General features: G+C 69.2%; 56 protein-coding genes and 1 pseudogene (1 of these 57 cut by a window edge). 31 read left to right on the top strand and 26 right to left on the bottom strand.

Translation table 11 applies throughout. The features are described from left to right. Both HKK74_RS34760 and HKK74_RS34755 read right to left on the bottom strand, forming a co-directional pair. Positions 1–61, bottom strand: partial view of an ABC transporter substrate-binding protein gene (locus HKK74_RS34760; RefSeq protein ID WP_187247663.1) — the beginning only. The gene continues 1,079 nt to the left of window position 1, outside the view; the window shows 61 of its 1,140 coding nt (coding positions 1–61); the start codon lies at positions 59–61; its stop codon lies off the left edge, out of view. 316 nt (positions 62–377) lie between these two features. Beyond that, positions 378–1,409, bottom strand: a complete 1,032-nt coding sequence (locus tag HKK74_RS34755; RefSeq protein WP_281398164.1) for an NAD(P)-dependent oxidoreductase — start codon at positions 1,407–1,409, stop codon at positions 378–380. Here HKK74_RS34755 and HKK74_RS34750 point away from each other — a divergent pair. Beyond that, the gene (locus HKK74_RS34750; protein ID WP_187247661.1) at positions 1,384–2,661 is read left to right on the top strand and encodes an MFS transporter; all 1,278 of its coding nucleotides are present in this window, start codon (positions 1,384–1,386) and stop codon (positions 2,659–2,661) included. The genes HKK74_RS34755 and HKK74_RS34750 overlap by 26 nt on opposite strands. Positions 2,662–2,664: 3 nt before the next feature. On the opposite strand, the gene phtC is transcribed toward HKK74_RS34750, so the two are convergent. Then, positions 2,665–3,408, bottom strand: coding sequence for a 3,4-dihydroxyphthalate decarboxylase (gene phtC, locus HKK74_RS34745; RefSeq protein WP_312882081.1), 744 nt, complete (start codon positions 3,406–3,408; stop codon positions 2,665–2,667). Between the two features lie 401 nt (positions 3,409–3,809). Between phtC and HKK74_RS34740 the strand changes: the two genes are divergently transcribed. Then, positions 3,810–4,838, top strand: a complete 1,029-nt coding sequence (locus HKK74_RS34740) for a cupin domain-containing protein (RefSeq protein WP_187247659.1) — start codon at positions 3,810–3,812, stop codon at positions 4,836–4,838. Between the two features lie 71 nt (positions 4,839–4,909). On the opposite strand, the gene HKK74_RS34735 is transcribed toward HKK74_RS34740, so the two are convergent. Beyond that, positions 4,910–5,368, bottom strand: coding sequence for an RpiB/LacA/LacB family sugar-phosphate isomerase (locus tag HKK74_RS34735; protein ID WP_187247658.1), 459 nt, complete (start codon positions 5,366–5,368; stop codon positions 4,910–4,912). Between the two features lie 64 nt (positions 5,369–5,432). After that, positions 5,433–6,380 (bottom strand): ABC transporter substrate-binding protein, encoded by a 948-nt coding sequence (locus HKK74_RS34730; protein WP_187247657.1) that lies wholly within the window; start codon positions 6,378–6,380, stop codon positions 5,433–5,435. 302 nt (positions 6,381–6,682) lie between these two features. Here HKK74_RS34730 and HKK74_RS41170 point away from each other — a divergent pair, with 302 nt between their 5' ends. Further along, positions 6,683–7,456, top strand: a complete 774-nt coding sequence (locus HKK74_RS41170; protein ID WP_187247656.1) for a FadR/GntR family transcriptional regulator — start codon at positions 6,683–6,685, stop codon at positions 7,454–7,456. A 90-nt stretch (positions 7,457–7,546) separates the two neighbouring features. Here the strand turns inward: HKK74_RS41170 and HKK74_RS34720 are convergent, their stop codons facing one another. From HKK74_RS34720 to HKK74_RS34710, 3 genes are all read right to left on the bottom strand, one after another. Next, positions 7,547–9,172, bottom strand: a complete 1,626-nt coding sequence (locus HKK74_RS34720; protein WP_187247655.1) for an ethanolamine ammonia-lyase reactivating factor EutA — start codon at positions 9,170–9,172, stop codon at positions 7,547–7,549. 49 nt (positions 9,173–9,221) lie between these two features. Beyond that, positions 9,222–10,337, bottom strand: coding sequence for a cupin domain-containing protein (locus tag HKK74_RS34715; RefSeq protein ID WP_187247654.1), 1,116 nt, complete (start codon positions 10,335–10,337; stop codon positions 9,222–9,224). A gap of 141 nt (positions 10,338–10,478) precedes the next feature. Next, complete coding sequence (locus HKK74_RS34710; protein WP_187247653.1) at positions 10,479–11,222, bottom strand: phosphoglyceromutase; 744 nt, start codon at positions 11,220–11,222, stop codon at positions 10,479–10,481. 152 nt (positions 11,223–11,374) lie between these two features. Between HKK74_RS34710 and HKK74_RS34705 the strand changes: the two genes are divergently transcribed. Then, a complete protein-coding gene (locus tag HKK74_RS34705) occupies positions 11,375–12,610 on the top strand; it encodes an RNA-guided endonuclease InsQ/TnpB family protein (protein WP_187247652.1) in 1,236 nt (411 codons plus the stop codon). Positions 12,611–12,639: 29 nt separating this feature from the next. On the opposite strand, the gene HKK74_RS34700 is transcribed toward HKK74_RS34705, so the two are convergent. From HKK74_RS34700 to HKK74_RS34655, 10 genes are all read right to left on the bottom strand, one after another. Continuing rightward, the gene (locus HKK74_RS34700; RefSeq protein WP_187247651.1) at positions 12,640–13,632 is read right to left on the bottom strand and encodes a substrate-binding domain-containing protein; all 993 of its coding nucleotides are present in this window, start codon (positions 13,630–13,632) and stop codon (positions 12,640–12,642) included. Between the two features lie 4 nt (positions 13,633–13,636). Beyond that, the gene (locus tag HKK74_RS34695) at positions 13,637–14,659 is read right to left on the bottom strand and encodes an amidohydrolase family protein (RefSeq protein WP_187247650.1); all 1,023 of its coding nucleotides are present in this window, start codon (positions 14,657–14,659) and stop codon (positions 13,637–13,639) included. A 44-nt stretch (positions 14,660–14,703) separates the two neighbouring features. Further along, positions 14,704–15,393, bottom strand: coding sequence for a 4-carboxy-4-hydroxy-2-oxoadipate aldolase/oxaloacetate decarboxylase (locus HKK74_RS34690; protein ID WP_187247649.1), 690 nt, complete (start codon positions 15,391–15,393; stop codon positions 14,704–14,706). A gap of 64 nt (positions 15,394–15,457) precedes the next feature. Further along, positions 15,458–16,576, bottom strand: coding sequence for a zinc-dependent alcohol dehydrogenase (locus HKK74_RS34685; protein ID WP_187247648.1), 1,119 nt, complete (start codon positions 16,574–16,576; stop codon positions 15,458–15,460). Between the two features lie 145 nt (positions 16,577–16,721). Then, positions 16,722–17,570 (bottom strand): alpha/beta fold hydrolase, encoded by an 849-nt coding sequence (locus HKK74_RS34680; protein ID WP_187247647.1) that lies wholly within the window; start codon positions 17,568–17,570, stop codon positions 16,722–16,724. Positions 17,571–17,658: 88 nt separating this feature from the next. Then, the gene (locus HKK74_RS34675; RefSeq protein WP_187247646.1) at positions 17,659–18,492 is read right to left on the bottom strand and encodes a 3-methyl-2-oxobutanoate hydroxymethyltransferase; all 834 of its coding nucleotides are present in this window, start codon (positions 18,490–18,492) and stop codon (positions 17,659–17,661) included. A gap of 91 nt (positions 18,493–18,583) precedes the next feature. Next, positions 18,584–19,084, bottom strand: a complete 501-nt coding sequence (locus HKK74_RS34670; RefSeq protein ID WP_222723107.1) for a hypothetical protein — start codon at positions 19,082–19,084, stop codon at positions 18,584–18,586. A gap of 16 nt (positions 19,085–19,100) precedes the next feature. Beyond that, entirely contained in the window at positions 19,101–20,333 is a 1,233-nt protein-coding gene (locus tag HKK74_RS34665) for a Rieske 2Fe-2S domain-containing protein (RefSeq protein ID WP_222723106.1), read from the bottom strand. A 194-nt stretch (positions 20,334–20,527) separates the two neighbouring features. Beyond that, positions 20,528–20,842, bottom strand: coding sequence for a 2Fe-2S iron-sulfur cluster-binding protein (locus tag HKK74_RS34660; protein WP_312882082.1), 315 nt, complete (start codon positions 20,840–20,842; stop codon positions 20,528–20,530). A gap of 233 nt (positions 20,843–21,075) precedes the next feature. After that, positions 21,076–22,359 (bottom strand): NAD(P)/FAD-dependent oxidoreductase, encoded by a 1,284-nt coding sequence (locus HKK74_RS34655; protein ID WP_187247642.1) that lies wholly within the window; start codon positions 22,357–22,359, stop codon positions 21,076–21,078. A gap of 153 nt (positions 22,360–22,512) precedes the next feature. Here HKK74_RS34655 and HKK74_RS34650 point away from each other — a divergent pair, with 153 nt between their 5' ends. The 3 genes from HKK74_RS34650 (at position 22,513) to HKK74_RS34640 (ending at position 25,332) form a co-directional block, all read left to right on the top strand. Then, the gene (locus HKK74_RS34650; RefSeq protein ID WP_187247641.1) at positions 22,513–22,791 is read left to right on the top strand and encodes a hypothetical protein; all 279 of its coding nucleotides are present in this window, start codon (positions 22,513–22,515) and stop codon (positions 22,789–22,791) included. Between the two features lie 85 nt (positions 22,792–22,876). Next, positions 22,877–23,629, top strand: a complete 753-nt coding sequence (locus HKK74_RS34645; RefSeq protein WP_187247640.1) for a FadR/GntR family transcriptional regulator — start codon at positions 22,877–22,879, stop codon at positions 23,627–23,629. 269 nt (positions 23,630–23,898) lie between these two features. Continuing rightward, the gene (locus tag HKK74_RS34640; protein WP_187247639.1) at positions 23,899–25,332 is read left to right on the top strand and encodes a sensor histidine kinase; all 1,434 of its coding nucleotides are present in this window, start codon (positions 23,899–23,901) and stop codon (positions 25,330–25,332) included. 3 nt (positions 25,333–25,335) lie between these two features. On the opposite strand, the gene HKK74_RS34635 is transcribed toward HKK74_RS34640, so the two are convergent. Next, on the bottom strand, positions 25,336–26,880 hold the full coding sequence (locus HKK74_RS34635; RefSeq protein ID WP_187247638.1) for a protein kinase domain-containing protein: 1,545 nt from the start codon (positions 26,878–26,880) through the stop codon (positions 25,336–25,338). 383 nt (positions 26,881–27,263) lie between these two features. Between HKK74_RS34635 and HKK74_RS34630 the strand changes: the two genes are divergently transcribed. The 3 genes from HKK74_RS34630 to HKK74_RS34620 all read left to right on the top strand — a co-directional run bounded on the left by HKK74_RS34630 (position 27,264) and on the right by HKK74_RS34620 (position 29,586). Continuing rightward, on the top strand, positions 27,264–27,947 hold the full coding sequence (locus HKK74_RS34630) for a Ca2+-dependent phosphoinositide-specific phospholipase C (RefSeq protein ID WP_281398166.1): 684 nt from the start codon (positions 27,264–27,266) through the stop codon (positions 27,945–27,947). A gap of 286 nt (positions 27,948–28,233) precedes the next feature. Next, the gene (locus HKK74_RS34625) at positions 28,234–28,740 is read left to right on the top strand and encodes a SigE family RNA polymerase sigma factor (RefSeq protein WP_187247637.1); all 507 of its coding nucleotides are present in this window, start codon (positions 28,234–28,236) and stop codon (positions 28,738–28,740) included. Between the two features lie 6 nt (positions 28,741–28,746). Further along, the gene (locus tag HKK74_RS34620; protein ID WP_187247636.1) at positions 28,747–29,586 is read left to right on the top strand and encodes a hypothetical protein; all 840 of its coding nucleotides are present in this window, start codon (positions 28,747–28,749) and stop codon (positions 29,584–29,586) included. 255 nt (positions 29,587–29,841) lie between these two features. Here the strand turns inward: HKK74_RS34620 and HKK74_RS42195 are convergent. Next, positions 29,842–30,063 (bottom strand): annotated as a pseudogene (locus HKK74_RS42195) (hypothetical protein); the annotation flags it as partial. Between the two features lie 10 nt (positions 30,064–30,073). Then, entirely contained in the window at positions 30,074–31,156 is a 1,083-nt protein-coding gene (locus HKK74_RS34615) for a DUF6745 domain-containing protein (protein ID WP_187247635.1), read from the bottom strand. Positions 31,157–31,364: 208 nt separating this feature from the next. Between HKK74_RS34615 and HKK74_RS34610 the strand changes: the two genes are divergently transcribed. Continuing rightward, positions 31,365–32,507 carry a DmpA family aminopeptidase gene (locus HKK74_RS34610; RefSeq protein ID WP_246492279.1) on the top strand — a complete coding sequence of 381 codons (1,143 nt, stop codon included), beginning with the start codon at positions 31,365–31,367 and terminating at the stop codon, positions 32,505–32,507. Between the two features lie 192 nt (positions 32,508–32,699). Here the strand turns inward: HKK74_RS34610 and HKK74_RS34605 are convergent, their stop codons facing one another. Then, positions 32,700–33,437 (bottom strand): hypothetical protein, encoded by a 738-nt coding sequence (locus tag HKK74_RS34605; protein WP_187247634.1) that lies wholly within the window; start codon positions 33,435–33,437, stop codon positions 32,700–32,702. Positions 33,438–33,662: 225 nt separating this feature from the next. Next, complete coding sequence (locus HKK74_RS34600) at positions 33,663–34,208, bottom strand: hypothetical protein (protein WP_187247633.1); 546 nt, start codon at positions 34,206–34,208, stop codon at positions 33,663–33,665. Positions 34,209–34,593: 385 nt separating this feature from the next. On the opposite strand from HKK74_RS34600, the gene HKK74_RS41165 reads away from it, so the two are divergent. From HKK74_RS41165 to HKK74_RS34565, 8 genes are all read left to right on the top strand, one after another. Next, the gene (locus tag HKK74_RS41165; protein ID WP_281398158.1) at positions 34,594–34,725 is read left to right on the top strand and encodes a hypothetical protein; all 132 of its coding nucleotides are present in this window, start codon (positions 34,594–34,596) and stop codon (positions 34,723–34,725) included. A 316-nt stretch (positions 34,726–35,041) separates the two neighbouring features. After that, positions 35,042–35,410 (top strand): endonuclease VII domain-containing protein, encoded by a 369-nt coding sequence (locus tag HKK74_RS39430; RefSeq protein WP_222723104.1) that lies wholly within the window; start codon positions 35,042–35,044, stop codon positions 35,408–35,410. Further along, positions 35,400–36,140: a peptidoglycan recognition protein family protein gene (locus HKK74_RS34590; RefSeq protein WP_187247631.1), complete on the top strand. Its 741-nt coding sequence runs from the start codon at positions 35,400–35,402 to the stop codon at positions 36,138–36,140. Before HKK74_RS39430 ends, HKK74_RS34590 begins: the two co-directional genes overlap by 11 nt. Positions 36,141–36,484: 344 nt before the next feature. Beyond that, positions 36,485–37,270 (top strand): hypothetical protein, encoded by a 786-nt coding sequence (locus tag HKK74_RS34585; protein WP_187247630.1) that lies wholly within the window; start codon positions 36,485–36,487, stop codon positions 37,268–37,270. A gap of 32 nt (positions 37,271–37,302) precedes the next feature. Continuing rightward, positions 37,303–38,298 (top strand): hypothetical protein, encoded by a 996-nt coding sequence (locus tag HKK74_RS34580; protein WP_187247629.1) that lies wholly within the window; start codon positions 37,303–37,305, stop codon positions 38,296–38,298. A 164-nt stretch (positions 38,299–38,462) separates the two neighbouring features. After that, positions 38,463–38,954 (top strand): hypothetical protein, encoded by a 492-nt coding sequence (locus HKK74_RS34575; protein WP_187247628.1) that lies wholly within the window; start codon positions 38,463–38,465, stop codon positions 38,952–38,954. Next, entirely contained in the window at positions 38,951–39,970 is a 1,020-nt protein-coding gene (locus HKK74_RS34570; protein ID WP_187247627.1) for a Rossmann-fold NAD(P)-binding domain-containing protein, read from the top strand. The genes HKK74_RS34575 and HKK74_RS34570 overlap by 4 nt, the downstream gene beginning before the upstream one ends. Positions 39,971–40,103: 133 nt before the next feature. After that, entirely contained in the window at positions 40,104–40,961 is an 858-nt protein-coding gene (locus HKK74_RS34565; protein ID WP_187247626.1) for an alpha/beta hydrolase, read from the top strand. A gap of 9 nt (positions 40,962–40,970) precedes the next feature. Here HKK74_RS34565 and HKK74_RS34560 read toward each other — a convergent pair whose 3' ends face one another. Next, on the bottom strand, positions 40,971–41,843 hold the full coding sequence (locus tag HKK74_RS34560) for a helix-turn-helix transcriptional regulator (RefSeq protein WP_187247625.1): 873 nt from the start codon (positions 41,841–41,843) through the stop codon (positions 40,971–40,973). Positions 41,844–41,986: 143 nt separating this feature from the next. Here HKK74_RS34560 and HKK74_RS34555 point away from each other — a divergent pair, with 143 nt between their 5' ends. Next, on the top strand, positions 41,987–43,015 hold the full coding sequence (locus HKK74_RS34555; RefSeq protein WP_187247624.1) for an aldo/keto reductase: 1,029 nt from the start codon (positions 41,987–41,989) through the stop codon (positions 43,013–43,015). A gap of 95 nt (positions 43,016–43,110) precedes the next feature. On the opposite strand, the gene HKK74_RS34550 is transcribed toward HKK74_RS34555, so the two are convergent. After that, positions 43,111–43,818 (bottom strand): alpha/beta fold hydrolase, encoded by a 708-nt coding sequence (locus HKK74_RS34550; RefSeq protein ID WP_222723103.1) that lies wholly within the window; start codon positions 43,816–43,818, stop codon positions 43,111–43,113. A 39-nt stretch (positions 43,819–43,857) separates the two neighbouring features. Continuing rightward, the gene (locus HKK74_RS34545) at positions 43,858–44,535 is read right to left on the bottom strand and encodes a GntR family transcriptional regulator (RefSeq protein ID WP_187247622.1); all 678 of its coding nucleotides are present in this window, start codon (positions 44,533–44,535) and stop codon (positions 43,858–43,860) included. Positions 44,536–44,697: 162 nt separating this feature from the next. Here HKK74_RS34545 and HKK74_RS34540 point away from each other — a divergent pair, with 162 nt between their 5' ends. The 11 genes from HKK74_RS34540 to HKK74_RS34490 all read left to right on the top strand — a co-directional run bounded on the left by HKK74_RS34540 (position 44,698) and on the right by HKK74_RS34490 (position 55,749). Further along, a complete protein-coding gene (locus tag HKK74_RS34540) occupies positions 44,698–45,498 on the top strand; it encodes an FAD binding domain-containing protein (RefSeq protein ID WP_187247621.1) in 801 nt (266 codons plus the stop codon). 30 nt (positions 45,499–45,528) lie between these two features. Further along, positions 45,529–46,074: a (2Fe-2S)-binding protein gene (locus HKK74_RS34535; protein ID WP_187247620.1), complete on the top strand. Its 546-nt coding sequence runs from the start codon at positions 45,529–45,531 to the stop codon at positions 46,072–46,074. Beyond that, positions 46,071–47,459, top strand: a complete 1,389-nt coding sequence (locus HKK74_RS41695; protein WP_187247619.1) for a xanthine dehydrogenase family protein molybdopterin-binding subunit — start codon at positions 46,071–46,073, stop codon at positions 47,457–47,459. The genes HKK74_RS34535 and HKK74_RS41695 overlap by 4 nt, the downstream gene beginning before the upstream one ends. Before the next feature lie 3 nt (positions 47,460–47,462). Beyond that, positions 47,463–48,527, top strand: a complete 1,065-nt coding sequence (locus tag HKK74_RS41690; RefSeq protein ID WP_187247618.1) for a xanthine dehydrogenase family protein molybdopterin-binding subunit — start codon at positions 47,463–47,465, stop codon at positions 48,525–48,527. Between the two features lie 2 nt (positions 48,528–48,529). After that, complete coding sequence (locus HKK74_RS34520) at positions 48,530–49,420, top strand: AAA family ATPase (RefSeq protein ID WP_187247665.1); 891 nt, start codon at positions 48,530–48,532, stop codon at positions 49,418–49,420. Further along, positions 49,413–50,609: a vWA domain-containing protein gene (locus HKK74_RS34515; RefSeq protein WP_187247617.1), complete on the top strand. Its 1,197-nt coding sequence runs from the start codon at positions 49,413–49,415 to the stop codon at positions 50,607–50,609. Before HKK74_RS34520 ends, HKK74_RS34515 begins: the two co-directional genes overlap by 8 nt. After that, positions 50,606–51,565, top strand: a complete 960-nt coding sequence (locus tag HKK74_RS34510) for an amidohydrolase family protein (protein WP_187247616.1) — start codon at positions 50,606–50,608, stop codon at positions 51,563–51,565. The genes HKK74_RS34515 and HKK74_RS34510 overlap by 4 nt, the downstream gene beginning before the upstream one ends. Before the next feature lie 40 nt (positions 51,566–51,605). After that, the gene (locus HKK74_RS34505; RefSeq protein WP_187247615.1) at positions 51,606–52,100 is read left to right on the top strand and encodes a 2Fe-2S iron-sulfur cluster-binding protein; all 495 of its coding nucleotides are present in this window, start codon (positions 51,606–51,608) and stop codon (positions 52,098–52,100) included. Continuing rightward, complete coding sequence (locus HKK74_RS34500; RefSeq protein WP_187247614.1) at positions 52,097–53,068, top strand: FAD binding domain-containing protein; 972 nt, start codon at positions 52,097–52,099, stop codon at positions 53,066–53,068. Before HKK74_RS34505 ends, HKK74_RS34500 begins: the two co-directional genes overlap by 4 nt. Further along, a complete protein-coding gene (locus HKK74_RS34495; RefSeq protein ID WP_187247613.1) occupies positions 53,065–55,083 on the top strand; it encodes a xanthine dehydrogenase family protein molybdopterin-binding subunit in 2,019 nt (672 codons plus the stop codon). Before HKK74_RS34500 ends, HKK74_RS34495 begins: the two co-directional genes overlap by 4 nt. Positions 55,084–55,254: 171 nt before the next feature. Continuing rightward, positions 55,255–55,749, top strand: coding sequence for an ester cyclase (locus tag HKK74_RS34490; protein ID WP_187247612.1), 495 nt, complete (start codon positions 55,255–55,257; stop codon positions 55,747–55,749). Positions 55,750–55,831 lie beyond the last annotated feature (82 nt).

The following is a 55,831-nucleotide window of genomic DNA, read 5'->3' as shown; positions in this document are numbered from 1 at the left end:
CCGTGAGGAGGAGGGCGGTGGCCAGGAGTGCCACCGATCCGAGAGGTGTGTGGTGTCGCATTACTACTCTCCCGCGAGTTGCCTGGGCGGGCGTTCGCCGACCCGGCGCTGGGCTGATGTAGGGGGTTCCCCGCGAGGAACCGAGCGGTCAGGTCGGGTTCGGGTTCCGGACGGGCTCGACGACCGAACCGCTGTCACCGTGCGTGTGGCCCCTGTGGACGACGGTGCGATCTCGGACGCGCTGCGGTTCTGCTTCTCGCCGGCGAGCACGCCCGGCGGGTAGTCGCGCACAATACCTCCTGTGGCTTGAATCACGTTGAGTAGATAGCAACCTGGGACTAAAGGTCTAACCTTTGGCCCAAAGTTTTACCAGACCGTTATCTCGCGGACAAGAGATGGAGCGGATCTCCGGCTAGAAGGCGGGCGACGTCCGCGACGGTGATCCCGCGCATCACGTCCCGCGCCGTCTCGGCGACCGGAATGCCGAGATCGACCCGCTCGGCCATCGCCGCCGTATTGGCCAGGTCCTTCGCATGCCAGGTGAGGCGCATCCGGTCCAGCTCGCGCAGCGTCCGCGAGTCGGTCGGGCCGTCCATCAGCGCCCGCCGCAGGACGGGCACCGACACCCCGGCCCGGCGGGCGAGCTCCAGCGCCTCGGTGATCGCGCAGATCTGCGCCCAGTGGATGAGGTTGTTCGCCGTCTTGCCGACCTGACCGGCGCCGAGCGGCCCGAGATGGTGTACCGCGCTCGTCCACGGTTCGAGCACGGGACGGATCCGCTCCAGCACCGCGGCGTCACCGCCGACGAGGAGATTGACCTCGCCCGCCTCCGCCCCGCGCACCCCGCCGGTGAGGGCGGTGTCGAGCACGTGCACGCCCGGCGGTGCCGCCGCGGCCACCCGCTCGCACGTCTCCGGGCGCACCGATGAGCAGAGCAGCACGACCGACCCCGCCCGCGCACCGCCGAGCACACCATCCGGACCGAGACACACCTCGCAGACGTCCTCGTCGGTGGGCACGAACACCGCGACCACCTCGGACCTGGCGGCCAGATCGGCGGGGTCCGACGCGTCCCGCGCGCCGTTCGCGACCGCCGCGGCGACCGCCGCCCGGTCGACGTCCAGCACCACGACGTCCACCTCGGCCGCGAGGAGGTGGCCGACCACCGGAGACCCCATCGCCCCGAGGCCGATCACTCCCACCTTTGCTCCCATGGCTTCTCCCCTTGTCGTCGCCGTCGGCCCGGCCCGCTCGCGGGCGCCGCGGCGTATGCGTGGCGGTGCCGGTCCCGCGGAGCGATGAGAACGCCGCGCGAAGCCTGACGCACTGCCCTGTAACCGTGAAAGGTAATACCATTCCCCAAAAATGAGGAGAGGGGAACTAGTGCGCCGAGCCGCGGGATCCTTCATCGTCCGCGCCCGCGCCGCCCACCGGCGTGTCTTCCGCTCCCTCGCCGTGCCCAACTACCGGCGTTTCTTCCTCGGGCACGCGGTGAGCGTCGCGGGCACCTGGATGCAGCGGGTGGCCCAGGACTGGCTGGTTCTCGACCTGTCCGACTCGGCGGTCGCGCTGGGTCTCGCGGCCTCGCTGCAGTTCCTGCCCACCCTCGTGTTCGGGCTGTGGGGCGGCGTGCTCGTCGACCGGCTCGACCGGCGCCGTACGATCATGGCGACCCAAGCGGTCAGCGCGCTACTCGCCGCGGTGCTCGCCGCGGTGGTGCTCGGCGGCGTCGTGCGGCTCTGGATGGTCTACGCGCTCGCGCTCTGCTTGGGCCTGGTCACCGTGCTCGACGTGCCCGCCCGGCACGCCTTCGTCACCGAGATGGTGGAGCCGGAGGACTACGTCAACGCCCAGGCGCTGAACTCGAGCGTGCACAACCTGGGCCGGCTCGCCGGCCCGGCGATCGCCGGGCTGCTGATCGCGGCCGTCGATGTCGGCGCGGCGTTCGCCGTCAACGCGCTGTCCTTCGCGGCGGTCCTGCTAGGGCTGGCGCGCATGGACACCGGCCAACTACGCCGGCTGCCCGCCACCCGCCGGGCGAGAGGCCAGGTGAGACAAGGCCTGCGGTACGTCTGGCGGCACCCTGAGCTGCGTGCCTGCATGTTCCTCGTTGCGGTGGTGGCCCTCCTGGGCCAGAACTTCCGGGTCGTCCTGCCGCTGCTCGCCCGGGACACGTTCGAAGGGACGGCCGAGGTCTACGGATGGCTCACCTCCGCACTGGGCGCGGGCGCGGTGCTCGGCGCCCTGGCCAGCGCCGCGCGCGAGAACGTGACCGCGTGGTCTCTGCTGACCTGGACATGGGCCTTCGCCGCCGTCAACGCGGTCGCCGCCGTGGCCCCCGGCCTCGGCATCGCGCTGGCGGTGATGGTCGGCGTCGGCGTCGCGAACATCTGCTTCAACACCCTCGCGCGCACCCTTCTGCAACTCGGTACGGACCCCGGGATGCAGGGCCGGGTCATCGCCCTGCACAGCTTCGTCTTCCTCGGCAGCACCCCGTTCGGCGGCCCGATCACCGGCTGGGTCTGCGAGCAGTGGGGACCCAGGGCCGGGCTCCTGCTCGCCGGCGTCTCCGCCGGGCTGGCCGGGATGGTGGTGCTTCCGCACCTGCGCCGGGCGCGTCCCCGCGACAGGCCGGACGGCCGGGACGGTTCGACCGCGTGACCGTCAGTCCAGGGCGAGCCCCGACAGCCGGAGCCGGGCCACATGATGCCGCCAGATGTTCAGGTCGTTGAACGACGATCCGAGGTCCGGCAGTTCCGCAACGTCCTCCGGGGTGAGGTCGGCCGCGCGGTCACCCAGCCGCGCCCGTTCCACGCTGACGCGGGCGAGCACGTCCAGGGTCAGCGCGCGCACGACGGCCTGCTCGACGGCGTGCGGGCCGGACCCGACCGTGGTGATCCCGTGTCCCCGCATGACGCACACCGTGGACGCCCCCATCGCCTCGACGAGTTCGCGGCCGAGTTCCGGCCGGCGTACGAGGACGGCCCGCGGGTACACGGGGACCCCTTCGAGGGCCATGCGGGCGGCGGGGATGTTGTACGCGCCGAACACCGGACGCAGCGGCACCTCCTCCACGCCCGCCACCAGGACCGCGGGTGGATGACAGTGCACGACGGCGTCGACCTCGGGACGGGCTCTCAACACCTCGCCGTGGATCGGCAGTTCGTTCGGGACGGCCCAGCCCTCGAGCTCCCCCCGTCCGTCGAGGTCGACCTGACGCACGTCCTCGTCGAAGGTGAACAGCAGCCCCTGCTCCTGCGGGCCCCGGCAGCGGACGAGCATCCGGTCCGCTCCGACCCGTACGCTCACGTGGCCGAGGATGTCCTCGGCCAGGCCGGCGTTCGCGAGGATGCGGCAGGCCAGCGCGATGGTCCGGCGCAGGTCGGTGAACTCGGTGGGGACGGTCACGCTGGTCTCCGTTCGGCAGGATGCTGACGTGGATGGCGCCTGGGTCGGTCCGCGCGCCGGCGACGCGCAACGCGTGGTGCGCCGCGTCGAGCGGGAACCGGTGGGTGCACAGCAGGTCGAGCGGGTAACCCCGCGAACGGATGATCTCGATCGCCGGGTCCACACTGCGATGGCGAGCCGGAAGTCTCGGAAGTGGTCGTAGCCGGTGGTGGCGATGCTCAGGTGGAGATTGCCCATGGGCGTCCTCTTTCGGGTGTCGGGGCCTGTAGGGTAAATTGGTAAGACAGTTAGGCCTATGCCTAGCGTACTGTCGATCGGGCTGTCGGGTCAGAGCGGTCATCTGTGACCGGCGGAACCATCACACCGGCTGGCGCGGCGGCGCGCCGAGAAAGCGAGTGAACATGGGCAAGAAGGGACGCGTCTTCGTTCGTGGTCTGACGTCCGAGACCTACGGCTTGAACAAGTTCCGGCACGAGCAGCTGGCTGCCCCGAGGGTGCGCGACGACTCGGTCGTCGTCGACGACGCGAAGGTCGGCCACTCGGGCGACTCGGCCCAGTCGCGTACGTGGTGGCGCGTCGGGCCGGGCGATGATCCGTTTCTGACCCAGACGCTGCAGGTGCATTTCGTGGAGTTGCCGGCACAGACTTCGAACCACGGTCACGGGCATCAGAACGAGGCCGCGTTCTACATCCTTGAGGGCGCGGGCTACGAGATCCACGACGACCAGCGTTACGACTGGAAGCAGGGCGACCTGGTTTTCGTGCACACCGACTCGGTGCACCGGCATTTCAACCCGTACGACGAAAAGGCCGTTGCATTGGTGATGAAGGCCAAATGCACGTGGATGTTCATGGGCCTGATCCAGCAGGGCCGCAGCGGTCCGATCGATCGGCCGGAGGACTTCGGCGAGCGCGAGGACTGGTCGCGGATCTGGACGCCGGGCGTGTTGGAGCGTAAGAAGGTCGTCACCCCATCGGACGGCGTGTGGGAGACGACACCGATGGGGCGCCTGCGGGTGATGAACAGCGCGGCCATGACCGAGAACCGGCAGTTCGGCGTCGACGTGTTCGAGCTGACGATTCCGGCGGCGAGCAGGTCGGGCAAGCACTGGAAGATGGCCGATGAGATCCTCTACGTGCTCGACGGCGAGGGGTACTCGCTGCACTGGGAGGTGGAGGCCGAGATCGCGGAGAAGTACTACGCCCGCATCGCCAAGGAGCCGACCCGGCACGAGATCAAGAAGGGCGACACGCTCTACGTCCCGCAGAACACGATCGCCCAGCACTTCGCCGCCGACGGCACCCCGCTGCACCTGTTGTCGGTCCAGAACCGGGTGTTCAAGCACCTCGGCTACGACGCGGTCCACTACTTCGAGGATGCCCCTGAGTACGCGTCGTCCTCGCTGACCGGAGCGACCGCGGGCCGCTGAGCCGCAGAACCGGTGGTTGCCCGGGCCTCGGCCCGGGCAACCTTGCCGGCACGGCGCGGGCAGGTTGCGGGTCAGGTCAGAGGATCGCCACGCTCCAGCGCGGCGATCTGGTCCAGTCGTTGCTGGTGGCGGCCGCCCTTGAAGGGGGTGGCGAACCACAGATCAGTGATCTCGTCGGCCAGTTCCGGGCTGAGAACCTTGGCGCCGATCACGAGCACGTTGGCGTCGTTGTGGGCACGGGAGATCTCCGTCGTGAACAGGTCGTGGCACAGCCCGGCGCGGATACCGCGGATCTTGTTGCAGGCGATCAACTCGCCCATTCCGCTGCCACCCACCATGATTGCGCGGTCGGCGTGACCGTCGACGACCCGGCCGCAGACGTCTGCGCAGAGCGGCGGATAGTCCACCGTCTCCCCGTCGGCGCCGTATGCTCCGCGGTCGTCGGCGTCGTGCCCCTGTGCGGTGAGCCGGGCGATCAGGCGCGCCTTCAACGCAAAGCCATTGTGATCCGCCGCGATGGCGATCCGCATGGCCATCATCCTCACAAACGGTTCGACTGGTGGGTTTGCGTACGTCGGGTGCCGACCGGCATGCTCAACCGGTCAGATCTCGAGTGCTCTCCGCGAACAGGGACTCCACGGCGGGCCGCCGGTCGAGGATGCCCTGGCTCGTCGCATGCTCGATGAGCTCCTCGATGACGGCGCGGTTCGGCGCTATGCCGTACGGCAGCGGGTCCGCACCGGTGATCTCCATGACGTGCCGGTAGATGAGATCCGTCGGTGTCGGCGCCTCGATCGCGTCGCGGCGCAGCCGGTCGACGTACAGGTTCTTGGCCTCGGCGAAGGCCTCGAACACGTCCGTGGCCAATTCGGGGTGCGCCGCGAGCAGGTCGTCCCGCACGACCACCAGGTGGTTGATGGGGTAGTGACCGCGTCGGCGCAGCGCCGCGAAGCCGGCCTCCGTGGCGTCGGGTATCAGCGGCACGAGGCCGGGAGGGCTGGGATCGACACCGATCGCGGCCGCCAGTTCGCCCCCGGCGACCAGATCGGCGAGGCGCCGTCCCGGTTGCATCGGCACGACGTTGGCCGGTGGGCGGTACTCGGCGACGTGCTCGTCCCCGGAGAGCACCCAGGTCACCTTGCCCAAGTCGACACCGTACTCGTCCTGCAGGACGCCGCGCGCCCACACGCCGGTCGTCACGGTGTATCCGCGGTTGACCCCGACCTCCCGGCCCTCGAGATCCTTCGGATCCCGGATGCCGGCCTCCGGGCTGCGCACGATGGCGCCGTGATGGAACCCGCGCACCAGGAAGATCGGCAGTGCCGTGAACGGCTTGCCGTTGGCCTTGGCACAGAGGTAGGTCGTGATCGCCATCTCGCAGACGTCGAATTCGAGTCCTCGAACCATCCGGCGGAAGGCATCAACGAGAACCGGGACCTCCTCGAAGGCGAAGCCGAACCGTTTGGGGGTGACCGCGCCTTCCTTGAGGGCACGGTTGTTCCCCTGGGTCCGGGTCACCGTCCGCAGCCGCATGTCCGGCATGTTCCCTCCCGTTCGCTCGTGGCCGCCGACACGGCTCGGTCAAGAAGTTCTCGGGCGGATCCTGTCCATCGACCCGCGGTCCGCACCTTTGACAGGGTAGCAAACCATCAGACCATTAGACTTATGGGCGGAACCCTGAAAACGGGCACCGGTACGGAAGTGGGCATCGCCTGGAAAGTGGGAGGAGCGTTATGGCACAGCCTGTACTGGCTCCGGTTACTGAGGGTATTGGTTAGACCATTACTGCTATGATGCAATGACGCAGGTACGGAGCACGACCGAGATCGCGGAGGGACGGCGGTATGTCATCGGGTGGGACGCCGGGCGACAGGAATACGGCGGACTTGTTCGGCCCGGTGAGCGTCGGTCGCATCTCTGATGTCATCGTGGCGCAGATGCAACTCCTGATAAGGGAGGGCAAGCTCGTCCCCGGCGACCGGCTGCCCAGCGAGCGCAGTCTGTGCGAGCGGTTCGGCGTCAGCAGGGTGACGATCCGCGAGGCTCTTCGGGTGCTGGAGGCCAGCGGACTGGTGGGGATCCGCGTCGGGGCTCGGGGAGGCGCCTTCGTCACCCAGCCGTCCAGCGAACGCGTCGGGGAGAGTCTGGCCAACCTGATGACCCTGACCCCGATGACCGCCGGCGACGTCACCGAGGCCCGCATGGTCTTCGAACTCGGCATCCTGCCGCTGGTGGTGGAGCGTGCCACCGAAGAGGACATCGCGGACCTGCGGGCCCTCGTCGAGCAGGGCGTGAGCGCGCTGGAGAGCGGCTCTTACACCATGGCGATGTCGGCGGCATTCCATGTGCGGGTTGCCTCCTCCACCCACAACCCGGCGATCGAGATGCTGGTGCACAGCTTCCACGGCCCCATGCTCATGTCGCTCCAGCAGGCCCGAGTCTCTGCGCCGTTGATGGGTCACCTGGGCGCGCAGGAACACTTCCAGCTCGTCGAGGCGATCGAGCAGCGGAACGTCGACCGGGCCCGCGCCATCATGACCCGTCACCTGCAGCGCACCGCCGCTCGCGTGGCGGAGAATCGGGATCCCAGTCTGGCGAATCTGGAGAGCGGCCACTGAGTTGCCGAGGCCGCGACAGCCACGTCGGCGTACCCCGCCAAGCCGTCGCCGACCATGGTCGTCGATGGGTGTTCTGCGCCGTGGCCGCCGTTATTCGTCGGGTAGCCGGTCGTGTCGGGGGTCCTGGTTGAAGATGAGCGACTTGATCGTGATCGGCACGGTGTTCGACGGGAAGCGTATCCGGCCGATATCGACGTAGTCGAAGTCCCGCAGGCTCAGGCCGTCGATGACCAGCAGTTCGCTGGTGACCGCGAGCTCTTCCCGGAGCAGTCTGCCGAGCGTCATGGCGACGTCCCCGTCGAGTATGACGTAGACCGGTCTGCCCTGCGCGATCCGGTCGGCGAGGCCGTCCCGGAGGCCGCACGCGAAGGGGAAGAGCCTGTCGTAGCTCGGCAGGCCATCCCATGACATGGCCAGGGCGACGTCGGCGTCGGTCTGGCCGATGTCGAGGGCGACGAGGTGGCGCCGGATCGCGGCTGCGACCGCCGCCGCGTCGACCGTCTCCCCGAGCTCGTAATTCGGCCGCACCACTTGCAGGTTGCGGCGCGGCAGCAGCGCGTCAGGGTCGGTGATACAGCCGGTGTTCCCGCTGAGCTGCACGCTGTACTCGGACGCGCCCAGCGCGGTGGCGCGGATGCACTCGCCCTCCGGCAGGAGCGGGAACGGCAGCGCGCCAGAGTCGACCCGGCGACGCAACGCCCGGCCGAGCGGCCGGCCGAGATCGCCGAACTGCCTGCTCTCCCGGTCGTATACGTACTCCGCGACCCCGCCCGAGAACATCACCCCGTCGATCGGGCCGACCTCCGCCAGCGGCTCGGTGAGGTACAGCCGCGCGACATCTTGGGGGAGCGGATCGGCGGTGAGCGCGGCGACGAGCGCGTCCGCCATCATCTCCGCCACCTTCTCGAGCTCCTCCGGGCGAGCGACGTCGCCGAGCTCCCAGGCGTACCCGGCGCGGGCGGCGTGACCACGGCCGGCCGGCTCGAGGCGGACGATACGGTCTTGATCGTCGACGACCTGGAGTCGGCCGCCAATGTGCACCGCGGCGGTCGTCATGACCTGACCGCGGTCCAGCACCGCGAGCTTCGTCGTCCCGCCCCCGATGTCGATGTTCAGGATGCGCAGCCCGGTGTCGTGCGACGCCTTCGCCGCGCCCGAGCCGTAGGAGGCGAGCATGGCCTCCATGTTGTGGCCCGCGGTCGCGTTGACCAACTCGCCCCCGCGCTCGGCCAGGACGCTCGCGATGGCCTCGGCGTTGCGGCGGCGCAGCGCCTCACCGGTGAGGATCACGACTCCGGTGTCGACGTCGGCAGGGTGGACGGCCGCCGCATGGTAGGCCCGGTCGATGATCGAGCCCAGAGCCTCAGCGTCGATGTGCTCGGCGCTCGCATACGGAGTGAGCGCGACCGGGGAACGGTACCCGGTCTGCCGGCGGACCACGATGTACCGGGTCGTCAGGTCCTCGCTGATCCGCCGCAGATGCAGACGGGAGAACACGACCTGCGTGCCGGACGACCCGATGTCCATCCCCACGCTGTGCAGCGTGACGTTGTCCTGCTGCCAGATCGGGTTGTCCTCGATCGGGCTCAGCGCCTCATCGTCGTGCACATGGTCGTGGTCCGGGACGTACGCCGAGTAGACCGTGGGCACTTCGGTGAGGTGCTCGAGGCCATGGCCGTCGCCATGGACGTGGTCGTGCGCACCGGCGTGCCTCACGGTCGTACTCCTCACGGGCGTCGGAGCCAGGCGGTGCCGGCTGTGCTGACTACGGCTTGGGCGGCAGCGTCTTCAGCTCGATCGCGTACGCGTCGTCCATCTGCGGCTCTATGTCGTGCTTGGCCAGGGCCTCGCGGAAGGTCTCGCGCACGTACGGCGACTCGTCGGCGTAATCGATCTGGTCGCCGCCGACGCGCTGGCTGATCCATGCCTTCGGCACGCCCTGCGCGTTGCGGACCGATACCACCTCGTGTTTGAAGGCGAGGTAACGGGCGGGCTCGAGGCCGGTGTTGAAGTGTTGGTGGAACCACATGTTCGGGGGGACGATCAAGGTGCCGGGGCCCCACTCGTAGCGTCGCGGCTCCTCTCCCTCAGGCCACATCAGGCTGTAGCCCGTGCCCGTCAGCATGATGACGTGGGCGCCGGGGCCGTGGCGGTGTCCCTTCTTGTACGTCGCGATCGGGAACTGCGAGATGTGGCTGTTCATCGAGCCCTTGGCCATCGCGAAGCGGATGTGCCCGCCGCCCGCGCCGCGTTCCTTCGCTTCGATCAGCGGCAGGTTGGCCGCGTCGGCGACGAAGTTCGTGTCCAGGAGCAGGCCCTTCTGCTCACCCTTGGGCGAGAAGTAGCCGGGCTCGCCGTTGAAGCGGTTCGGGAAGTCCTTGGGGGTGCTGAACACGAAGTCGACGTCGTCGTAGAGGTTGATGACCGGAGGCATATTCGTCGAGGAGACGAAACGAGCCGCCTTCTGCCCTGAGCCGTTGAAGTGCTGGTGGTGGGCGTTGAGCGGGATGGCGAACAACGAGCCGGCCTGCCACTCGAATGTGACCTCGGCGCCGGCGTCGTTCCAGACCTTCGTGGACCCCTGCCCGTCGAGGACAAGGATCATCTCCTCGAACAGCTGCCGCTGCGGCGCCAGCTTGCCGCCCGCCGGGATCTCGCAGACGTAGCAGTCGTTCGACGTGCGTGTTGCCTCGTGATTGATGAAGACGCCTCGCCCGCCGCGCCGCTCCCAGGGCTTGAGCTCGACCGTGCGCAGATCCGGCACATAGTGGGCGGCGATGATGTCCAGCCCCTCAGCGGCCACCCAACGGGTGTAGGGGGACTCCTTCTCGGTGACGAACTTCGCCGCGAGTTGGTCGTTGACGAGCGCGTCCCTGGCCATGCAGAAGCCTTCCTGATATGCCGGACGTGACTTCCTGCCCAGATCGGGCTGGCGAAGTCACGGTATTGGTATGACCATAAGGCCAAAATTGCACAGGTGTCAATATCCAGGTGTCAATGCCTGCGCGACTCCGTCGCACCGCTAACGACCCTGGTTCGCCACCGCCTGGGCGCCCTCCGCGGCGGCTTCCGGGTCGAGGTAGCGGCCACCGCGCTCGACCGGGGTCAGATTCTCGTCGAGTTCGTAGCGCAGGGGAATACCCGTAGGGATGTTCAGCGCCATGACCTCCTCACGGCTCAGGCCGTCGAGGTGCGCGACGAGCGCCCGCAGCGAGTTGCTGTGCGCCACGACCAGGACCGTCTGCCCGGCGAGCAGGTCGGGCGCGATGACGTCGTACCAGTAGGGCAGCAGGCGGGCGATGACGTCGGCGAGGGACTCGGTCCGCGGCATGAGGTCGCGGGTCAGCCCGGCGTATCGCGGGTCACTCGCAACCTGCCACTCGTCGTCGGGCCCGATCGGCGGCGGTGGTACGTCGTACGACCGGCGCCAGAGCTGGAACCGCTCCTCGCCGTACTCCTTCAAGGTCGCCTTCTTCTCCTTGCCCTGCAGCGCGCCGTAGTGCCGCTCGTTGAGCCGCCAGTGCCGGGTGGCCGGGATCCAGACCCGGTCGGCGGCCTCGAGCGCGAGGTTGCCGGTGCGCACCGCACGCGTCAGCAGGGAGGTGTGCACCACGGTCGGCAGCAGCCCGGCCTCACGCAGCAGTTGCCCGCCGCGCCGTGCCTGCTCCTCGCCGAACGGCGTGAGATCGACATCGACCCACCCGGTGAACAGGTTCTTCGAATTCCATTCGCTCTCGCCGTGGCGAAGGAGAATCAGCGTCTTCATCTGTTGCTGGCGCGGAGACCCCGGCGTTCACGCCGGGGAGGAAGCGCCTCCTCCCAGGCTGGCAGAGCGGCCGGAAGACTGTCGGTGGCCGCATGTAGCCTCACGGTCACAGAAGCGTCCGATGTGGGATGTTCTCGGGTTGGGAGGGATGGATGGCGTTGCGGAAGTCGGCGGTCAAGCAGGCCGGATGCGCCTCGGTCGTGCAGGTACGCCTGTTGCCCACACCGGCCGACGCCGAACGGCTGGCCACAGCCGTGACGATCTGCAACACCGCCGCCACCTATGCCTCCCGCATCGCTTGGGAACGGCGGGTGTTTGGGCAACTGGCGTTGCACCGGCTGATCTACCGGCACCTGCGAGACCATTTCGTCGGCCTGGGGGCCCAGGCGGCCGTACGGGCGATCGCCCGCGTGGCCGATGCCTACACCAACCGCCGCGCAACAAAGAAACGGGCGCATATCTTCCGGGCGCACGCCGCGGTGCCCTATGACGCCCGGATGATCACCTTCAACCGGGATGCCCGCATCGCCTCCCTCTGGACCCCCACCGGCCGCGTCCGTGCGGCCTACACCGGCCGGGACCAAGACCTCAAGGCCATCGCCGAGCTGCCGATCGGCGAATGCGACCTTATCGAACGCAAAGGCACCTGGCTGCTGCAGATCGCCGTCGCGCTCCCCAGACCCGAGACCGCGGATCCGTTCAATGGGTTCCTCGGGGTCGATCAGGGGACGGCGAACCTTGCCGTTACCTGTGACGGCGAAGTGCTGCCCGGCAAAGCCCTCCCCGGAACGATCGAGAACAACGGTCACATCCGCGCTCTTCGCGACCGTCGGCACCGCCAGCGTAAGCGCCTGCAAGCCAAGGGCACTTCTTCGGCGCGGCGCCGGCTGCGTGTCCTGTCGGGGCGTGAGTCGCGGATGATGGCCGATATCAACCACCAAATATCCAAGCGTGTGGTGCGTGAGGCCGAACGCACCGGCCGAGGTGTTGCTATGGAAAAACTTTCCGGCATCCTCGGGCGGGTAAGGGCTCACCGGTCCCAGCGACGCACCCTGCATGGCTGGGCGTTCGCCCAGCAGATCGCCTTCACCCGGTACAAGGCCGAACGCGTCGGCATCGCCTTCATCCTGGTTGATGCGGCCTACACCAGCCAGACCTGCCCCAACTCCGATTGCGGGCATGTGTCGAGGCGGAACCGGCACGCACGCGGCATGTTCCGCTGCCAAGCCTGCGGCCTCGCTGGGCACGCAGACCACATCGCAGCCATCAACGTCGCCTACCGCGGCGCGGATGGCTGGGGCGCTGTCAACCGTCCGCACGCTACCGGTCTCCCTTCATCCAGACGGGCTCCGGAGAGCAAGCCACGGGCTTCAGCCCGTGGTCGTTGACGACTGCGCATCCCGAGCCGGCGGCGTGGTCAAATGACCGCAGACTCCGTCGACTCGGGGGCGAACAACTCCTCGGGTGTCCACAACCGCTTGGACAGCCCCTGCTCGTGGTGGTAACGCAGGAAGGTGGCCAGTGTCTCGTGGTTGCCCTCGATCCCGTAGGACCAGTAGTCCTTGCCCAGCAGGGCTCGTGCTTCCTCGAGTTGCGGGGTCAGCCAGGGAAGCATGAACCGCAGCGCCGAGGTGTCGTAGAGGTTCGCGTACGCCGCCTCCTTGGCCGCCAGCAGGGCCTTGTAGAGCGACTGGGCGACCCAGGGATGGCGGTCGTAGACATCGCGCCGGATCACGACCACGTGCATGATCGGGAAGATGCCTGTCGCCGCGTAGTACTCCTTCTCGCTGGCGACGACATCGGTGAACACCCGTCGCACACGGGGGTCGCCGGCGACGAACGGGCTCGGGACGCGCGGAGTGCACAGGGCGTCGATCTCGCCCTCGGCCAGCATGGCGGAGAGCGTCCTGTCCTCGGGAATGCGGCTGATCCGAACCGAGTCCGGCAGGTCGACGCTCGCCTTCTCGATGCGCCCGGCCGTCTCCTGCCCGCCCGTGAGGTAGGTGACCGAGTCGAACGGGACGCCGTGCCGGTCACCGAGGATGCCGCGCATCCACACGCAGGCGGTGAGCTGGTACTCCGGTGTGCCGACCACCTTGCCCCGCAGATCCTCCGGCGACGAGATGCCCGCGTCGGCGTGGCAGTAGAGCGATCCATGCCGGAACATGCGGGAAGTGAAGACCGGCAGGGCCACGAACGGCGAGGGGTCGGTGCGCAGCGAGACGACGTAGGAGGACAGCGACATCTCCGCCACCTCGAACTCCTGGTGCCGCATCATGCGGAAGAACGTCTCCTCGACGGGCAGCCGCAGATAGGTCAGGTCGATCCCGTCGGGGCGGATCGTCTCCTCGTTCAGGGCCCGCGTCCGGTCGTAGTCGCCGCAGGCGAAGGTGAGGTGCAGCCGGGGCATGGTCTTACCTGCCTTGCGAAGTCAGTAGCGCGTGCAGACGGGGGTAGACGCGCCGGGTGTTGGCCTCGAAGACCTTGTGCCGCTGCTCGTCGGTGAGATAGGCGCGGTCGACATACTGCTTGGTGTCGTCCCAGGCGATGCCGGTCTCGGGGGCGACGCCGCGGACCGCGCCCAGCATCTCCGACGCGAACAGGATGTTGTCGGCGCCGACGACCCGGTGCAGCAGGTCGATGCCGGGTTGGTGATATACGCAGGTGTCGAAGAAGACGTTCTTCATGACGTGCTCTGACGGGTCCGGACGGCCCATCCGGACGGCAAGGCCCCGGTAGCGCCCCCAGTGGTAGGGCACCGCTCCGCCGCCGTGCGGGATGACGAACCGCAATGTGGGGAAGCGGCCGAACAGGTCTCCCTGGAGCAGCTGCATGAACACCGAGGTGTCGGCGTTGAGATAGTGCGCGCCGAGGGTGTGAAAGTTCGGGTTGCAGGACGTCGAGACGTGGATCATCGCCGGGACGTCCAACTCCACCATCGCCTCGTACAGGGGGAACCAGTACGCGTCGGTGAGCGGCGGCGAGGTCCAGTGGCCGCCGGACGGGTCGGGGTTGAGGTTGCACCCGACGAAGCCGAGGCTCTCCACACACCTGCGCAGTTCGGCTGTCGCGTCGTCGAGCGTGCCGCCGGGTGTCTGCGGCAGCTGGCACACGCCGGCGAAGTGCTGCGGGAACAGGCCGACCACCCGGTGGATAAGGTCGTTGCTCACCCTCGCCCATACGCGTGCGGTCTCCGGATCGGGCACGTGGTGCTCCATCCCGGAGGCCTTCGGCGAGAAGAGCATCAGGTCGCCGCCGCGCTCGCGCAACAGCTTCAGCTGGTTGTTCTCGACGCTCTCGCGGATCGCGTCGTCGCTGATGGCGACCGGCGCCAGCGCGGGCAGGGAGGCATCCGCAAGCCGGGCGAGCTGCGCGTCGCGGAACGCCTGATGCTGCGGCGGGGTCGTGGTGTAGTGCCCATGGCAGTCAATGATCATCGTACGTGTGGTCCTCGTTCCTGGTGGGATCGCCGCGGACCGGCTCAGTCGCCCGGCGCCCGGTCGACGTAGGTCAGACCCTTGCGCGCGAGCCGTTCACGCATGGAGTTGACGTCGAGACCGAGTTCACCGCGCGCGTAGCGCTCGCGGAGCACCGCCTCCCTCTCTTCCCGCGCTCGGGATGCCTCGAGCACCTGTGCCGCCCGGCGGCGCGGGACGACCACGACCCCGTCGTCGTCAGCGACGATCACGTCACCCGGCTCGACCCACTGGCCGGCGCAGACCAGGCCGGTATTGACGTCGCCCAGGGTCTCCTTCACCGTCCCGAACGCGCAGATGTGCCGCGCCCACACGGGGAATCCCATCCGCTCGAGTTCCGCGATGTCGCGGCAGCCGGCGTCGATGACCAACCCGCGCACGCCGCGTGCGGCGACCGAGGTGGCGAGCAGTTCGCCGAAGTAGCCGGCCTCCGAGGGAGACGTGGGCGCGACCACGAGGACGTCACCCTCCTGGCACTGCTCCACCGCGACGTGGATCATCCAGTTGTCCGCCGGCGGCACGCTCACCGTCACCGCGGTCCCCGCGATGTGCGCGCCGGAGTAGACCGGGCGCAGGGCGGGCGCGAGCAGCCCGGTACGCCCCTGCGCCTCATGGATGGTGGCAACGCCGTACCGGCCGAGGGCGTCGACCGTCGTCCTGTCCGTACGGCGCGGGTTGCGGACGACGATGCTCACAGACCCTCCTTCGTCGGGCTGTTAGCAAAGCTGCTGTGCCTATTGACTCGCTCGCTCCGCTCGCTCACGCTTCCTCCGCCCACGGGAGCAGGGAGACATGGACGACGTCCTTGGCGCCTTCGCCGCCGACGGTCCGGATGGCGCGGTCGGTGTCCTTCAGACCGAACGTGTGGGTGCTCAGTTTCTCCAGCGGGAACCGTCCGGAGGCGAGCTGTTGGAGGGCGAGCTCGCAGGAGCGGTAGCTGTGGCCGCGGGCGCTCTTGATGCTGATGGACTTCTCGGTGATCTTCTTGAGCGGGAAGTCGGGGAAGGCGGCCAGTTCGCCCTGGACCACCATCGTGCCCTCGCGGCGCTTGAGCGCGTCGATGCCGAGCAGGATCGGGGCGGTGCCGGCGCCGGCCGTGCAGTCCAGCACGACGTCGACCCCCTTGCCGCCAGTGATCTCCAGAACGCGGTGCAGGGCGTCTTCCCGCAGAATGTCGATGACGTGGTCGGCCCCCAGCTCCTTTGCCAGAGTCAGCCGCGCGGCGTCCCGCGTCGTCCCGGTGACGATGATGCAGGTGGCGCCCGCCTGCCTGCAGGCGACGACCTGGGAAAGCCCCTGCTGCCCGGGGCCCTGGATGAGGACCGTCGAGGCGTAGCCGACGCCCGCGGTGACCAGAGCCCACTCGATGCCGTTCGACAGCGGCGTCACGAGGCCCGCCAACTCGGCGGAAACACCGTCAGGAACGCGGTGCGTCACCGAGTTCCAGGGCAGGTAGAGGTACTGCGAGAAGCCGCCCCACAGGTGGAAGGGGTTATCCGCGGAGGTGTAACCGTAGCGGCGGGCGTCGGGATTGGTGCGCCAGTCGGTCGCCTCGCAGTGGCGGTACTCGCCCTGGTGGCACCAGTCGCAGCGGAAGCAGCCGACGTAGTGCTCGACGAAGACGCGGTCGCCTTCCACCAGGCCCTTGCGCTCGGAGAACGTGCGTCCTGCCTTCGCGATGACACCGACGTTCTCGTGGCCCATGATCACCGGCTCGGCGAACGGCGGCTTCGCGTACATCTTGACGTCAGTGCCGCAGATCCCGGCGACCTCGACCTTGAGCAGGGCGCCGTCATCAGGGATGTCCGGCATCGGGAACTCGCGTAGTTCGGTCGTGCCCGACCCGGTCCTGACCGCTGCCAGCACCTGCTCTGCCATGGCATCTCCTCATTCTCAAGCCTGTCCAGGGCACACTATAGTCAGTGGACTGATGGACTGACCAATCAGCCGGCACCCGGTGCGCGCCCGCCGGCCGGTGTCCCCCCGCGGCGTGCCGCATCATGAGAGTCGCCCGTCTGACTCCCTATGCTCCGTCCAGGAACCGCAGCACCCTGGCGGGAGCCGTCGACTCGGTCTGCTCGGCCACCGGGACGTCCCAGTACTCGGATCGGGAGAGGCACTCCTGGAGGTAACGGGCGGCCGAGGGCGCGTGCGAATCGTCCTGCCCGGGGACCACGAGCGCGGGGATGTCGAGCGCCAGAAGGTCCTCGGGCTCCGGCCCGGGAACCGTGTCGCGGTCGAACATCAACCGTGCCATGCCGCTGACCAGGACGCGGTAGCGGTCCGCGTCGGCCCGCGCGTACACGTCGGCGAACGCCGGATCGCCGCGGAGCACGCTGGCCCAGGGACCCACGCGGGGGTCCGCGGGGAAACCCTTGTCCGAGCTCTTCGCGAGGGCCGCCACCTGCTCCAAGCCGTGCGCATCAGCGTAGGCCAGGTGCTGGGCGAACCGGGCGTGCTGCTTCATGCGATATTTCACCCCGCCCGCGGGCGAGTACAGCACCATGCTCAGGACCCGCTCGGGATGGGCCACCCCGACAGCTGCGACGGTGGAGCAGCCGACGCAGCCGCCGATCAAATGCGCCTGCGCAATGCCCAGATGGTCGAGCAGCCCCACGCCCTGCGCTACGTAGTCGGCCCAGGAGATCCGCTCCAGCCGGCCACCGGACCGGCCCGACTCCCGCCGGTCGAAGGAGACGCAGGTGTACTTCTCGCTGAGGTGGTCGAGCAGCCGCAGGCGCCGGTAGATCCCCACCGTCCGCCAGCTCTCCAGAGTCGAGTCGAAACCGCCGGGAGAGAACATCAGCAGCGGCGGCCCGGAGCCGGCCACCTCGTAGCGGGTGGAGATCCCGTCGACAACGGCGGTGGGCATGGACATTGCTCCTCGCGGTCGCCCGCCGCGGCGCCGGTTCGCGATGGTGCGGGGCGGGGCCGGGCGGTTGGAATGGTGGGATGGAGTGTCAGCTTGCGGGTGGGACGGGAATACCGCCGGCGACCTGACGTGCGGCACGCACGTCCTCGGCATATGCCGTGATCGCGGCGAGCGTTGTCTGTGCAACGTTCGCGTAGGTGTTCGGAGGGTTGTCGATGGCCGATGCGGCATAGCCGATGGCGGCGTGCGCCATGCGCATCCGGCCGTCGAGCCACGGGCCGCCGCCGAATCCTCCGACGACCGGAATGGAGACGGCCTGGGCGACGGCGGCCCCGACGACCGGCCCGGAGTTGGTGAAGTTGAGCAGCACGGCGCCCGCGTCCTCCAGCCGCTTGGCCTCAGCGACCAGCGCGTCCTTCATCGCCACCGGCACCTGGTCGTCGCTGGACGGGATCGCGTTGTACTCGGCTCCGTAGCGCAGCGCGGTCTGCGGCGTGATCCCGAACTGCGCGAACACCGGGATGCCCGCACGCGTGATCGCCGTGACGGAGTCGAGGAAGTCAGAGGCCGCGTCCAGTTTGACCATGTCTACGCCGGCCTCCTTGACGAACCGGATGGCCGCTCGCAAGGCGCTGTCCGTGCCCTCCTGGAGGGGGCCGAACGGGAAGTCGGCGCTGAGCAGGGCCCTGTTCACCCCCCGTCGAACCGCCTGCGTGACCACGAGCATCTGATCCATCGTGACCTCGAAGGGATTGGAGTGACCCCACAGGTTCACGCCGACCGTGTCGCCGACCGAGACGATGTCCACCCCGGCCCGGTCGACGATACGGGCGATCTGGTAGTCCCAGGCCACGACACCGACGATCTTGCGACCGTCGTCCTTCATCCGCTGCAGGGTGCGCAGGCTGATCTTGTCGGACATCTCGCCTTCGGCTTCCTCTGTCGTCGTTGGGTGGACGACAGGGCCGCGCGGGCTGGCGCCCGGCGACCCTGTCCGGCTGTCTGCTCCCGTCCTAGACCCTCAGGGCCGTGAGCAGTTCGAAGACATCGCTCTCGTCCGCGGACAGCAGCAGCACCCGGGCGTGCGGCCGGAGGGCGGCGACGGCGTCCTCGGCCTCGAAGCCGTCGCCGAGTACCACCCCTGCCGTCGTGATGGCGCTCGCGCTGCAGGCCCTGCCGATGGCCGCCGCGTAGGCCCGTCCCGAGTCATCCGTCGCGAGGACGACCACCACGTCGGTGCCGTTCAGCACGTCCCCTAGTGCGGCCGGCGAACCGTCGAGCCCGTACAGCGGGACCTCTCCCGCCGGCTCGTTGCTCCCACCGGCTCCACGCGTGACCTCGCAGGTGTAGAACCTGGCGTTGGCCCACGGTCCGCCCGCGACGCGGCGGGTGACCGCCGCGGCTCTCGCGTCCAGCGCGATGACGCGTGCGGCCCTGGCGGGTGCGATCGGCACAGTGATCCGGTAGCGCGCCTCACTCGCGGAGGCCGCCCTGGCGCTTTCGCTCGCGTACATCGACGGCGCCGACATCTCAGACCGACGACTGCGGGACGCCGGGAATGGCCGTGACCGCGTCGCGGCAGGAGTCCAGGAAGGACTCGGCCTGCGGCAACACGACCGCCGCCGAGCGCACTCGGTGGTGCGCCGGGTTCACCCCTGGAGGCGTCACGCCTTCGTCCCGCAGCGCGATCGCGGCCTTGCGCAGCTTCTGGCGGGCCTTGATGATCCCGCTGTCGGCCGGGACCAGCCGCTCCTTCGTGCGGTCCACGATCGGCCCCATGCTCTCCTGGAGCGAGGCGTCCTGCATGGCGATGCCCGCCACGCCGGAGTAGGTGTCGCCGCGCTTTTGCGCCTCGCGGTCCATCAGGTAGTCGTTGTCCATGTTGGCCGCGGGCCGGTAGGTCCCCGGGATGTTCTTGCTGTGGACCCCGTGACCGTCGATCATGGCCTGGCGTTCCGCGGTCGTCAGCGGACGGACCGGATGGTAGTCGAAGGAGTACGTCCAGCAGTTCTCGTCGTCGATCGGCACCCAGAAGTGGCCGTGCACCGGGTGGTCACCGCGTGGCGGCACCATCGTGAAGGCCGGCATCACCCACGGCGTGATCCGCCAGTAGTAGCTGCCCTCCTCCGCGTTGCGGCGTGCGCCGACGAACAGCCCGCCCTCGCTGTCGGCGACCTCGAAGAACGGCTTGGTGTCCTTCATGTTGTACTCGTTGCCCTTGGCGCCCTTGAACAACGGGTCGTTCTTGAGGCCGCCGGAGTGCAGGAACGTGACGTGACTGGAGTCGATGCCGCCCTCGAACGCCTGCAGCCAATTGCACTGCTGCCACCGCTTGGAGGTGTAGGTCTGCTCCGGCGGGACGTGCGCGAACTCGAACTCCGGCAAGCCCGGCTGCTTGGCCGGGTCACCCATGTAGGTCCACAGCACGTCACCGACCCTGACCAGCGGGTACGCGGTGAGCTTCACGTTCTGGCAGAAGCTGCTGTTGTCCGCCTCCGACGGCACCTCCACGCACTGGCCGGTGACGTCGTACTTCCAGCCGTGGTAGGCGCACCGCAGACCGGACCCCTCGTTGCGGCCGAACCACAGCGAAGCGCCCCGGTGCGCACAGAACTCGTCGACCAGGCCATACCGCCCTTCGCTGTCACGGAAGGCGAGCATGCGCTCCGACAGGAGCTTCACACGCACCGGCGGCGAGTCCTTCTCCGGAAGCTCCTCGGCGAGCAGCGCGGGAATCCAGTACTGCCGGAACAAGTCGCCCATCGGCGTCCCAGGACCGGTCTGTGTCAAAAGCTCGTTGATGTCCTGCCTTAGCACGGCCGTTTCCCTTCAAGTGATGGACCGTCATCGGGGTGGCGATATCGATAGGTTCGCGATGGTGGTCTGCAGTCCCACCGGGCGACCAACATGCCTCCAACTGGTGCGTCCGTGGCTGGGCATCGCGTACGGATGGGAGGTCAGGGCTGCTCCGGAGGGATCTCCACCGTCAGACCATCGAGGGCCTTCGTGATGCGTATCTGGCATGCGAGACGACTGGTGCTGCGCCGCTCCGAGACCGCCATGTCGAGCAGATCCTCCTCCATATCATTGGGGGGTCCGACGATTGGTGCGAACTCCTCGCTCACCCAGACGTGACAGGTAGCGCAGGAGCAGTTCCCGCCGCACTCCGCGACGATCCCGGGGACGCCGTTCTTGACCGCGGCTGCCATGACCGTGTCACCGACCGCCGCGTCGACGGCGTATTCGCGACCGGCGCTGCCGATGTAGATCACTTTGGACAAGATCCGCCATGTCCTCTCACGGTCGTTCCCCCCAAGTGACGGACGCGCGCTCCGGTGAAGTGTCGTCCTATGGTATGTCCATTAGACCAGATACTTGGGTGGCCGCACAAGCGACTTCTGGTCAGCGGCCGCAAAGCCGGGGCCAATCGCAACCCTCGTGGCACCGAGGTGTGTTGAGGGCATGGCGCAGGATGCGGAGGCATGGCGGCGCTTCCTGTTCGCGCTCACGCGTCCGCTCGCTGAACCGCCGGCGCCGCGGTGGTGGAAGCGGCGAGGAGGGACTTCAGGGGAATGGCGGCGTCGCCGGCGCGGTCCGGGGCGATGGTCACTCCCTGGCCGAGCGCCTTACGTACGGCCATGTAGTCGGCCGGGCGGTTGACGGCGTCGATGGCCAGCAGCCGGTTCTGCCGGTAGTAAAGGACCGAGAAGCGCTCGTCATCCGGCTCACCGCGCACGACGTAGTCGTCGTAGCCGGCGGCAAGGCCGGCGATCTGCAGCTTGAGGTCACCCTGGTAGGACCAGAACCACGGCACCGATTTCACGTCGTCAAGCCGGCCGAGGAGCGTCGCGGCCGCCACTCGGGCCTGGGCCACGGCGTTCTGGACCGACTCCAGCCGTACCCTCCCCTGCCCGGTCATCGGGTGCGGCTGCACGGTGCAGTCGCCGGCGGCGACCACCGAGGGGTCGCTGGTGCGGGCGTGGGCATCGACGACGATGCCCTGGTCGCACACGAGCCCCAGCTGCTCGGCCAGCTCGGTGCGCGGGAGGACGCCGACCCCGACCAGGACCAGATCGGTCGGCAGGTGCGTGCTGTCGGAGAGTTCGACGCCGGTCACCCGGCCCCTTTCACCGTCGAAGCCGGACACGCCCGAGGACAGCCGTACGTCGATGCCGCGGCGCAGGTGCGCCTGACGGTAGAACTCCGAGACGACGGGTCCCACGGCTCGGGCCATCAGCCGCTCCGCGGCCTCGACCACCGTGACGGACCTGCCAAGAGCGCGGGCCTCCGAAGCCACCTCCAGGCCGATGAATCCGCCGCCGACGACGACGACCTTTGAGGCGGTCGCGAGCCGCGCCCGCAGGTCCGCGGCATCGTTGTGGTCGCGCAGGTAGCAGATCCCGTCAAGGTCCGCCCCGGGCAGGGCAAGCCGCCTGGGGCCGGCTCCCACGGTCAACGCCAGCCGATCGAAGGGCAGTTCGCGCCCGTTCGCTGTCGCCGCGACTCCAGAGCCCGGGGGGCCCGATGGGGACAGGCCCAACTCGCTGACCCGCTCACCGCACACCAGGTCGATCCCGGAGTCGGCATAGAAGGCGGGCGCACGAAAGGCCAGCGAGTCGAGCTCCGCCTGGCCGGCGAGGAACTCCTTGGAAAGGGGCGGCCGCTGGTAGGGCGGATGCGTCTCCTCGCCGACCAAGATGATCGGTGAGGTGTCGCCGAGCTGCCGCAGTGACACGGCCAGTTGCAGGCCGGCCTGGCTGCCGCCAACGATCAGTGTCCCGTTACTCATCCCGGCCCCCGGAAGTCGGGCCGGGACGACCGCCTAAGTGGAGGCCGCCTGGCCGCCGGAGCCCGCCATGGGCAACACCGCTGGTCCCTGCGTGACATGGAAACCTCTCATCTGAGGGCTTAATGTAATACCATTAAACCATCGTTCGGCGAAGTGCTCCCGTCCACCACCACCCCGGGCGCGGGGTCGCCGGATGGTGAGACCCGAACCTGGCCGAGGCCGTCGACGCGGCCGCCGAGGCAGGGCTGCCGCGCGTGCGTGGTGAAGGCCCAGCGGCTGGACCTGGTGGCGGAGGCGCTGCCGCACTTCCTCTCGCCGCCGTCGTACGCCCGCGTCCGCGACGAGCAGGGTCGTCCCCGGATACGCACCCTGCTGCTCGCGCGCGAGGGCGAGACCGACGCCCGACACCTTGGGCCACCCCTGAAGGCCTAGGACTATTGGTATGACCATACTTCTGCTTAGGCCGTAGAGTGTCAACGAGAACTCCATCGGTCGCGCGATGCGGGAGGATGGGCCCATGGGCGTCGGCGAGAAGAGTGAGGCGACGGGCACCTCCCCGTCCTCGGTTTCGGATCTGTTCAGTCCCGTCAGCCTGGGCCGCGTGTCACAGGTCATCGTCGACCAGGTCCGGTTGCTGATGCATCAGGGCCGGCTCAAGCCCGGAGATCGCCTTCCGAGCGAACGTGACCTGTGCGACCGGTTCGGGGTCAGTCGCGTCACGGTGCGTGAGGCGCTCCGGGTCCTGGAGGCCGGTGGGCTGGTCGAGATCCGTGTCGGGGCCCGCGGCGGGGCCTTCGTCACCACCCCCTCGCGCGCCCGGCTCGGTGAGGGTCTCGCGGATCTGCTCAAGCTCAGTCCCCTCACGGCGACCGAGGTCACCGAGGCACGCATGGTCTTCGAACTCGGCATCGTTCCGCTCGTGGTCGAACGCGCGACCGCCGACGACATCGCCGAACTCAAGGAGATATGCGCACGGCAGCAGGAGGCGCTGAAGGATTCCTCCTACTCGATGACGCTGTCCGCCGAGTTCCACGTCCGGGTGGCCGCGTGCACGCACAACGCGGCGATCGAGATGCTGGTGCAGAGCTTCCACGGCCCGCTGCTCATGTCGCTTCAGGAGGCCCAGATCGTCGCCCCGCTGATGGGTCACCGCGGCACCGCCGAGCACGGCGAATTCGTCGATGCGGTCGAGCGGGGCGATGTCGAGGCCGCCACCGCCATCATGCGCACGCACCTCCAGCGGACCGCGGATCGGGTCGCCCAGACGTAGGCGACACCGGCTCGAGGGATCCGGCCGCGGAGCCCGCGAGGACGATCGGCTACGCCTGCGCGACCTGCTCGCCCGCCTCCAGGCCGGCCCCGCGCATTGAGCACCCGAGGTGGTGTTTCAACGTGGGGTCATGAATCGGTCATGTTCCTGCAAAACTCACCCACGGATGTCTCTAGCAATCCAGACAAATGCCAATAAAACGTATTATCGGGATCTATGCATCCTAAGCACCAGGCGACAGTCGCGGCGAGCGAGAGGGAGGCGGTGGGATGCTGCCTTTAGGCCGGCGCTCCGTACGAGTGCGCTCCACGCTCGTCCTTGCCGCGATGGCGTTGATGTCCACCCTCGCGATCGGCGTCATACTCGACACGCTGATCCGTACCAACGCGCACGACACCGCTCTCGAGGAGACTCAGCGAGCCGCGATCCAGTGGATCGCCAGAGCACGGGCCGGGAGCGCGCCTCACCCGATCCCCACACCCGGTCCGGTCAAGCTGATCCAGCTCGTGGACAACCAGGGCCGGGTCATCGACGCCAGCGCAGCGGCCGACCACATGCCACCGTTGAGCACCATCCGGCCCCCGGACGACGACCGGATCGAGAACGTGACCGTGTGCCGGTCCGCGGAAGGTTGCGGCATCGTCACGGCGATCCGCTTCGCGTTGACCGACAAACCCGGGGACGCCGACCCGCATTACGTCTACGCCGGTGTGGAGGCTCCAAAGCTTCTCGCCTCACACGAACTCGAGCTGTTCATCGGCGCCGGTGTCATCGGCCTGACCGCGCTCGCGGCCGGGATCAACTGGCGGGTGTCCGGCCGCTGGCTCAACGCGGTGGAGTCGGTCCGGATGCAGGTGTCCACGCTGTCGATGAACAACCTGGGCACCCGGTTCGGCCAACCGCGTCAACACGAGCTCGCGATGCTGACCGATACCGCCAACCAGGCCCTCGACCGGCTGGAGAAGGCCGTGCGGCAGGAACAGCAGTTCGCCTCCGAGGCCTCGCACGAGCTCAGATCACCGGTCGCCGGCCTGCATACCCAGCTGGAAGAAGCCCTGCTGTATCCCGACGACGTCGATCCGCGCGAGACCATCCGCACAGCACTCTCAGCGACCGACCGGCTCACTCAGATCATCAACGACCTGCTGGTGCTCGCCCGGCTCCGGGCCGATCCGGCGCCGCAAGAGACCATCGACCTGGGTGAGCTCGTCATCCAGGAGGCCACGGCCAGGTCCCGGGACGTGCCGGTGACCGCCCATGCCACGTCCAAAGTGCCCGTCCGCGGCCGGCCGATACAGCTGATCCGAGTGATCGGCAACCTGCTGGACAACGCGCAGCGTCACGCGAACTCCCGGGTGGAGATCACGGCGTACCGGCAGGACGACCTGGCCGTGGTGGCCGTCACCGACGACGGCCCCGGCATCGCACCTGAGGACCGAGAACGCGTCTTCGAACGCTTCACCCGACTGCCCGACGGACAGCGCCGCGATCCAGGCGGCAGCGGACTCGGCCTGGCGATCTCGGCCGACATCGCGCACGCCCACCAGGGATCCCTGACCGTGGAGGACTCACCGCTGGGTGCCCGATTCGTCCTGCGCCTTCCGCTTGTCGAGTCGGCCGACGGACCCGCCCACCCGGCGACCGACCCGGTCTGTTCCGGCGAGCGGTCGTCCAGCGGACGGCCGGCTCAGCGGCGGCCCTGACGCTCACAGCCGGTCGCGCAGATCTTCGCCGGCTGATTCGATCAGGTCGCCGACCTTTGTCGCGGCGGTCGTCCCGGCGGTCTCCGTTCGCCTGCCGAGCAGCCGGAGCAGCAGATCCTGGGCGGAAGGCCGGCGCTCGGGGTCTTTACTGAGGCACGAGTCGACGAGTTCACGCAGCGGTGACGCCAGGTCGCCCAGGTCGGGCGGTTCGTGCAGGATGCGATGGAAGATGGCCGGGATGCGATCGGTTCCGAAGGGCGGCCGCCCGGTCGCCGCATAGACCATGACGCAACCCCAGGCGAAGACGTCGGCGGCCGGTTCGACCCGTTTCTCACTGACCTGCTCGGGCGCCATATACGCCGGTGTCCCGATCGCACCGATGGTGAGCGTCGAGGTCGCCTCCTCGAACGCCCGGGCGATGCCGAAGTCGATGACGCGCGGCCCATCGGGCCCGAGCAGCACGTTGCCGGGCTTGAGATCTCTGTGCACGACGCCCGCTTCGTGAATGGCCGCGAGCGCGGCGGCCGTCGCCACCGCCAGCCGGTGCAGGGCGGGCCCCTGCCGTGCCCCCGTCTGGGCCACCGTCTGCTGCAGCGACAGGCCGGTCACGTACTCGCTGGCGATGTACGGCGGATTGGCGGACAGATCGGCGTCGACCACCTGGGCGATGCAGAAGGGGGTCACCCGGCGAGCCGCCGAGAGCTCTCGCGCGAAGCGTTCCAGTACCTGGGACTCAGCGGCCAGTTCATCCCGGAGGACCTTCACCGCCACCCGCTCGTTCGAGTCGTTCTCACCGAGGTACACGACTCCCTGACCGCCCATGCCCAGGCGCTCGATCAGGCGATAGGGCCCCACGCGTTCCGGATCCCCGATTCGCAAGGGAGTCCCTGCGGTCACCTCGCCGCGCTGGACGTCGTCTCCCCGTGGCTCACGCCTGCCGTCCAGCAGCATCTTCGCGCGTCTGTCCGCCTCGGAGCGCATCGTCGCCGCGCGCTGGTCGATCTGGGCGCTGAGCAGCCGCTCACTCGCGCTTTGGATGGCCGCCGGCGGATCGAGCGCCTTCAGCTCCGCCCGGTTCACCTGGACGCCCCATTTGCCGCCGGCCTGGTCGAGCACGTCCCTCAGCCGGACGTCGATGTCCTCCCGTGAGGACAGCATGCGTTGCAGGTCCATGGCACCGCCGATCTTCCGCAGGGTGACGATGGTGAGCTGCTCGAGCGCGGCGACGTGGTTGGCGACCTCGTACACCGCGGCCGTGGGGTCGACCACCTGGAAGTAGACGACCGTTTCGGTGTTCACGACCACGTTGTCCGATGTGGTGACCGGCTGAGGGGGAAAGGCGATGACCTGCTCGCGCAGGTCGACGCGGTAGTAGATCTGGTCGGCGAACGGGATGACCATCGAGAGGCCCGCGGTCAGGGTGCGGTGATGCCGTCCGAAGCGCTCGACGATGTGGGCTTTGCTCTGCGGCACGACGCGTACGGACCTGTAGAGCAGGAGCGCCCCGAGCGCGGCGACGACCGAGGCGATGACGAGCCCGAGCTCCATGAGCGAGCCCTCCCAGTTCCATGATCATGATGCCCTGTGGTTCCATCCAACCAAGGGAGGGCCGGCAAAGCAGCGCTTCGCCGATTCGGACACCACCGCTTCATCCGATCCCGGTGAAGGATGCAAGGAGTATCATTCTGCAACCTCGCCTATTCGGGTGATGTTCAGCGGTCCGCCGGGCCACATTTCACTCTGGCGATACCACCGCTTTCCACCCTGAGCGGGTGACTCACCACTTCAGAAAACGCGGGATCGGCCTGACCCGCCTCTGCGCCATTGCCGCCACTGTCGTCGCGCTTGCCGCATCCGGCGTGGCGACGACCGTCGTTTCCCCGCAGCAGCCTGCGCGAGCCGCCGAATCGTCGGGCGGCGGCGCGGTCAGGATGAATCAAATACAGTTCTTGGGCGCCCACAACGCCTATCACCGGGAAATGCAAGGCGTCGAACTGGCTGAATCGATCAAAATCGACCCCGGCTACCCTTCATGGGGGTTCTATTCGCACGCCTCCATTCCGGACCTGCTCGGCCGGCAGAACATCCGCTCCGTCGAGCTGGATCTGTTGCCCGACCCGAAAGGCGGGCTCTACCGGCATCCGCTCGCCCGCAAGCGGGCCGGGCTGGGTCCGATCGACGATCCGGCCATGGCCGCACCCGGCATGAAGGTGCTTCACGTCGCCGACCAGGACTACAACTCGACCTGCCGGACGCTGGTCTCCTGCATGCAGCAGGTACGGACGTGGTCGCGCGCCAACCGGCAGCACGTGCCGATCATCTTCCAGCTCGAACTGAAGCAGACGGACGACCGGTGGGAGCGGCTGGGCGGCGCCGAGAGCCCGCCGTGGGACCCGGCGCTGCTGGACGACATCGACCGTGAGATCCGGTCGGTCTTCAGCGAGACCGAGCTCATCACCGCGGACGACCTACGCCGGCCCGGCCTCACGCTGGAACAGTCGGTTCTGACGCGCGGCTGGCCGACCCTCGACTCGGCGCGCGGCAAGGTGATGTTCTTCTTCGACAATGGCGGACCGGGCGCGATCCGTGACAACGACCGCAAGCTGGAACGATAGGCCTCCGCTCGAAGACGAGAACTCCCACGGAAGGTGCGGCCCGTCGCGGGCCGCACCTTCCGTGGTCCCACTCGACCACGGGGACTGACGGCCCGCCGATCGCTCGGTCGCCATGCCCCGAGGTCGTGGCCACGGCAGCGTGCCTTCAGCGCGAGCCCCGAGCCCCGGCCTCCCGGTCACGAACAGCCGGTCACGACAGATCGCCGGCCCGTCCAGGCAACCTGACGGGCCGGTCGAGGCGTGAGAAGAAGAGCATGCCGGGATCGATCCGTCGAAGGGGCTGGGTGTGGCAGATCGCGCGGATTATCAGGACTTCGTCGCCGCAGGGTGGCCCCGCCTGCTGCGGCTGGCGTTCCTGCTGACCCAGGACTGGGCGGCGGCTGAGGATCTCGTGCAGACCGGCCTGGTCAAGGCCTGGTTCGCCTGGCCGCGCATCCGGGGTGAGCCGGAACCCTATGTCCGGAAGATCATCGTCAATACCCAGACGTCGTGGCTCCGGCGCACTTGGCGCAGCAGGGAGATCACCTCCGCCGCCGTACCCGATCAGGCGGAGGGCCCCGACGTCTTCGGCGAGACGAACGACCGGGACGCGGTGTGGGCGGCGTTGCGGCGGCTGCCGCCTCGCCAGCGGGCCGTCCTGGTACTGCGGTACTTCGAGGATCTCTCTGAGGCGCAGGTCGCCAAGCTGCTCGGCTGCTCGGTCGGAACGGTCAAGAGCCAGTCCAGCAAGGCGCTGGCGACTCTCCGCATCGACGAGGTCTTCGTGACCACGATGACGCACGGAAGGGACTGACCACAGATGAACACCGATGAGTTCCGGAACCTGCTGAACGACCGCACCGAGCGGGCGCACCTGCGCCCCGTGCCGCACGACGACCTGCGCGATCGGATCCGGGTGGCCCGGATGCGCAGATTCGTCGCGGTGACGGGCTCGGGGGTGGCGGTGGCCGTCGGTACGGCGGTCATCATGTCGGTTCCCGAAAGTGATCACGCCGCCACCGTGGCGACCGGACGGACCACGCCGACGGCCGAGCGGACGCTGTCGCCACAGGAGATGCGAGACATCGTCGCCGAGGTCCAGGCGAACCAGGACCGCCTCGCCCTCGAGAGCAGGTACCGCTGGAACCGCCTGCCGGGAAGAAGCGATCTCGCCTGGCCGGACGAGCGCAACGCCCGGCTCGAGATTCGCCCCGGACAGCGGAGACTCGGTCTCTACGCCACCTGCGACGGCTTCGAATCCAATGTCAACGTGACCATCACGCTGACCGGCGCCACCTTCCCTCCGGAGTTCAGCGACGGCGACGGCAGAAGCACCGGCTTCAACTGCTTCAAAGGCGGCCTGTACGAACTGACGATCCCCCGGTCCACGAAAAAGATAACGGTGACGGTCGTCGCAAAGCAGTACGCCGCCCAGTCGCACCCCGAATGGCCCCCGAGCCGGCCACGGACCTGGTCCTTCGGCTTCTACGAGAAGGGCGCGAAAGTACCGGCCGATCATCCGGCGACCGATGGCCGCTCCGGCCTGCCCGGCCAGGTCGTCAGCGTTGACCACCGCGAGGCCACGGAGGCCACCAGGCGTCTCACCCGGCGGCTCCAGGAACGGGCCGCGGCCTCCCGACCGAGCGGGACACCGAACTGACCGCACTGGGTGTGCGCATGGCGGCCCGCCCAGCCGCCGGGGACGTCCCGAGTGACGTGCCCGCCCAGCCTGGGCCCGCTCCCCCGCCACCGGAGTCCTCGGTGACGGGGGACACGGTGGGCGGGAGGTCAGTCCGCCACGAGGCGTGCCCTCTGCCCCTCGTGCTCGCGCTGCCGCCGCCAGCCTGTCGGAGTCCGACACGCCGGTCGTCCACCGGCAGGTGCCCGGGTCTGCGACGAGCGTGTGCGGGTTGCCCCCGGCCGCACCACGGAGGAGTTCGACCCCTTCGGGTGGCACCTCCGCCCAGTCGGCGTGGGACGAGACCCGCACGGACGGCGCGATGACGGAGAGCGGAACGAGGATGAGGTCGCCCTGGGCCTGGAGCCCGTCGACGACGGGGACGCTGACCGACCGCTCGAGGTGGTCGAGCACGGCGAGTCCGGTCTGGTGGGAGAGCGAAGCAAGGGTCACTGTCATGGTGGTCACCTCAGGTTCGGCGGACGAGAAGGGAGTACTGCTCGGCGGACAGCCCGTAGGTCCAACCGGCGGCGGCGATCGGATCTTCGAAGAAGCCCGGCACGGTCAGCCCGTACCGGCGGCGACGCCCATCACGTTCGACGGACCCGTTGACCGCGAGGAGCACTCTGGTCTCCTTGCGCATGTCGTAGAGCAGCAGTTCCGAGCCGGGGTTGCCCGGGTCCGGCGCGGAGGCGACCAGCCGCAGCCCGGCCTGGTCGATGTAGGAGGCCCAGCCGATGTTCTCGATCGCGCATCGCCTGACCTCGACGTTCACCTCCCGCGCGATCCGCCGCGCACTCGGATCCGTGACCACCCAGGAGGGCACCCGTGTCCCGTGCCAGGCGTACACGTCCCAACCGTCCGCGTAACGCACCGCCGGGCCGTCCGCACAGTGCAGCCGCACTTCGCCGTCATCGCCCCACACCTCGATGCGCACGGCGACGGGCCGCTCGGAGACGACGCACACGCCTTCTCGCGGCCACCACGGGCCGGCCGACCGGGCCACCTGCGCCCACAGTTCGAACTGCCGGGTCTGCGCGGCGGTGAAGACCACACCGGCCGCCCTGCGTAGGGCGTCATAGTGGGCCACCCAGGAGACGCACTGCGTCGCGTACCAGGCCATCGCCCGATGGAACTGCGAGTCGTGCGCGCCCTCGAGCGACAGAAGCAGTGACCTGTCGGAGGAACTCCGCAGCCATCCGTGTACCTCCCGGGTGACCAGCTGTTCCATCGGCCGATGGCCCCATCTGAGCCCGGTGTCGATCTGTCTGCACAGGTCTCTCATCAGCGCGCTGAACCGACGCGGCAACGGCCATTCGGCCATCCGCTCGACCGTCTCGGAGGGTCGTAGGCGCACCCCCGGCGGGACGGTCGTCAGGGCGGCGACCGGTGACGAGACCCAGTGGAAACGCGGTGGCGCAAGCCCGATCAGGCGGTACAGGCCCGAGATGGCGGCTTCGGCGGATCTGCGATCGGCGGGCAGCGTCGACAACGCCCGGCCCAGCCATTCTTCGCGGATTTCGGCAGCTTCCCGCTGCGCGAGAGCGCTCACCGGATGAGGGTGGCGTCGTCCTTTCTAACGATCACGTCCAGATGGTGACAGATCGACACGGCCCCTGTCCACCACGGCGTCCCGGCGGTCGCTCCGGGTCGATGATCGTTTGGGTGTTAGATTGCCGTGACTCCAATTAAGGTGGGCGGAAGTGGCAATCTCACGACGCGACGCGCTATTCGCAGGAGCCGTGCTCACAGGGGCCTCGTTGACCGGACCCGTATCCGCCGCCAATGCGTCCGCCACCCCGCCGGCCACGTCGCCGGGAGCGGGCGGGAAGCGCATGCGCGCCAGGGAGTTCGGCGTCACCCCCGGCGGCCTCCCCACCGGGAAGCACAACGCGATCACGGACGTGACCGGCGTACGAGTCGGCCACGTGACCCTGAACCGCGGCAAGAACGTACGGACCGGAGTGACGGCGATCCTCCCGCACACCGGCAACCTGTTCCAGGAGAAAGTGCCAGGAGCGGTGTTCATCGGCAACGCGTTCGGGAAGCTTGCAGGTTCCACTCAGGTCCAGGAGCTCGGCACGATCGAGACGCCCATCGTGCTCACCAACACGCTCAGCGTGGGACGTGCTGTGGACGCCGTGGTCGGCTGGACACTCGAGCAGCCGGGCAACGAGGGCGTCCGCTCGGTCAACGCACTGGTCGGCGAGACCAACGACGGGACCTTGAACGACATCCGGGGCCGTCATGTCAGCGCACAAGACGTCGAGAAGGCGATCGAGAACGCCACCGAGGGACCGGTGACCGAAGGAGCGGTCGGCGCGGGGACCGGGACGATCTGTTTCGGCTGGAAGGGCGGCGTCGGCACCGCGTCACGTGTGCTTCCCAGCGGCTACACCGTCGGCGTCCTCGTCCAGACCAACTACGGCGGCACGCTGATGATCGAAGGCGTGCCGGTCGGCGAGGAGCTCAAGCCACCGGCCGCCGCTGCGGCCGAGCCGGACACCGGCTCGTCGGCGGACGGCTCCTGCATGATGGTGATCGCCACCGACGCGCCCCTCGGCGAGCGCAATCTCGAGCGGCTGGCCGCGAGAGCCAACTTCGGGCTGGCCCGGACGGGGTCGGCGTACTCCAACGGCAGCGGCGACTTCGCCATCGCGTTCTCGGCCGCACCAGGGCTGCGGGTGCGGCACGGGGAGACGGCCGCACGTCCGTACACCCTGCTGCCGAACGACGCGATGTCCCCCTTCTTCCAGGCGGCGCTGGAGGCCACGGAGGAGGCCGTCTACAACTCGCTCTTCATGGCCACCACGACGACCGGCAACGGCAGGACCATCGAGGCACTCCCCCTCGACGGGGTCCGCGCGCTGTTCGAGAAGTACGGCAGGAACCCCGCGGGCTGACCCGCGGGGTGTCTTCGACGGCGGCCCGGCGTGGCTCCGGTCGACTCATGGTTCGCCGGAACCACGCCGAGCAACCGTTCGAACGCGCCGGAATGATCGGCACAGGCGTCTACATGCGCATGACACCGACCATGTCCGGACTCCGCCCCGCGGGAGCGCGGGGCCGGCCGACGACGTGGAGATGGCGCGGCACTATGACGCGGCGGGCCGTCCGTGGTGGTGATGTTGCGGCCGCACGACCGGACGCGACAACCCGGGGTGGTGCTGATGGTGATGTTGCGGCCGGACGATCGGGCGCGACCATCCGGGGTGGTGATGGTGATGGTGGTACGGGGGTCCGATCGGACGCGACCATCCCGGGTGCGGCAGCACGACGACCGGACGCGTCACGCCAGGCTGGTACTGCGGTACGACCATCAGCGTCTCGGCCACCGGGCGTGGGAGGCGCGGCACGCACTGCACGGTGACATCGCCGGTGACCGGGGTGTTCACGTTGAGCGTGATGCTGTTGACACTCAGCAGATCGGTTCCGGGTGCGGCCGGCGCCCAGTCGCCGGTGAGGTCACCAGAGATCGGCTGTCGTGCCGGCACGAACCCTCCAGAGCCGGTCAGCTGGAACGACGTGCTCTCCGCGCCACTGACGTCGACCCACGCGGACGCGTTCCAGGAGCCGATGGCGACCGGTGAGCCCAGGTTCAGGCGGGAGATGTGCAGCCGGAAGCCGGCCGGGCTGCCGGCGGCCGTCTGCCCCGGTGAGGTCAGCCAGCCGTCGAGGCCGACGATTCGCGATCCCAGTACCGGAACGGTGCACGTGTAGGCCGCGGAGAAGCTACCGGCGTGTGCGGGTTTCTGAGCGGCGATGGCCATGAGGCCACCGAGTGCGGCGACCGTGGCGGCGACCACGGCGTGCTTGCCGAGCGAGGTGATCATCTGAGCTCCTTCGGAGTTCCGTCTCAGAGATCGACGTCATCATGAGCGCACGGTCGGGCGCGGGCTTGGCACGGCCCCTTTTGCCGGTGCTGTTGACGATCAGTACCGACCGGTGATCGAACCATGACATGCCGCATCGAGAATCCGGCTAGGTGGACGGCACGACCGGCGGCCGGGCCGGATCGTCCAGCGGCGGGCGTGCGGGTGCTTCGGGCCGACCGACGGTCAGGCTCGCGCGCGCAGTACGCGCATGGCCGCCAGAACCTCGTCGCGGTTGCCGGCGGCCTTCATCCAGGCCGGCAGCCGCTCGAGCATGCTGCCCGAACCCGTCCACGGGTGGCGCTCACGCAGACGTGCGGTCACGTACCGCTCAAGAAGCTCCAGATGAGCGGCGTTGTAGGCCCACAGCACCCGCCCGCCACAGCACGGACGCCGTAGCCACAGCGGCAGCCCGAAGAACGGATCGTCCGGCCCCGTCAGGCGGGGAACGGCCACCGAACCGCCGCCGAAGAAGTACACGTCGCGGTCGCCGGGACGCATTGGGCGGGGCGACCATTCGTCGGTGTGCCCGCAACCCGGGCAGCTCAGCCGGTGCGGCGCGGTGAGCAGGGCGACGGCGTACCGCTGATCTTCACGATGGTCGGGATGGACGACGACCACCGCCCGGCCGGCGCAACGAGGGCAGCGTACGAGGATCTCCTGGGCGAACCGCCACAACCGCGACCCGGGATCGCGGAAGCGGTCGTCGCCCGTCTCCCCTGCCTCGCCCATGCCTCATGATCGTAGCCTCGGCCGCCCGCACTGCCAGCGGCAAGTCGATGCCCAGCCGCTCTTTCGTGCGGATACAAGACAGTCCCACTCAGGCGATCATCACAGCACGGCGTCAACTGGACACAATCGGCAATGAACGGTCGGTCAAGCCCTTGGTTTGTGCAGTGAGGCGCCGGTACGCTCTGAGGCGCTGTAAATCTAAATGCCGCACGTTGTGAGGGAAGTCGGCTGACACCGGTCCGCCGGATCCCACTCTGTGCAATGGGCGCCGGACTCGTACACGTTAGGTGACCTGGGTTTATTCGCAATTGGCGCCACCGTGGCGGCCCTGCGGCCACGACCCTAGGTCCTTGCCTTTCACCGGCGCGGGGTGAGGAGGAGACCAGTGACCGAACCTGAGCCCGAGATCGAGGGTGTCGAGGAGATCGACGTGCCCGAGGTTCCGGAGCCCGAGGACCCCGAGGAGGGCGTCATCGATCCCGGCGACACCCATGTCGAGGGGGTCGACGCGAAATGAAACTGGAGAAGCACTCGGTGTTCGGCTGGCCCACGAGCGGCGCGGGTTCCACCTCGCCGCGCAACGGAATCGCCGTTCAGCACAATTCCCAGGGTAAATCAACTAAAATTGAGCCATGGAAATGCCCCTCACAACTAAGCGTTGTGTCGCGTGTGAATCAGAGAAGCCCCTCTCTGATTTCCATCGCAGGTCGGTCTCTCCTGACGGCAGGCACTATTACTGCAAGTCGTGCCGCAGGGACATGCGGTTAAAGCGCTATGAGCCACACCGGAAGAAGCCGATCCTGCCGGACGGTCTGCGGCGCTGTGGCGGGTGCATGACCGTGAAGCCGATCGCCGAGTTCGCAAACGGTGGGCGCGGCGGCTGCAAGGACTGCGCCGCCGCCCGGCAGCTCAAGTATCTGTACGGAATCACCGTCGCGGAGTACGAGGCGCTGCTGGCTGCGCAAGGTGGCCAGTGTGGGATCTGCGGCGTGGGTGAATGCCTGAGCGGCCAGAGGTTCTCGGTTGACCACGATCATTCGTGTTGCCCCAAGCGCTCGTGCGGCAAGTGCGTTCGAGGGCTCCTGTGTCGGCACTGCAACGCCGCCCTTGGCCTGTTCCGAGACTCGCCAGAACTGCTGGCGCGCGCGCAATCGTGGCTCCGGCCCAATGGAGTTATGAAGGGACCGGGTAATGAAGATTGAGAAGCGGTCGGTGTTTGGTTGGCCATCCAGCGGTGCTGGCCATGCTGCGCCGAAGAATGGGATTGCCATTCACTACGACGGGTCGAATCAGGGGCTGGCGAAGAAGAGTCATTCCGCGTGCCGTACCTACTGGGCCCGAACCCGCAAGTTCCACATGGGCCCGAGCCGGAGATGGGCCGATGTCGGATACAGCTTTGCGGTCTGTCCACATGGAATCGTCCTCGAGGGCCGCGGGCTCAACAAGGTCCAGGCCGCGCAGCCCGGCGGAAATGCCACCTGGTACTCGGTGACGTTCATGAGCGGCCCGTCCGAGTCGCCGACGGCCGCTCAGATCAACGCGTTCCGGGAGTTGCGGGCCTGGCTCAGAGGCAAGGGCGTCAAGGCGGCACTGAAACCGCACAGTGCTTTCATCTCGACGTCGTGCTGCGGGGACATCCTCCGCCGTCTGATCAGCAACGGAACCCTCGCCTCGACCAAACCTTTCGAAGAGGAGCTGGACATGGATGCCCAGGACGTGTTCAAGGCCGTATGGGAGCGGGACTCCATCCCCGCCCCTCCCGGTGGCCCGAGCGGCCCGAACTGGAAGGGCGCGTCCTTCTTGACGAACACCTACCGCGACATGGCGAAGGCCTCCGAGGTCAAGGCCCTACGCACCGAGGTCAGCGAGTTGAAGTCCGAGCTCGCCGAAATCAAGGAACTGCTCAGCGCCGCCCTGCCCCCCAAGGAGTGACGAGTCCCGGCGGCGGCGTTGTCGAGCTGATCCGCACCAGCGTGCCGCACACGGCATCGCGGCGTGCCGGCCTCGCCGCCGCCTGACACCTCTCGGGCCCGATCCACGCCGACGCCTTGAGGCGCCAGGGGCCCGGACTCGGTGAAATACATGCGCGATTCTCAGGACATCTCGAATCACTGTTTACTGTGGCCCCAAATAAGACAATCAATAAGAGTGACCGTTCATCCACAGGACGCACGGCCTCAAGGGTCTATCGTGAAAGCGGGTCGATTGTCCTGAGTGGAACAGGGGCTGCTCGGTATAAGCGGTGAGCCTGCCCAGTACCGGTGAGGAGGCGCCCGGTGCGCCCGGAGATCGTTATTGGGATTCTGTCCGTCATCGCCACCATCTCAGCGGCGCTGATCCAGCGCAGTTGGAACTGGCGGTCCAGGCGATTTCCGCGCAGCCGTGAGGCGCTGACCTTCGGTGCGATTCAGGAGAGCGGATCGTTCAGCCTCGACGAGGTCGCGAAAGTTCTCGATCTGCGGAACAGTCCGGGATCGCCGGGGCAGGCCGTGCTGAACGACACCTACCTCGTCCGGCGCCAGTCCGAGAAGGGAAACGGACTGGTCTCGATCTACAGCACCAGCGGGGAACTGGAGGGCGACTGCCTCAGCCATCCGCACAATCACACCTGGGGCCCGTACGGTTCTGCGCACATGAGGGTCAACCGCGCGATGGCCGTCGACCTCTCCCATCTCGCCGATCAGAGCGTCACGCGAGTCGTCCACCAGGTCGTCTTCACGGGCGCCTACGACAACACGCCGACGGAGAACTTCGAGACCCATATCGAGCGGCCGACCCGCGCGCTGGTGTTCATCCTGCTGTTCTCGGCGGACCGTCCGTGCACCAGCGTCACCGGGCACCTTCAGGTCGGCAGGCGGCAACGAACGCCGACGGATCGGGAGAGAGGCCCCGTCCTGCTTCGACAGGGCACGATCGCCTATTGGCGCATCGTTCCCAACAAAGGTGAGTGGCTTCCGGAGGAGGCCAATTATCGGATCGAATGGAACTGGCGGTCAAGGCGGCTCGGCTCCGAAGACGATACCGGAGAATCGGCGGCCGACGGTGTGCAGGGGGCGCAGTGATCGGATCGTCGACAGCGGGGCGAGCGGACGGCGTGGCATCAGCCGATCAGATCGATTTCTGGCGGCCGGCTCGGAAATTCCCGGAGCACTACCCGGGCGAATGCCCGCTTGCGGACTACCTTTTGTGGAATCGGCACGTTCACCCGCTCGAGTACAGCGACACGGCCGGATTCGTCATCGGCGGCAACGAGCATCGGTCACTGGACGACCTGCTGGCCGCACTGGAACTTCCCGGCCTGGCGGAACGCACTCCCGTCCTCGCCTATGGGGCCAACCGGAATCCGGCGACGCTGCATGTCAAGCTCCTGAACTACGGTTACCGATCACCCAACGGCACGGATTGGTGCGTCCCGGTGTTGCGTGGAGAACTGCACGGTGCGGACGTCGCCGTCGCGGGGCTGCACGGTCACGGCTATCTCTACGGAGAACTACTGCTGAACACCGAGTACAGCCGTGACGCGGTGCTACAGGCGCGCATCTGCCTGGTCGACGCCGACCAACTCCGGGTTCTCAATGACAGCGAGGAGATCAGAGAAGGCAGCTACCATCTGGCGCGGATCCCCCGGACCCGGCTCGTCAGCACGGGAGCGCCGGTGCAGACGCTGGGATACGTCGCCAACGCCCACACCTGGTCGTCGCCCGTCCACGGGACACCGATCGGATACACCTCCGTCCAGGCCACCGGCCGCAGGTACCCGTCGATGACCGCGACCGACGGCCTGGCCCATGCGCTCGACGCGCTCGACATCCGGAGGCAGGTCAGCGCACTGTCCGGCATCGCCGACGACGACCGGATGGCGGCCGAGCTGGCAAAGTACCTGAACGGCCAGTGGTGGTACCGGTTCCAGACCGGTCAGGCACCCATCGCCGGCTACGAGAGCATCCTGGAAATCTTCCGCGCCGCGATGGCCGACAGCAGCCTGCCCGTCCGCACCTATGACCACCTCGCCGAACTGGGTCAGATCATTCCTGTCGAAGCCGCCTACTCCCCCGACAACCTGCTTGGCCGGGTCCAGCCGAACGACTAGCGGCTGGCCCTCAGCCTGCTCAAGGTCGGCTAACGATCGATCGGCGCGCCCTTCCCGGGTGCCGTCGTGTCGTCACATGCCCAGTGATCCTTCAGCTACTTGACACTGCACGACAAGTACTGGACGATCGCCGTCAAGTGGCGACAGGGCGAAGGGGATGCAAGGTGACGAACTGGCCGCCTGACCGGGACGAGCTCACCCGGCAACTGATCCGCATCGTGGAGATCAGGCTGCTCGACCCCATCGAGATCCTGCTCGAAGACGGTGCGACGACCGGGGCGCTCCAGCGCATGGTCCAGGCCAAGGCCACCAGCTGGGCCGCTCTGCTGCTCGGCGAGGACGACCAGGCGGCGGCGCTGACGGCGGCACGGCTCATAGCGGCCCTGTATCCCGGCGACACGGCGCTGGAACCGCCCGCGGACTGGTGGCGGACCCCGTTCGGCCGGGTCGTGGCACACCGGCTGGGCCATCCGAGCACGCAGGCCGTCTCGTACTCGGTCGCCGGCGCGATGCTGGGCATCACCCGGCAAGGCGTCCACGACCTCGTTTCGAGAGGCAAGCTGGCCCGTCACCCGGACGGCGGCGTGCTCGTCACCTCCATCCGCTCCCGCCTCAACCGTGACGACAGCCGAACCACCAGCGGAGGGAAATCATGAAGCTGCTCATCATCGGAGGGACGTCGTTCGTCGGTCGCGCGGTCGCGACCGAGGCCGTCCGGCGCGGTCATGAGGTCGCCACCTTCAACCGGGGCCGTACCGGACCGGACGTGCCGGGCGTCACGGCGATCCGCGGGGACCGGTCCACGGATGAGGGGGTGCGGCCACTGGCCGGCCGCTCCTTCGATGCCGCGCTCGACCCGGGCGGGCTCGTCCCCGCCCACGTCCGCCGCACCGCCCAAGCCCTGACCGGCACGGTCCCCTACTACGCCTACGTGTCGACGACCGCGGTGTACCGCGACTGGACGAACCTGCCGTGGGACGAGGACTCCCCCCTGCACGACGGCGCGCCGGACGATGACGGCGACCCGGCGGACCTGCGTCTCCTCGCGCCGCGAAAGGCCGGTTGCGAGCGTGCGGTCCGCGAGGCTTACGGTACGGACGCCTCGCTGATCCTGCGGCCGGGACTGATCGTCGGGCCGTACGACAACGTCGGCATGCTCCCGTGGTGGCTCACCCGGATCCAGCGGGGCGGCCGGGTGCTCGCCCCGGGCGACCCCGGCCGGCCGCTGCAGGTCACCGACGCCCGCGACATCGCGGTCTTCCTGCTCGACCAGATCGAGACCGGCCGGGCCGGGGTGTTCAACACGGTGCCTGACGAACCGGACACGACGATCGGCGGCTGCCTCGCCGCATGTGCGGCGGCGACGAGTTCCGGCGCCGAACTCGTCTGGACGCCCGACGAGTTCCTCATGGAACAGGGCGCGCAGCCCTGGACGGAAGTGCCCTTCTGGCTGCCCTCGGCAGCCAATCCGGCCGCCGGTTGGCCGGCGTCCGGTGCCGCCGCGTCGGCCGCCGGTCTGAAATGCCGCCCGATCGGCGACACGGTCGAGGCGACCTGGGCGTGGCTGAGGGACGGCGGTGTCGTGCGGCGAATGGCGGGCATGCCGGTCCCGGGCATCGACGGCGGCAAAGAGGCCCGCATCCTCGACGCCTGGACCGAGGCGTCTCGCTGATCCGTACCCATGAGGGCCCGGCGGCAGGACGAGCAAACCCGTGGCGACGCCCGCCTTCGCGGCGCCGACGGCCGCACTGGCCGCGCCGGGGAGCGATTGCTGTAATGAAGGTGTGCCGAGCTCCGCTCCGCCGGTGACCCGTGTGCTGCTCATGGTCCTCACGATCATGGCCGTGCTGCTGGTCGTGCTGTGGGCGGGCCAGCGCAAACTGATCTACTTCCCGGACGGCGGGCCGCTTCCGCCGCCTGAGATCCTGCTGCCGGGTGGTCGGGAGGTCACCTTCCGGACCGCCGACGGCGTCCGGCTGAGCGCTTGGTACGTTCCGGCGGCGAAGGCGCCCGCCGCGAGCGCGCCCGTCGTCCTGGTCGCACCCGGCAACGCCGGCAACCGCGGCGCCCGGGCCCCACTCGCCGCGGCGCTGGCCGGCCGTGGCCTCGCGGTCCTGCTCGTCGACTACCGGGGTTACGGCGGCAACCCCGGCCACCCCGGCGAAGCGGGGCTGGCCCGAGACGTCGACGCCGCCTACCGGTATCTCACCGAGGAACTCGGGGTGCCGCCGAGCCGGCTGCTCTACTTCGGCGAGAGTCTGGGAGCCGCGGTCGTCACCGGGCTCGCCCTCAGGCATCCACCGGCCGGGCTGGTCCTGCGCTCCCCGTTCACCGACCTGGCCGCCGTCGGACGGCGGCACTACCCGTACCTTCCGGTCGGCGCCCTGCTCAAGGACCGCTTTCCGGTCGCCGAACGGATCGGGTCTCTGCGGGTGCCGACCGCCGTGGTGTACGGGACGGAAGACTCGATCGTGGTTCCGGCCGAGAGCCGGGAGGTGGCCCGCCGGGCGGCCGGCCCGGTCCGCCTCGTCGCGGTCCGGGGAGCGGACCACAACGACCGGGTCCTGCTCGACGGCCCGCAGCTCATCGACGCGGTCGTCGATCTCGCCGCGCGTCCGGCGGACCCGCCGGGCACCACGGCCGATTCCCCGCGCCCTCGGTGAACCGCCCTCTCAGGCGACGCTCGCGCCGACCCGCTCCGTCAAGGCCCGCAGCCTCCGCTCCGTCTCCGAACCCTTCGGCGCCGTGAACGTGCACAGCCGCTGGCCGGCGTCGTTGGGCAGCGGGAACGCCTCGTAGGTCAGCACCAGCTCGCCGACCTCGGGGTTGAGGATGCGCTTCGTGCCGTGGTTGCGGTCCAGCACGCCCTGCGCCTCCCAGTAGCGCCGGAACTCCTCGCTCCGCTCCCGCAGCTCACAGATGACGCGATGCACCCGGGCCTGATCGGGGTGGCGCCCGATCTCCGCGCGCAGGCTCGCCACGGTCTCTTCCGCCATCTCCTCCCACGCGGGATAGAGCGCCCTGGCCCCAGGGTGCAGGAAGATCAACCAGGCCGCGTTGAGCTCCGTCTCCGGGAGCGCGTCGAAGTCGAACGAGAGCCGGCCGGCGATCCGGTTCCAGGCCAGCATGTCCGTGGCCGGGCCGTAGACGATGGCCGGGACGGTGTCGTCCATCGCGTCGAGCAGTTCCTGGATCTCCGGACGCACCCGCGGCCGGGCCTCCGTGCCCTCCGTGCACACGAGCGCACCGTCGCCGGCCCGCCGCCGCGGCAGTGTGATGTTGCGCAGGTACGCGTGCTCGACGGGCGTCAGGCGCAGCGCCCGCGCGACCGCGTCGAGCACGGAGTCGGAGATGGCGGGCGCGCGGCCCTGCTCGATGCGCGTGTAGTAGTCGACGCTGACCCCGGCGAGCTGGGCGACCTCCTCACGGCGCAGCCCTCGTACCCGCCGCCGGGCCACCCCCTCCGGCAGGCCGAGCTCGGCCGGGTCGAGTGCGGCCCGCCGTGCCTTCAGAAATGGAGTGATCTCATTCTCGACATGCCCCATATCCCTATTATCCGGCGTGCGGTGGCGTGGGTGGTTCTGCCAGACCCAGGTTGAGCCAGGCCTGGTGACGATCCGAGGCGAAGTGGAGGCTGTCTCCATAACCACGAGACGACCCGCGACGAAGGCGGGTGGAGGGCATACCCATGAAACGCAGGATCCTCGGCGGTACCGGTATCTCCGTGAGCGAGTTCGCGCTCGGCGCGATGATGTTCGGCGCCATCGGCAACAAGGACCACGACGAGAGCGTGCGGATCATCCACCGCGCCCTCGACGCCGGGATCAACTTCATCGACACCGCCGACATCTACTCGGCGGGAGAGTCAGAGGAGATCGTCGGCAAGGCCCTCAAGGGCCGGCGCGACGACGTCGTCCTGGCGACCAAGGCCCACGGCTCGATGGGGCCGGACGCCAACCACGGCGGGAACTCCCGGCGCTGGCTCGTCCGCGAGGTGGAGAACAGCCTGCGCCGCCTTGGCACCGACCACATCGATCTCTACCAGATCCACCGCCCCGACCCGGCAACGGACATCGACGAGACACTCTCCGCTCTCACCGACCTGGTGCGGGCGGGCAAGGTGCGGGCCGTGGGCAGTTCCACCTTCCCGGCCGAGCAGATCGTCGAGGCCCAGTGGGTGTCGGAACGGCGCGGCCACGTGCGCTTCCGCACCGAGCAGCCGCCGTACTCCATCCTGGCGCGCGGGGTCGAGGCCGCGGTGCTGCCGACCACGCTGAAGTACGGGATGGGCGTGCTGACCTGGGGCCCGCTGTCGGCGGGCTGGCTCTCCGGCCGTTACACGCAAGCGGCCGACATCGACCTGACCGGCTCCGGTCGCGCGGCGGCGGAGCGGCACAAGTTCGACCTCTCGCTACCCGAGAACGAGCGGAAGCTCCGGACCGTCGGCGAGCTGGCGAAACTCGCGGAGGAGGCCGGTCTGCCGCTGCCGCACCTGGCGATCGGATTCGTCCTGGCCCACCCGGCCGTCACCTCGGTGATCATCGGGCCGCGCACCATGGAGCATCTCGACGGCCTGCTGGCCGGCGCCGGCGCGGTGCTGAGCGAGGACGTCCTGGACCGGATCGACGAGATCGTGCCGCCGGGCACCGACCTCAACGCGGCGGACAGCTACTACGTGCCGCCGGCGCTGAGCGACAAGGCGCTGCGGCGGCGGTAGCCGGGGTCACGTGGAGGGGCGAGAGGCGGACCACCGGGACCGGCCCGGTGCCCGCCTCTCCCCTCGTCCGTCGTCCGGCTCAGGTGCCGTCCGGCTCAGTGGGTTCGTGGGACGCGCGGTGCGTGCGCGGGTGCCGCGGGCCGCAGGAAGCTCAGCACCGTGCGCGTGTACGCGTCCGGCTCAGCGTCATGGATCAGGTGCCCGGCCGGAATGGTCTCCTGGCGGCTGCGCGGGATCCGCCGGGCCAGCTCGGCGACCCGGTCCTGTGGGATGTGGCTTCGCGGACCGCCGCCGATGACGAGCGTCTCGGCGGTGATGTCGCCGAGCCGCTCCAGCCAGGCCGGGTCGGGATCGTCGATCTGGCTCCGGATGGCCGGCACCATCTCCCAGTCGTACGGCAGTTCCCCGTCCGGCCTGGTGAGCACGGTCCGCGGGCGGGGAAGCGGCGCCGGGACGTCCTCCAGGACCAGGCGGCCCACGCGGCCCGGGTGCTCCTCGGCGAGCAGGTAGGCCACGATCCCGCCCATCGAGTGCCCGATCAGATCCACCCGGCCGAGCGCCAGGGCGTCCATGACACCGAGCACGTCCTCCCGCATGAGCTCGAGTGAGTACTCGCCGGTCCGATCGCTGCGCCCGTGGCCGCGCAGGTCGATCGCATGCACCCGCCAATGGTGGGCGAACGCGGGGGCCACCCGCTCCCAGTCCTGCGCGTCCTCGCCCAGCGCGTGCAACAGGACGAGCGGCGGCGCGTCGGGGGCTCCCCACATCCGACAGGCGATCCGGACGCCCCCGACCTCGATCATGTGACGATCATCCATGCGCGGGTCATCCCCATCCGATGGTCAGCCGGCGCTCTTGCGGCTACGCCCGTGAGCGTCGTGCGGCAGCGCCGCGTAGTGCCACTGGTGATCCCTGGCATGCTTGCACGCCGCCTCGAGTTCCCCACTCTCGATCGACGCGAGCAGTTCCGCGTGATCCTGAACGATCTCGTGGAGATCGACCCCCGCGGCGACCACTGTCACCGACGTCCGGGCCTCGATCTGCAGCGCCTCCCAGGACAGCTTGAGCAGTTCGTTCTGCGCGGCGTCGACGATGTGGCGGTGGAACGCCACGCTGGCCCGCACCGCGGCCTCGGCGTCGCCATCGCGGGCCGCCGCTCGCATCGCCTCGATCTCCGCCCGCAGCGCCGCCACCGGCACGGTTCCGCCCAGTATGGCGAGCCGCGTGGCCGTCTCTTCCAGGGCGGCGCGCACCACGTAGCTCTCCCGCAGAGTCTGCTGGACGAAGTGCCGTACGAACGTGCCTCGACGCGGCCGGGTCTCGACCATCCGCATGGCCTCGAGTTCGCGCAGCGCCTCGCGGACCGGGGCCTGACTGGTGCCGTAGGTCGCGGCGAGCCGGGTCTCGATGAGCCGTTCACCGGGCGCGATCTCGCCAGAGACGATCCGGCCGACGAGTGAGTCGCGGATCTGCTGAGACAGCGTCAGGCGGGACAGCTTCCCCGGCTCGTCGGACCTCATGTGGACATCGTAGTCACGAGCCCGTCAGTGATCGATCATCGATCTCGGATCCGGTCTTGCCCGCGAATTCATGCGAGCGTTACGTTGAATCGATTATCGATCGTTACCCGGAGGCCCTCCCCCTGAGCGGCTGCACGGCACAGTCGCGAGAAACGGACGGACATGATCACAGCGGTCCGCGTGCCCGACTCCGTAGCGGCCGCAGCGACCTACGCGGCCGCCGGCGGACGCGTCATGGGCGGCGGCACGATCGTCATGGCCCAGGTCAACAGCGGGTCGCTGGCGGAAACGGAACTCATCAGCCTGCGCAAGGCCGGCGTCTCGGGGATCCGGGTCGATGGGCGGGTGGTTCGCATCGGCGCGGCGACGACGTTCGCCGACATCGAGAGGTCGCCGGAACTCGCCTTCCTCCATGCCGCGATGCGCACCATCGCCTCACCGCCGATCCGCAACCTCGCGACGGTCGGTGGCAACCTCTTCGTGCCGCAGCCCTACGGCGACTTCGCCGTGTGCCTGCTCGCGCTCGGCGCCACCGTCGAGATCGCCGGTCCGGGCGGGCCACGTCGGGCGCCGGTCGAGGACGTGCTCACCGCCGGCGTCGCCCAGGGCGAGTTCGTCACGGCCGTTGCGCTGTCCCTGCCCGCCGCGGGGACCTGGTTCCACCACAAGGCCATGCGCCGCAAGCTCAACTCCGCCGCCATCGTCGCGGTGGCCGCGGTCGTCGACACCGCCGACGGGGTCGTGACCTCCGCCCGGATCGCCCTGGGCGGCGTCGCGCCCCGTCCAGTGCGCGCCGTGTCGGCCGAGCGGCTCCTGACCGGCCGCCCCCTCGAACACGACGTCCTCAACGAGGCGGGCCGGGCCGCCCGCGCGGACATCGCCCCGTTCGACGACGCCTACGCCAGCGCGTGGTACCGCAGACGCGTCCTTCCGGTCCACCTCCGCCGGGCCCTGCTCGGCTGAACCGCCCCGGCGCCTCGGAAAGGTCTGATCATGGGTTCACAGATCGTCTCGCTGGTCGTCAACGACCAGCGACGCGAGTTCATCGCCAGGCCGGGCACCTCTCTGCTGTCCGCGCTGCGCGAATCGCTGGGGTTGATGGCGGCCAAACGCGGCTGCGGCCAGGGAACATGCGGCACCTGCACCGTGCTGGTCGACGACCGGCCCGTGATGTCCTGCCTGGTCGCGGTCGAGACCATCGAGGGCGCCTCGGTCCGCACGCTCGAGGGCGTGGCGCGCGGCGGCGAGCTCGACGAGGTACAGAGCGCCTTCGTGGACGGCTTCGCCACCCAGTGCGGCTTCTGCACGGCTGGAATGATCATGTCGGCCGAGGCACTGCTCGAGCGCGACCCCGACCCGAGCCGGGAGGACGTCGTCGAGGCCATCTCCGGCAACGTCTGCCGCTGTACGGGCTACGCGTCGATCGTGGCCGCGATCCTGGACGCCGCGCGCCGGAGGAGGGACGCCGCGTCCAGCGGAGGCGACGCGCCCGCCGTGCCCGCCGGCTCCGAGGCCGCCGACGGGGCGGGGGTCCGATGAACCACCGGGTGAACCCCATCGACAAGAGCTACTTCGCGGGCGAACGCCGCGACGGCGACTTCACCGTCATCGGTTCGGTGGTGCAGCGTTCGGACGTGCTGGGACACGTCACCGGCCGGACCGAGTTCTTCGAGGACCTCGCGCTGCCGGACATGCTGCACCTGAAGATGTACCGCTCGGAGCGGCACCACGCCAGGATCAGCGGTCTCGACGTGACGGAGGCCCTGGCGGTGCCGGGCGTCGTACGCGTCCTGACCCACGCCGACATTCCCAACAACCTGTACACGCCGCTGAAGCTGATCGGGGTCGGTCCGGACGACGAGCCGATCCTGGCGGAGGACACCGTCCGCTATCTGGGCGACCCGATCTGCGCGGTGATCGCCGAGACCGAGGCCGCGGCCTACGAGGGCGTCTCCAGGGTCAGGGTCGACTACACGGACCTGCCGGCCGTCTTCGACGTCGAGGAGGCGCTCGCCGAGGGCGCCCCGCTCGTCAACGAGTACCAGGGCCAGAACCACTTCATCTACGAGGGCCACCACTGCCGTCGAATCCGGTTCGGCGACGTCGACAAGGCGTTCGCGGAGGCCGACCACGTCTTCGAGTGGCGCTACCAGTCCGCCCCGATCGAGCAGGCGCCGGCCGAGACCACCGGGTGCGTCGTCGTCCCGCAGGCCGACGGCCGGCTCCGCGTCCACTCCGACACCCAGGCGTGCTTCTTCACCCTCGACAACACGGCCCTGATCCTGGAGACCCCGTTCAACAAGCTGCGCGTCGTCGGCGGCACGGTCGGCGGCGGCTTCGGTGGCAAGGTGGACGTCGTCGTCGAGCCGGTCGCGTGCGTCGGGGCCATGCTGACGGGCCGGCCGGTCAAGTTCGTCTACACCCGCTACGAGGAGATGCAGGTCTCCTCACCGCGCGCCGCCGAACGGATCTACATCAAGGACGCGGTGATGAACGACGGCCGCATCACCGGTCGCAAGGTCACCCTCTACGTCGACGCCGGCGCGTACGCCCGGCACAGCCCGTACGGCACCACGAAGGCGGCGGCGCACCTGCCGGGGCCGTACAGCATTCCGAACGTCTGGGCCGACTGCCACTGCGTGTTCACCAACCGCACCCCGTCGAGCGCCATGCGCGGCTTCGGCGTCACCATCGGCGACTTCGCACTGGAGACGCAGATGGACCGGATCGCCCGGGAACTGGGGATGGACCCCCTGCGACTGCGGCTGATCAACGCCTACCGGGACGGCGACATGAAGGCCCACCGCAAGATCGCCGAGGGAACGGCACTGGTCGAAGTGATCCAGAAGGCGGCGGAGATGGTCGGGCACGAACTGCCGGACGCCTACCGGCGCATGTCGTCCACGCACCGGGAAGGGCGCTGAGTCATGGCGAAGCTGCGCGGCCGGGGATACGCCTCGGTGAACTACCCCACCGGCATGAACCTGGGCGGAGATCCCTCCCAGGCCCTGATCCACTCCACGACGACCGGCACTTTCGTGGTGTCGCTGTCCTCCGTCGACCTCGGTCAGGGCATCAAGACGATCGCCGCCCAGTGCGCGGCGGAGACCCTCGGGCTGCCGTACGGGAACATCATCGTCGACACCGCGGACACCGACACCGGACCGCACTGCATGGGCACCTTCGCCAGCCGCGGCACCCACCGCGTCGGCAACGCGGTCATCATGGCGGCCGCCGAGGCGCGTGAGGTGATGCTGGAGGTCGCCGCCGAGGAGCTGGAGGTCGACGCCGCCGACCTCGAGACCGACGGCACCGGTTTCATCCAGGTGAGGGGGGCGGACGAGAAGCGGATCCACATCACCGACCTGGCGCTGGCCGCGCACTTCGAGCATGGGCGCACGATCTCGGGCCGCGGCATCTTCCTGAAGGAGAAGAACGAGCCCGTACCCGAGACCGGCGAGATGGACCCCGACTCCTGCCAGGCGCACGCCTGCACGGTCGCCGTCGTCGAGGTCGACGACGAGACCGGCGTGGTCGAGGTGCTGGAACTGCACAACGCGTACGAGATGGGGCGCGCCCTCAACCCGGCCATGGCCGCCCAGCAGGTCGAGGGAGGAGCCTGGATGGGCATGTCCCATGCCCTGTTCGAGGCCACCGAGCCCTACTACCCGGCGCGCGACCACGGGCCGCGGGACTTCAGCGAGTACCTGATGCCGACCGCCGCCGACATTCCCGTGCAGCGCAGCGTCATCCTCGAACGCCCCGCCGCCAACGGCCCCTTCGGTGCCAAGGGCATCGGCGAGATGACGGCCAACGCCCCGATCCCCGCCATCGGCAACGCGATCTTCGACGCGTGCGGCGTACGGCTGGATTCCATGCCGTTCACCCCGGAGAAGGTGCTGCGCGGCCTGGACGAGCTGCGGGGCCTGGACGAGCTGGGCGACGCGTCCGAACGGGCCCACGCACCGGCCACCGGACACGAGCGGCCGTGACGATGACCGGCCACCCCGGTCCCGCGGTGGGCGGCCTCCTCGACGAGGAGCGGCTCGCCACCGCACTGGGGCGGGAGGGGTACTTCGCCGACGAGGGCCTGCTCACCGCGGTGCACCTCGCGCTGCGGCTGGGCCGGCCGCTCCTGCTGGAGGGCGAGCCGGGCGTCGGCAAGACCGAGATCGCCGCGGTGCTCTCGCGCGTGCTCGATCGAGAGCTCATCCGCCTGCAGTGCTTCGAGGGGCTCGACTCCGGCCAGGCGCTGTACGAATGGGACTACCCCAAGCAGTTGCTGAAGGCTCGGGCGGCCGAGACCCACGGCCAGGACATCGCCGACCTCTACGCCGAGGAGTTCCTCCTGCAGCGTCCCCTGCTGCGCGCGGTCAGGTCCGAGCACGGGGCGGTCCTGCTGATCGACGAGATCGACCGGGCCGACAGCGAGTTCGAGGCGTTCCTCCTGGAGTTCCTCAGCGACTTCCAGATCACCATCCCCGAGCTCGGCACCCTGCGGGCACGGTGGACGCCGGTCGTCGTCCTGACCTCCAACCGGACCAGGGAACTGCACGACGCGCTCAAACGACGCTGCCTCTACCACTGGATCGCCTTCCCCGACGCCGAGCGCGAACGCGCGATCCTGCGCGCGCACGTGCCGGGACTCGAGGAGGTGGCGGCCGACCGGCTGGTCCGCGCCGTACAGGAGATCCGCACCCTGCCGCTGGTCAAACGGCCGGGCATCGCCGAGTCGGTGGAATGGGCTCGCGGAGCGCTGGCCCTGGTCGACGGCGGCCGCGCTTGGCCGCAGGCGCTGCGGCGCGCACTGGGACTGCTGATCAAGGACGAGGAGGACACCCGCCTGCTCCACGGCCGCGCGAACGAGATGTTCGGCCATGACTGAGCGGCCGGACCGGCGGTCGCTGCGGCTCGCCGCGGACCATCTCTGGGGGTTCATGTCCGCCCTGCGCCGGGCGGGCGTGCGCCCAGCACCTCCGAAACAGGCCGACTTCCTGCGCGCCATCGCGGAATCAGCGCCCCGTGACGTCACCTCGCTCTACTGGTATGCGCGGGTCACTCTGCTGGACGGCGTCGCCGACCTCGAGACGTTCGACCGCGTCTTCGACACCTGGTTCCGGCGCGACGACATCGAGACCGCCGTCACTCCCCCGCCCGACGAGCGAGGCAACGCGCCGGCACCGCACGGGGGCGACGACGGCGGGCCGCCGCCACCGGACGCGGTCCAGGGCAACGGCGTCGAGGCGAGCGCGCTGGCCACCACGGGGCGGCGGGCCTTCGGCCGGTCGGATGCCCGGCAGCGCGATCTCATGCGGTCGCTCCAGGCGACGTGGCCGGCCTGCCTTCCCACGATCTCCTCGCGGAGGAGGCACCCGGCCCGATCCGGGCGCCGGCTGGACATGCGGCGCGTCTGGCGCCAGGCCCGGCGCGACGGCGGGGAGATCGTCCGGCTCCGGTGGACCACCCGGCCACCCCGTACGCGCCGGCTCCTGCTTCTCGTGGACGTGTCCGGATCGCTGCGAAAGCACACCTCCGACCTGTTGCGACTCGCGCACACCGCGATCCAGGCCGCACCCGCCCGCACCGAGGTCTTCACCTTCGGCACGCGCCTCACCCGGGTCACCGCCGCGCTGTCGTGCCCGCAGGTGGACCGGGCACTGGACGCCCTCTCCCACGAGGTCCTCGACGCCCACGGGGGCACCGCGATCGGCGCGGCGCTGGAGCGGTTCCTGGACACCCCCCGCTTCCTCGCACTCGCCCGCGGCGCGCTGGTGATCGTGATCTCGGACGGGTTGGAGCGAGGCGACTGCGCGGCGATGGTCCGCTCGACCGAGCGCCTGTCCCGGCTCGGGCACCGGCTCGTCTGGTGGTCGCCGCTGGCCTGCTCACCCACCTACCGTCCGATCACGCGCGGCATGGCCGGCCAGCTGGGCAGCCTCGACCGCCTCGGCGGCGTGCGCGACCTCGAGACCGGCCTGGCCGAGATCCGGCGCCTCCCCACGGTGCTGGCCGGACCCCGCCGCGCGGCAGCCCGCCACTGGCCCGAACCCACGCCGACTGGACCGCCCACATGACGAACACCGAACGCGCCCGGAACCCCGAGATCCCCGAGATCCCCGACGACGCTGAGATCGAGCTGGTCGACGCCCACCACCACATCTGGCGGAGGGCGGACCTGCCGTGGCTGGACGGTGCGATGGTGCCGCGCATCTTCGGCCCCTACGAGCCGATCCGCCGGGACTACCTCGCCGACGAGTACGTCGGCGAGGCCACCGCCTGCGGCATCTCCTCGTCGGTCTACGTCCAGACGAACTGGCCGCTCGAACGGTCCATCGACGAGGTCCGCTGGCTGCGTGACGTTCACGCGCACACCGGATGGCCCATGGCCGTGATCGGCTCGGCGGACCTGTTCGACCCCGGCGCCGCCGAGGTGATGCGCCGGCAGGCCGAGCTCACCCCGCTCATGCGCGGGACCCGCTTGCAGCTGCACTGGCACGACCGCCCCGAGTTCCGGTTCGCGTCGGCCCCGGACCGGATGAACGATCCGGTGTTCCGCAGCGGCATCGCCGCGCTGGCCGAGCTCGGCTGGCTCTTCGAGCTGCAGGTCTTCGCGCCGCAGATGGCCGACGCGGCCGAGTTCGTGGCCGCCTTCCCCGGCACCACGTTCGTGCTGGTGCACGCCGGGATGCTGGACGGCACGGAGCCGGCCCGCATCGCCGAGTGGACGCGGGGCATGCGGCTCCTGGCCGAGCTGCCCAACGTCGTGGTGAAGCTCACCGGCCAGGGCACCTTCGTCCACCGGGTCGATCAGACGCTGATCGACCTGGTCACCGCGACCTGTCTGGAGCTGTTCGGATCACGGCGTTGCATGTGGGGCAGCAACTTCCCGGTCGAGAAGATCTGGACCGATCTGCCCACCCTCGTCACGGCCTGGCGGCGGGCCCTCGGCCGGTACGCCCCCGGCGTCCGGCGCGATGTCTTCGCCGAGACCGCGCGGAGGATCTACACGCTCACCGATCACACAGCGTGACGGCCTGGTTCAAGCAGGAGAGCCCGGGTAGGGCAGCGTCATGGCGGAGATCACTGTTCGGGTGAACGGCACGGAGCACTCGCTGATCGTCGACACCCGGCTTTCGCTGCTGGACCTGCTGCGTGAGCGGCTCGGCCTGACCGGCTCGAAGAAGGGCTGCGATCATGGCCAGTGCGGCGCGTGCACCGTGTTGATCGACGGTCGCCGGTCCAACGCCTGCCTGGCGCTGGCGGTCACGTGCGACGGCCTCGACGTCACGACCGTCGAGGGCCTGGGCGACGGCGACGGCGGGCTGCACCCGTTGCAGGCCGCGTTCATCGAGCACGACGCGTTCCAGTGCGGTTACTGCACGCCCGGGCAGCTGTGCTCGGCCGCCGGGATGCTCACCGAGCCCGGGCCGAGCGCCGTCACCGAGGACCTCATGGAAGACCCGCCACTGACGCCCGCCGAGATCCGCGAGCGCATGAGCGGCAACCTGTGCCGGTGCGGCGCCTACGTCAACATCGTCACCGCGATCGAGGGAGTGCGGCGATGAGGCCCTTCGAGTACGCGCGGGCGCTCGACGGGCCTGACGCCGTGGCCCGCTTCCGGCCCGGCACGATGTACCTCGGCGGAGGCACCAACCTCGTCGACCTCATGCGGCTGGGCGTCGCGGAACCCGATCATCTCGTGGACGTCAGCCGCCTTCCGTTCGACCGCGTCGAGGCGAGCGACGGCGGCCTGCGGATCGGCGCGGCGGTGCGCAACAGCGACCTGGCCGCGCACCCGCTGGTGCGCGAGCGGTACCCGATGCTGGCACGGGCGCTGCTGGCCGGGGCATCCGGCCAGGTGCGCAACATGGCGACGGTCGCGGGCAACCTGCTGCAGCGGACCCGCTGCCCTTACTTCCAGGACGTCACCAAGGCCTGCAACAAGCGCGTTCCGGGCTCCGGCTGCCCGGCCATCCCGGGCGACCATCGCAACCACGCCATCATCGGCCACTCCGAGGCGTGCGTGGCCGTCCATCCCTCCGACATGGCGGTGGCGCTGGCCGCTCTGGAGGCCCGGGTGCACGTCACCGGCCCAGACGGCGACCGGGTCGTGCCGATCCCGGGCCTGCACCGGCTGCCCGGTACCGAACCCCACCGTGACACCGTGCTGGAGCCCGGCGAACTGATCACCACCGTGGAGCTGCCTTCCCCGCCCGCCGGCTCCTCCCAGTACCGGAAGGTGCGCGAGCGCGCGTCGTTCGCCTTCGCGCTCGTCTCCGTCGCCGCCGTGCTCGACGTCGGCGGCGACGGAACCGTGCGCGGCTGCCGGCTGGCACTCGGCGGTGTGGCGCACGTGCCATGGCGCGCCGAGCGGGCCGAGCGGGCGCTGCTCGGCGCGCCGGCGACCGAAGAGGAGTTCGTCCGGGCGGCGGACGCCGAACTCGACCAGGCCCGGCCGCTGCCCCGGAACGGCTACAAGGTGCCGCTGTCCCGCAACCTGATCGTCCGCACGCTACGGGAGCTGACGCCTTGAACCGCGTCGAGGCCTACGACAAGGTCACCGGGCGTGCGAAGTACGCCTACGAGTACGGCGTGGGCGAGGTCGCGTACGCCCATCTCGTCCAGTCGACGATCGCACGCGGGCGGATCCGGTCCATCGACCCGGGTCAGGCGCTGGCCATGCCCGGCGTGATCGCCGTCCTGTCCAGCGACGACCCGCCCGAGCTCGGCTCGCTCGACGACGCCGAACTCGCCCTGCTCCAGAGCCGCGCCATCGCCTACCGTGGCCAGATCGTGGCCGTGGTCGTCGCCGAGACGCCGGAGATCGCGCGCGCCGCCGAGCGGGCCGTGCGGGTCGAGTACGACGCCGAGCCGCACGACGTGCTCCTCCGGCCGGACCACCCAGGCCTCTACCCGCCCGAGAAGGTCAACCCGGGGCTGCCGACCGACACCGAGCGGGGGGATGTGGCGGGTGGGCTCGCCGACGCGGCGGTGACCGTGGACGCGACGTACACGACCCCGACCCAGCACAACAATCCGATGGAGCCGCACGCCGCGCTCGCCGTCTGGGCGGACGGCGGCCTGACGCTCTACGACTCGTCGCAGGGCGTGTCCGCCGAGCGCGCCACGGCCGCGAAGGTCCTGGGCCTTCCGCCGGAGCGGGTGCGGGTGATCTCCCGGCACGTCGGCGGCGGATTCGGGTCGAAGGGCACCATACGGCCGCATGCGGTCGCGGCGGCGCTCGCGGCGCGGGCCACCGGTCGCCCGGTGAAGATCGCAGTCACGCGGCAGCAGATGTTCGAGGTCACCGGGTATCGCACCCCGACCATCCAGCGGCTCCGGCTCGGCGCCGACGCCGACGGGCGGCTGACCGCGATCGCCCACGACGTCGTCGAGCAGACCTCGACGATCGTCGAGTTCGCCGAGCAGACCGCCACCCCGACTCGCGTCATGTACGCGACTCCGGCACTGCGCACCACGCACCGGCTGCTCCGGCTCGACCTGCCGACGCCGTCGTGGATGCGGGCGCCCGGTGAATGCCCGGGCATGTACGCGCTCGAGTCCGCGATGGACGAACTCGCGGTCGCCGCCGGCATCGACCCGATCGAGCTGCGCGTCATGAACGAGCCCCTGACCGAGCCCGAGAGCGGCCTGCCGTTCAGCTCCCGCAATCTCGTCGCCTGCCTGCGTGAGGGCGCCCGCCGCTTCGGATGGGAACGCCGCGACCCCGAGCCCGGGATCCGCCTCGACGGGCGGTGGCTCGTCGGCACGGGCGTCGCCTCCTCCACGTACCCGGCCAGGCGCATGGCCTCACGGGCCACGGCGACCGCCGAGGACGGCGGATTCATCGTCCGCATCGCCGCCGCCGACATCGGCACCGGAGCCCGTACGGCGCTGACCCGGATCGCGGCGCAGACCCTGGGCACCTCCACCGAACGGGTGCGCGTCGAGATCGGGGACAGCGCCCTGCCGCAGGCCTCGCTCGCGGGGGGCTCCATGGGCACCGCCTCGTGGGGCTCGGCGGTCGTGAAGGCGTGCGAGGCGATGCTGAAGAACGGCGCAGTGGGCAGCGCCGACACCACCGAGGACGTCGAGGCCGACTCCGGCTTCGCCCGGCACGCGTTCGGCGCGCAGTTCGCCGAGGTCCGCGTCGACATCGACACCGGTGAGCTGCGCGTACCGAGGCTGCTCGGCGTGTTCGCCGCCGGCCGGATCATCGACGACTCGCTCGCCCGATCGCAGTTCATCGGCGGCATGACCATGGGCATGGGAATGGCCCTGATGGAGGAGACCGTCGTCGACGAGGAGTTCGGCGACTTCCTCAACCACGACCTCGCGCAGTATCACGTCGCCGCCTGCGCCGACGTACTGGACATCGATGCCGTGTGGATCGAGGAGGAGGACCCGTACCTCAACCCGATGGGCAGCAAGGGCATCGGCGAGATCGGCATCGTCGGTACCGCCGCCGCCATCGCCAACGCCGTCTACCACGCGACCGGGCGGCGTATCCGCGACCTGCCCATCACCCCCGACAAGCTGGTGAGCTGAGCCGGGTCGACGGTCCCCCCGACCGTTCGCACGAGTCGACGTCGAAAGCCGCGCGTTGCACGTCCAGGTCGGCGGGGTGAGCATGATCGGCGTCCATGCCGCCACTGGTCATCACCGCGCGCTGACGCTGCACATTCAAACTCGGACAAATCCACGCTATCGTGACGAAGCATGAAATTCCGGCTCAAACCATCTAGTCGGGCGCAGCACCCCAACGTCGACATCGCGGTGTCCGATCTCATTCGGCCCCTCGACCGACTGAGGAAGACGTTCAACCGTCATGACCTCGACGGGCTGGCGACAAGCTTCCATCAGCGCGCCGTGCTCGTCGCGCCGGACGGCGTGGGGCAGGACCGGGACGAGATCGCTTCCTACTACGGCGTCTTCATGGAAGCGTTCCCCGACTCGATGTGCACCCCCAAGGCGGTGACCACGTCCGGCGACACCGTGGTGGCGGAGTACACGCTCACCGGCACCCACAAGGGGCTCTATCTGGCGCCAGGAGGAGAGCTGGTCGAGCCGACCGGCCGTCCCATCACCGTCCGCGCGTGCAGCGTATCGATCGTGGAGGACGGCGTCATCGTCAATCACCGCATCTTCTACGATCAGCTCGAAGTGATCAGCCAGATCGGCGGTTCGCCCCGCTTCGGAGCCGGCGAGGAGTGAACCGCACGCAGGTCCGGTCGGACTCCGACGGCTCCTGAGGACGGCGAGGAAAGGCGAGGGCCGGTGACCCGGGCCCCACGGC

Origin of the sequence: Actinomadura alba (genome assembly GCF_014323705.1) — a bacterium.
Classification (GTDB): domain Bacteria; phylum Actinomycetota; class Actinomycetes; order Streptosporangiales; family Streptosporangiaceae; genus Actinomadura_C; species Actinomadura_C alba.
The sequence above is the reverse complement of the archived record's forward strand: the minus strand, read 5'-3'. Positions and strand labels throughout refer to the sequence as shown.

Coding starts and splice junctions, on each gene's coding strand:
- HKK74_RS34755 (WP_281398164.1), bottom strand. CDS start 1,409: ATGAAGGATCCCGCGGCTCGGCGCACTAGTTCCCCTCTCCTCATTTTT.
- HKK74_RS34740 (WP_187247659.1), top strand. CDS start 3,810: ATGGGCAAGAAGGGACGCGTCTTCGTTCGTGGTCTGACGTCCGAGACC.
- HKK74_RS34735 (WP_187247658.1), bottom strand. CDS start 5,368: ATGCGGATCGCCATCGCGGCGGATCACAATGGCTTTGCGTTGAAGGCG.
- HKK74_RS34730 (WP_187247657.1), bottom strand. CDS start 6,380: ATGCCGGACATGCGGCTGCGGACGGTGACCCGGACCCAGGGGAACAAC.
- HKK74_RS41170 (WP_187247656.1), top strand. CDS start 6,683: ATGTCATCGGGTGGGACGCCGGGCGACAGGAATACGGCGGACTTGTTC.
- HKK74_RS34715 (WP_187247654.1), bottom strand. CDS start 10,337: ATGGCCAGGGACGCGCTCGTCAACGACCAACTCGCGGCGAAGTTCGTC.
- HKK74_RS34710 (WP_187247653.1), bottom strand. CDS start 11,222: ATGAAGACGCTGATTCTCCTTCGCCACGGCGAGAGCGAATGGAATTCG.
- HKK74_RS34705 (WP_187247652.1), top strand. CDS start 11,375: ATGGCGTTGCGGAAGTCGGCGGTCAAGCAGGCCGGATGCGCCTCGGTC.
- HKK74_RS34700 (WP_187247651.1), bottom strand. CDS start 13,632: ATGCCCCGGCTGCACCTCACCTTCGCCTGCGGCGACTACGACCGGACG.
- HKK74_RS34695 (WP_187247650.1), bottom strand. CDS start 14,659: ATGATCATTGACTGCCATGGGCACTACACCACGACCCCGCCGCAGCAT.
- HKK74_RS34685 (WP_187247648.1), bottom strand. CDS start 16,576: ATGGCAGAGCAGGTGCTGGCAGCGGTCAGGACCGGGTCGGGCACGACC.
- HKK74_RS34680 (WP_187247647.1), bottom strand. CDS start 17,570: ATGCCCACCGCCGTTGTCGACGGGATCTCCACCCGCTACGAGGTGGCC.
- HKK74_RS34675 (WP_187247646.1), bottom strand. CDS start 18,492: ATGTCCGACAAGATCAGCCTGCGCACCCTGCAGCGGATGAAGGACGAC.
- HKK74_RS34670 (WP_222723107.1), bottom strand. CDS start 19,084: ATGTACGCGAGCGAAAGCGCCAGGGCGGCCTCCGCGAGTGAGGCGCGC.
- HKK74_RS34665 (WP_222723106.1), bottom strand. CDS start 20,333: ATGGGCGACTTGTTCCGGCAGTACTGGATTCCCGCGCTGCTCGCCGAG.
- HKK74_RS34655 (WP_187247642.1), bottom strand. CDS start 22,359: ATGAGTAACGGGACACTGATCGTTGGCGGCAGCCAGGCCGGCCTGCAA.
- HKK74_RS34645 (WP_187247640.1), top strand. CDS start 22,877: ATGGGCGTCGGCGAGAAGAGTGAGGCGACGGGCACCTCCCCGTCCTCG.
- HKK74_RS34640 (WP_187247639.1), top strand. CDS start 23,899: ATGCTGCCTTTAGGCCGGCGCTCCGTACGAGTGCGCTCCACGCTCGTC.
- HKK74_RS34635 (WP_187247638.1), bottom strand. CDS start 26,880: ATGGAGCTCGGGCTCGTCATCGCCTCGGTCGTCGCCGCGCTCGGGGCG.
- HKK74_RS34630 (WP_281398166.1), top strand. CDS start 27,264: ATGAATCAAATACAGTTCTTGGGCGCCCACAACGCCTATCACCGGGAA.
- HKK74_RS34620 (WP_187247636.1), top strand. CDS start 28,747: ATGAACACCGATGAGTTCCGGAACCTGCTGAACGACCGCACCGAGCGG.
- HKK74_RS34605 (WP_187247634.1), bottom strand. CDS start 33,437: ATGATCACCTCGCTCGGCAAGCACGCCGTGGTCGCCGCCACGGTCGCC.
- HKK74_RS34600 (WP_187247633.1), bottom strand. CDS start 34,208: ATGGGCGAGGCAGGGGAGACGGGCGACGACCGCTTCCGCGATCCCGGG.
- HKK74_RS39430 (WP_222723104.1), top strand. CDS start 35,042: ATGACCGTGAAGCCGATCGCCGAGTTCGCAAACGGTGGGCGCGGCGGC.
- HKK74_RS34590 (WP_187247631.1), top strand. CDS start 35,400: ATGAAGATTGAGAAGCGGTCGGTGTTTGGTTGGCCATCCAGCGGTGCT.
- HKK74_RS34570 (WP_187247627.1), top strand. CDS start 38,951: ATGAAGCTGCTCATCATCGGAGGGACGTCGTTCGTCGGTCGCGCGGTC.
- HKK74_RS34560 (WP_187247625.1), bottom strand. CDS start 41,843: ATGGGGCATGTCGAGAATGAGATCACTCCATTTCTGAAGGCACGGCGG.
- HKK74_RS34555 (WP_187247624.1), top strand. CDS start 41,987: ATGAAACGCAGGATCCTCGGCGGTACCGGTATCTCCGTGAGCGAGTTC.
- HKK74_RS34550 (WP_222723103.1), bottom strand. CDS start 43,818: ATGATCGAGGTCGGGGGCGTCCGGATCGCCTGTCGGATGTGGGGAGCC.
- HKK74_RS34545 (WP_187247622.1), bottom strand. CDS start 44,535: ATGAGGTCCGACGAGCCGGGGAAGCTGTCCCGCCTGACGCTGTCTCAG.
- HKK74_RS34540 (WP_187247621.1), top strand. CDS start 44,698: ATGATCACAGCGGTCCGCGTGCCCGACTCCGTAGCGGCCGCAGCGACC.
- HKK74_RS34535 (WP_187247620.1), top strand. CDS start 45,529: ATGGGTTCACAGATCGTCTCGCTGGTCGTCAACGACCAGCGACGCGAG.
- HKK74_RS41695 (WP_187247619.1), top strand. CDS start 46,071: ATGAACCACCGGGTGAACCCCATCGACAAGAGCTACTTCGCGGGCGAA.
- HKK74_RS41690 (WP_187247618.1), top strand. CDS start 47,463: ATGGCGAAGCTGCGCGGCCGGGGATACGCCTCGGTGAACTACCCCACC.
- HKK74_RS34520 (WP_187247665.1), top strand. CDS start 48,530: ATGACCGGCCACCCCGGTCCCGCGGTGGGCGGCCTCCTCGACGAGGAG.
- HKK74_RS34515 (WP_187247617.1), top strand. CDS start 49,413: ATGACTGAGCGGCCGGACCGGCGGTCGCTGCGGCTCGCCGCGGACCAT.
- HKK74_RS34510 (WP_187247616.1), top strand. CDS start 50,606: ATGACGAACACCGAACGCGCCCGGAACCCCGAGATCCCCGAGATCCCC.
- HKK74_RS34505 (WP_187247615.1), top strand. CDS start 51,606: ATGGCGGAGATCACTGTTCGGGTGAACGGCACGGAGCACTCGCTGATC.
- HKK74_RS34500 (WP_187247614.1), top strand. CDS start 52,097: ATGAGGCCCTTCGAGTACGCGCGGGCGCTCGACGGGCCTGACGCCGTG.
- HKK74_RS34490 (WP_187247612.1), top strand. CDS start 55,255: ATGAAATTCCGGCTCAAACCATCTAGTCGGGCGCAGCACCCCAACGTC.